General features: G+C 60.2%; 47 protein-coding genes and 1 tRNA gene (1 of these 48 running past the window's edge). 29 read left to right on the forward strand and 19 right to left on the reverse strand.

The genetic code is table 11. The annotated features are described in order from the left end of the window. Nucleotides 1–223: 223 nt before the first annotated feature. The 4 genes from yacG to ABE456_RS07340 are packed head-to-tail and all read right to left on the reverse strand — an operon-like array spanning nt 224 to nt 3,121. Nucleotides 224–424: a DNA gyrase inhibitor YacG gene (gene yacG, locus ABE456_RS07325; RefSeq protein ID WP_016484797.1), complete on the reverse strand. Its 201-nt coding sequence runs from the start codon at nt 422–424 to the stop codon at nt 224–226. Further along, entirely contained in the window at nt 421–1,044 is a 624-nt protein-coding gene (coaE, locus tag ABE456_RS07330; protein ID WP_346643326.1) for a dephospho-CoA kinase, read from the reverse strand. Before coaE ends, yacG begins: the two co-directional genes overlap by 4 nt. Further along, complete coding sequence (locus ABE456_RS07335) at nt 1,044–1,910, reverse strand: A24 family peptidase (protein ID WP_346643327.1); 867 nt, start codon at nt 1,908–1,910, stop codon at nt 1,044–1,046. The genes coaE and ABE456_RS07335 overlap by 1 nt, the downstream gene beginning before the upstream one ends. Nucleotides 1,911–1,912: 2 nt before the next feature. Then, entirely contained in the window at nt 1,913–3,121 is a 1,209-nt protein-coding gene (locus tag ABE456_RS07340; protein ID WP_346643328.1) for a type II secretion system F family protein, read from the reverse strand. Nucleotides 3,122–3,337: 216 nt separating this feature from the next. Here ABE456_RS07340 and ABE456_RS07345 point away from each other — a divergent pair, with 216 nt between their 5' ends. The 10 genes from ABE456_RS07345 (at nt 3,338) to ABE456_RS07390 (ending at nt 12,009) form a co-directional block, all read left to right on the forward strand. Beyond that, nucleotides 3,338–3,748, forward strand: a complete 411-nt coding sequence (locus tag ABE456_RS07345; protein WP_346643329.1) for a pilin — start codon at nt 3,338–3,340, stop codon at nt 3,746–3,748. Nucleotides 3,749–3,819: 71 nt separating this feature from the next. Then, nucleotides 3,820–3,895, forward strand: a tRNA-Thr gene (locus ABE456_RS07350). Nucleotides 3,896–4,056: 161 nt separating this feature from the next. Then, nucleotides 4,057–5,346 carry an integrase arm-type DNA-binding domain-containing protein gene (locus tag ABE456_RS07355; protein ID WP_346643330.1) on the forward strand — a complete coding sequence of 430 codons (1,290 nt, stop codon included), beginning with the start codon at nt 4,057–4,059 and terminating at the stop codon, nt 5,344–5,346. Nucleotides 5,347–5,617: 271 nt separating this feature from the next. Further along, nucleotides 5,618–6,406 (forward strand): hypothetical protein, encoded by a 789-nt coding sequence (locus tag ABE456_RS07360; protein WP_346643331.1) that lies wholly within the window; start codon nt 5,618–5,620, stop codon nt 6,404–6,406. A 69-nt stretch (nt 6,407–6,475) separates the two neighbouring features. Then, the gene (locus ABE456_RS07365) at nt 6,476–6,736 is read left to right on the forward strand and encodes an AlpA family transcriptional regulator (RefSeq protein WP_139668892.1); all 261 of its coding nucleotides are present in this window, start codon (nt 6,476–6,478) and stop codon (nt 6,734–6,736) included. Further along, on the forward strand, nt 6,733–7,065 hold the full coding sequence (locus ABE456_RS07370) for a hypothetical protein (RefSeq protein WP_069943424.1): 333 nt from the start codon (nt 6,733–6,735) through the stop codon (nt 7,063–7,065). The genes ABE456_RS07365 and ABE456_RS07370 overlap by 4 nt, the downstream gene beginning before the upstream one ends. A gap of 540 nt (nt 7,066–7,605) precedes the next feature. Then, nucleotides 7,606–7,893: a hypothetical protein gene (locus ABE456_RS07375; RefSeq protein WP_346643332.1), complete on the forward strand. Its 288-nt coding sequence runs from the start codon at nt 7,606–7,608 to the stop codon at nt 7,891–7,893. Then, the gene (locus ABE456_RS07380) at nt 7,890–8,174 is read left to right on the forward strand and encodes a DUF3077 domain-containing protein (protein WP_023382430.1); all 285 of its coding nucleotides are present in this window, start codon (nt 7,890–7,892) and stop codon (nt 8,172–8,174) included. The genes ABE456_RS07375 and ABE456_RS07380 overlap by 4 nt, the downstream gene beginning before the upstream one ends. Next, nucleotides 8,171–11,065 carry a DUF927 domain-containing protein gene (locus tag ABE456_RS07385; protein ID WP_346643333.1) on the forward strand — a complete coding sequence of 965 codons (2,895 nt, stop codon included), beginning with the start codon at nt 8,171–8,173 and terminating at the stop codon, nt 11,063–11,065. Before ABE456_RS07380 ends, ABE456_RS07385 begins: the two co-directional genes overlap by 4 nt. A gap of 89 nt (nt 11,066–11,154) precedes the next feature. Continuing rightward, nucleotides 11,155–12,009, forward strand: coding sequence for a hypothetical protein (locus ABE456_RS07390; protein WP_346643334.1), 855 nt, complete (start codon nt 11,155–11,157; stop codon nt 12,007–12,009). Between the two features lie 200 nt (nt 12,010–12,209). On the opposite strand, the gene ABE456_RS07395 is transcribed toward ABE456_RS07390, so the two are convergent. Beyond that, entirely contained in the window at nt 12,210–14,003 is a 1,794-nt protein-coding gene (locus ABE456_RS07395) for a hypothetical protein (protein ID WP_346643335.1), read from the reverse strand. Between the two features lie 101 nt (nt 14,004–14,104). Next, entirely contained in the window at nt 14,105–18,187 is a 4,083-nt protein-coding gene (locus tag ABE456_RS07400; RefSeq protein WP_346643336.1) for a P-loop NTPase fold protein, read from the reverse strand. A 2,364-nt stretch (nt 18,188–20,551) separates the two neighbouring features. Here ABE456_RS07400 and ABE456_RS07405 point away from each other — a divergent pair. Beyond that, nucleotides 20,552–21,367: a hypothetical protein gene (locus tag ABE456_RS07405; RefSeq protein WP_346643337.1), complete on the forward strand. Its 816-nt coding sequence runs from the start codon at nt 20,552–20,554 to the stop codon at nt 21,365–21,367. Between the two features lie 946 nt (nt 21,368–22,313). Further along, entirely contained in the window at nt 22,314–22,541 is a 228-nt protein-coding gene (locus tag ABE456_RS07410; RefSeq protein WP_346643338.1) for a hypothetical protein, read from the forward strand. Between the two features lie 293 nt (nt 22,542–22,834). On the opposite strand, the gene ABE456_RS07415 is transcribed toward ABE456_RS07410, so the two are convergent. Further along, the gene (locus ABE456_RS07415) at nt 22,835–23,233 is read right to left on the reverse strand and encodes a hypothetical protein (RefSeq protein ID WP_346643339.1); all 399 of its coding nucleotides are present in this window, start codon (nt 23,231–23,233) and stop codon (nt 22,835–22,837) included. Nucleotides 23,234–23,959: 726 nt separating this feature from the next. Between ABE456_RS07415 and ABE456_RS07420 the strand changes: the two genes are divergently transcribed. After that, on the forward strand, nt 23,960–24,187 hold the full coding sequence (locus tag ABE456_RS07420; protein ID WP_346643340.1) for a hypothetical protein: 228 nt from the start codon (nt 23,960–23,962) through the stop codon (nt 24,185–24,187). Between the two features lie 662 nt (nt 24,188–24,849). On the opposite strand, the gene ABE456_RS07425 is transcribed toward ABE456_RS07420, so the two are convergent. Next, nucleotides 24,850–26,127, reverse strand: a complete 1,278-nt coding sequence (locus ABE456_RS07425; protein ID WP_346643341.1) for a flavohemoglobin expression-modulating QEGLA motif protein — start codon at nt 26,125–26,127, stop codon at nt 24,850–24,852. A gap of 264 nt (nt 26,128–26,391) precedes the next feature. On the opposite strand from ABE456_RS07425, the gene ABE456_RS07430 reads away from it, so the two are divergent. From ABE456_RS07430 to bla, 3 genes are all read left to right on the forward strand, one after another. Beyond that, on the forward strand, nt 26,392–26,643 hold the full coding sequence (locus ABE456_RS07430) for a hypothetical protein (protein WP_346643342.1): 252 nt from the start codon (nt 26,392–26,394) through the stop codon (nt 26,641–26,643). Nucleotides 26,644–27,434: 791 nt separating this feature from the next. Beyond that, a complete protein-coding gene (locus ABE456_RS07435; protein WP_346643343.1) occupies nt 27,435–28,364 on the forward strand; it encodes a malate dehydrogenase in 930 nt (309 codons plus the stop codon). A 92-nt stretch (nt 28,365–28,456) separates the two neighbouring features. Next, nucleotides 28,457–29,335: a class A beta-lactamase gene (bla, locus tag ABE456_RS07440; RefSeq protein ID WP_346643344.1), complete on the forward strand. Its 879-nt coding sequence runs from the start codon at nt 28,457–28,459 to the stop codon at nt 29,333–29,335. Between the two features lie 44 nt (nt 29,336–29,379). On the opposite strand, the gene ABE456_RS07445 is transcribed toward bla, so the two are convergent. From ABE456_RS07445 to ABE456_RS07455, 3 genes are all read right to left on the reverse strand, one after another. Beyond that, nucleotides 29,380–30,333, reverse strand: a complete 954-nt coding sequence (locus ABE456_RS07445; RefSeq protein WP_346643345.1) for a bile acid:sodium symporter — start codon at nt 30,331–30,333, stop codon at nt 29,380–29,382. Between the two features lie 270 nt (nt 30,334–30,603). Beyond that, nucleotides 30,604–31,857: a serine hydroxymethyltransferase gene (glyA, locus tag ABE456_RS07450; protein ID WP_003247505.1), complete on the reverse strand. Its 1,254-nt coding sequence runs from the start codon at nt 31,855–31,857 to the stop codon at nt 30,604–30,606. Between the two features lie 344 nt (nt 31,858–32,201). Further along, nucleotides 32,202–36,032: an EAL domain-containing protein gene (locus tag ABE456_RS07455; RefSeq protein ID WP_346643346.1), complete on the reverse strand. Its 3,831-nt coding sequence runs from the start codon at nt 36,030–36,032 to the stop codon at nt 32,202–32,204. Nucleotides 36,033–36,280: 248 nt separating this feature from the next. Here ABE456_RS07455 and ABE456_RS07460 point away from each other — a divergent pair, with 248 nt between their 5' ends. The 3 genes from ABE456_RS07460 (at nt 36,281) to gdhA (ending at nt 40,311) form a co-directional block, all read left to right on the forward strand. After that, nucleotides 36,281–36,688: a hypothetical protein gene (locus ABE456_RS07460; RefSeq protein ID WP_346643347.1), complete on the forward strand. Its 408-nt coding sequence runs from the start codon at nt 36,281–36,283 to the stop codon at nt 36,686–36,688. A gap of 302 nt (nt 36,689–36,990) precedes the next feature. Beyond that, nucleotides 36,991–38,658 (forward strand): energy-dependent translational throttle protein EttA, encoded by a 1,668-nt coding sequence (gene ettA, locus ABE456_RS07465; protein ID WP_322365169.1) that lies wholly within the window; start codon nt 36,991–36,993, stop codon nt 38,656–38,658. Between the two features lie 312 nt (nt 38,659–38,970). Then, nucleotides 38,971–40,311 carry an NADP-specific glutamate dehydrogenase gene (gene gdhA, locus ABE456_RS07470; RefSeq protein WP_346643348.1) on the forward strand — a complete coding sequence of 447 codons (1,341 nt, stop codon included), beginning with the start codon at nt 38,971–38,973 and terminating at the stop codon, nt 40,309–40,311. 124 nt (nt 40,312–40,435) lie between these two features. Here the strand turns inward: gdhA and ABE456_RS07475 are convergent, their stop codons facing one another. The 4 genes from ABE456_RS07475 to ABE456_RS07490 all read right to left on the reverse strand — a co-directional run bounded on the left by ABE456_RS07475 (nt 40,436) and on the right by ABE456_RS07490 (nt 43,902). Then, nucleotides 40,436–40,933 (reverse strand): GreA/GreB family elongation factor, encoded by a 498-nt coding sequence (locus tag ABE456_RS07475; protein WP_346643349.1) that lies wholly within the window; start codon nt 40,931–40,933, stop codon nt 40,436–40,438. Nucleotides 40,934–41,000: 67 nt separating this feature from the next. Further along, the gene (locus tag ABE456_RS07480; RefSeq protein WP_346643350.1) at nt 41,001–41,357 is read right to left on the reverse strand and encodes a hypothetical protein; all 357 of its coding nucleotides are present in this window, start codon (nt 41,355–41,357) and stop codon (nt 41,001–41,003) included. Nucleotides 41,358–41,485: 128 nt separating this feature from the next. After that, nucleotides 41,486–43,339 carry a DUF4105 domain-containing protein gene (locus ABE456_RS07485; RefSeq protein ID WP_346643351.1) on the reverse strand — a complete coding sequence of 618 codons (1,854 nt, stop codon included), beginning with the start codon at nt 43,337–43,339 and terminating at the stop codon, nt 41,486–41,488. A gap of 74 nt (nt 43,340–43,413) precedes the next feature. Next, nucleotides 43,414–43,902 carry a DUF3015 domain-containing protein gene (locus tag ABE456_RS07490; RefSeq protein WP_346643352.1) on the reverse strand — a complete coding sequence of 163 codons (489 nt, stop codon included), beginning with the start codon at nt 43,900–43,902 and terminating at the stop codon, nt 43,414–43,416. A 253-nt stretch (nt 43,903–44,155) separates the two neighbouring features. On the opposite strand from ABE456_RS07490, the gene ABE456_RS07495 reads away from it, so the two are divergent. From ABE456_RS07495 to ABE456_RS07515, 5 genes are all read left to right on the forward strand, one after another. Next, nucleotides 44,156–46,594: an AAA family ATPase gene (locus tag ABE456_RS07495; protein WP_346643353.1), complete on the forward strand. Its 2,439-nt coding sequence runs from the start codon at nt 44,156–44,158 to the stop codon at nt 46,592–46,594. 160 nt (nt 46,595–46,754) lie between these two features. Continuing rightward, the gene (locus tag ABE456_RS07500) at nt 46,755–47,093 is read left to right on the forward strand and encodes a hypothetical protein (RefSeq protein ID WP_003247487.1); all 339 of its coding nucleotides are present in this window, start codon (nt 46,755–46,757) and stop codon (nt 47,091–47,093) included. A 112-nt stretch (nt 47,094–47,205) separates the two neighbouring features. After that, entirely contained in the window at nt 47,206–47,694 is a 489-nt protein-coding gene (locus tag ABE456_RS07505; protein WP_012270428.1) for a TIGR00645 family protein, read from the forward strand. 159 nt (nt 47,695–47,853) lie between these two features. Further along, the gene (locus ABE456_RS07510; RefSeq protein WP_346643354.1) at nt 47,854–48,159 is read left to right on the forward strand and encodes a DUF6482 family protein; all 306 of its coding nucleotides are present in this window, start codon (nt 47,854–47,856) and stop codon (nt 48,157–48,159) included. Nucleotides 48,160–48,244: 85 nt separating this feature from the next. Beyond that, a complete protein-coding gene (locus tag ABE456_RS07515) occupies nt 48,245–48,862 on the forward strand; it encodes an FKBP-type peptidyl-prolyl cis-trans isomerase (RefSeq protein ID WP_016713351.1) in 618 nt (205 codons plus the stop codon). A 108-nt stretch (nt 48,863–48,970) separates the two neighbouring features. Here the strand turns inward: ABE456_RS07515 and ABE456_RS07520 are convergent, their stop codons facing one another. The 3 genes from ABE456_RS07520 to ABE456_RS07530 all read right to left on the reverse strand — a co-directional run bounded on the left by ABE456_RS07520 (nt 48,971) and on the right by ABE456_RS07530 (nt 50,775). Continuing rightward, complete coding sequence (locus tag ABE456_RS07520; protein WP_346643355.1) at nt 48,971–49,216, reverse strand: hypothetical protein; 246 nt, start codon at nt 49,214–49,216, stop codon at nt 48,971–48,973. An 84-nt stretch (nt 49,217–49,300) separates the two neighbouring features. Continuing rightward, a complete protein-coding gene (locus ABE456_RS07525; protein WP_346643356.1) occupies nt 49,301–49,642 on the reverse strand; it encodes a zinc ribbon domain-containing protein YjdM in 342 nt (113 codons plus the stop codon). Nucleotides 49,643–49,806: 164 nt separating this feature from the next. After that, nucleotides 49,807–50,775 carry a polyprenyl synthetase family protein gene (locus ABE456_RS07530; protein ID WP_346643357.1) on the reverse strand — a complete coding sequence of 323 codons (969 nt, stop codon included), beginning with the start codon at nt 50,773–50,775 and terminating at the stop codon, nt 49,807–49,809. A gap of 244 nt (nt 50,776–51,019) precedes the next feature. Between ABE456_RS07530 and rplU the strand changes: the two genes are divergently transcribed. The 5 genes from rplU to ABE456_RS07555 all read left to right on the forward strand — a co-directional run bounded on the left by rplU (nt 51,020) and on the right by ABE456_RS07555 (nt 54,714). Next, complete coding sequence (rplU, locus tag ABE456_RS07535; protein ID WP_003247466.1) at nt 51,020–51,334, forward strand: 50S ribosomal protein L21; 315 nt, start codon at nt 51,020–51,022, stop codon at nt 51,332–51,334. Nucleotides 51,335–51,372: 38 nt separating this feature from the next. Next, complete coding sequence (gene rpmA / locus ABE456_RS07540; protein WP_003247464.1) at nt 51,373–51,630, forward strand: 50S ribosomal protein L27; 258 nt, start codon at nt 51,373–51,375, stop codon at nt 51,628–51,630. A gap of 187 nt (nt 51,631–51,817) precedes the next feature. Then, entirely contained in the window at nt 51,818–53,044 is a 1,227-nt protein-coding gene (gene cgtA, locus ABE456_RS07545; protein ID WP_346643358.1) for an Obg family GTPase CgtA, read from the forward strand. An 85-nt stretch (nt 53,045–53,129) separates the two neighbouring features. Continuing rightward, nucleotides 53,130–54,248, forward strand: a complete 1,119-nt coding sequence (gene proB, locus ABE456_RS07550) for a glutamate 5-kinase (protein WP_346643359.1) — start codon at nt 53,130–53,132, stop codon at nt 54,246–54,248. A 10-nt stretch (nt 54,249–54,258) separates the two neighbouring features. After that, the gene (locus ABE456_RS07555) at nt 54,259–54,714 is read left to right on the forward strand and encodes a CreA family protein (RefSeq protein WP_346643360.1); all 456 of its coding nucleotides are present in this window, start codon (nt 54,259–54,261) and stop codon (nt 54,712–54,714) included. A 133-nt stretch (nt 54,715–54,847) separates the two neighbouring features. Here the strand turns inward: ABE456_RS07555 and mksF are convergent, their stop codons facing one another. Beyond that, nucleotides 54,848–57,671 carry the 3' portion of an Mks condensin complex protein MksF gene (mksF, locus tag ABE456_RS07560; RefSeq protein WP_346643361.1) on the reverse strand. The gene runs 8 nt beyond the window's last position, so 2,824 of the gene's 2,832 nt are visible here — the last part of the coding sequence; the start codon falls outside the window, past its right edge — the gene reads right to left on this strand; its stop codon occupies nt 54,848–54,850.

Here is a 57,671-nt window from a genome sequence, read left to right on the forward strand (position 1 = left end):
TTCTTTGTGGGAGCGGCCTTGTGTCGCGAAAGGGCTGCGCAGCAGCCCCGGCGATTTCTGCATCAACGCTAAAACCGGGGGCCGCTTTGCGGCCCATCGCGACACAAGGCCGCTCCCACAGGTACCGCGCCAGCCTTCAAGCTTGTGGAGGGCCCTGTGGGAGCGGGTTGATCGAGGCGTCGAACCGCCGCGAAAGGGCCGCCACGGCCACCGTCTTAGTGGATCAGTGCCGCGGCTCCAGGTCCCCCGAATACAGCTCATCCTCGGACTCTTCCGCCCCGGGAATCTTGTGTTCCTCAGCCGCCCAGGCGCCCAGGTCGATCAGCTTGCAACGGTCCGAACAAAACGGCCGGAACGCGCTTTTCTCGTTCCATTCCACAGGTGCGCCACAGGTCGGGCAGTCGACGGTCAATGGCTGGCTCATGGCTGGCCTCCTCGTAAAGTCAGGTAAAAGTGGTGCAGGCGGTCAATCTGCTGATGCAGCGCGGCCAGGTCGCCGTCATTGACCACCACATCATCGGCATGGCGCAGGCGTTCCTCGCGGGCCAGCTGGGCCTGGAGAATGGCTTGCACCTGCTCGGCACTGGTGTTGTCCCGCGCCAGGGTGCGCGCCACTTGCAGCTCTTGCGGCGCGTCGATCACCAGCACGCGCTGGGTCTTATGGTATTGCCCCGACTCGATCAGCAGCGGCGACACATATACCGCATACGGCGACTGCGCCTTGGCCAGGTAGCTGAAAATCTCCTGCCCGATCAGCGGGTGCAGCAGTTGCTCCAGCCACTTGCGCTGCGCCGGGTCGGCGAAGATCAGCTGGCGCAGGGCGGCGCGGTCGAGTTGGCCGTCCGCCTGCAGTACACCAGCGCCGAAGCGTTCGACGATGCTGGCCAGGGCCGGGCGGCCAGGTTCGACAACCCAGCGCGCGGCCTGGTCGGCATCGACCAGGTGCACGCCAAGCTCGACAAAACGCTCGGCAGCGGCGCTCTTGCCGCTACCGATGCCGCCGGTCAGGCCGAGAATCCAGGGGGTAAAGGCTGCACTGGTCATCAGAATCCAAGCAGTTGCATGTAAGAGGCGTATATTTCATCACCCCAGAGCACGGCAATCCACCCCGCAATCGCCAGATAAGGGCCGAACGGCATGGCCGTGCCCATGGCATGCCGGCGCAAACGTAGCAGGCACAGGCCAACCAGCGCCCCGACCACCGATGACAGCAGCAGCGTCAACGGCAGCACCTGCCAGCCGCCCCAGGCGCCGATCAGTGCCATCAGCTTGAAGTCGCCATAGCCCATGCCTTCCTTGCCGGTGACCAGTTTGAACACCCAGTACACCGTCCACAGGCTGAGGTACCCGGCCACCGCGCCCCATAGTGCATCGGCCAGTGGCACGTAGATGCCAAAGGCGTTGACGATCAGCCCCAGCCACAACATCGGCAGCACCAGCACATCCGGCAACAGTTGGTGCTCGGCATCGATCAGGCTCAGGGCCAGCAGGCACCAGGTGAGTGGCAGCGCCAGCAAGCCCGCGGCCGATGCGCCAAAGTGCCAGGCCACCAGCAGCGACAGCAGCGCGCTAGCCACCTCCAGCAGCGGGTAGCGCGGGCTGATGCGGGCTTTGCAGGCTGAGCACCGCCCGCGCAAGGCCAGGTAGCTGATGACCGGAATGTTCTCCCATGCGCGGATCTGATGTGCGCAATGCGGGCAGCGCGAGGCGGGCAGGCACAGGTCGAAGCGTTCGTGCGGCGTGCTCGGCAGCCCAAGAACCTCTTGTGCCTCACGCTGCCATTGGCGCTCCAGCATGATCGGCAGGCGGTACACCAGCACGTTGAGGAAGCTGCCCACCAGCAGGCCGAGCAGCGTGGCCAGGGTGATGAAGTACGCTGGCTGTTCGGCCAGGAATGTCCATAAAGTCATGTTCAGATCAAACTACCCAACTGGAAGATCGGCAGGTACATCGCCACCACCAGGCCACCGACCAGCAAGCCCAGGATCAGCACGATGGCCGGCTCCAGCAGGCTGGTCAACTGGTCCAGCGCCTGGCTGACCTGTTCCTCGTAATGGCTGGCGGCTTTTTCCAGCATCTGGTCCAGCGTGCCGCTGGATTCACCGATGGCGGTCAGCTGCACCAGCAACGGCGGAAACAGCGGCTCACCCGCCATCGCCTGGTTCAGCCCCTGCCCATTGGCCATGCCTTGGCGCAGCCGCAACACCGCCTGCTCATGCAAATCGCCACCCGTCACCCGGGCCACCGTACCCAGCGCATCCAGCAACGGCACCCCGGCGCCATAAGACGTTGCCAGGCTACGCGCAAACCGCGCCAATGCCGCCTGCCCCAGCAACTTGCCGAACACCGGCAAGCCCAGCACCCGCCGGGATATCCACAGGCGCGCTGGCGCATGTTGCCGGTACAGCTGGCGCACGGCAAAACCTAGCACCACGGCCATCACCAGCAACAGCGGTGCAAACCGACTCAACCCTGTGGAAAAGTCGATCACCCACTGGGTAAAGGCCGGTAACTCAGCGCCCATGCCAGAGAACATGCCCTCGAACTTCGGAATCACCTCCAGCAACAGAATCGCCGACACCCCCAGCCCGGTCAGCAACATCAGTAGCGGGTAGATCATCGCCTTGCGCACCTTCTTATGCAGCGCCCGCCGCTGTTCCAGCATGCCCGCCAGCTGCTCCAGTTGCCGGTCGAGCGTGCCGGACTGCTCACCCACCCGCACCAGGTTGCAGTACAACGCATCGAACCACACCGGGTGGCGCTGCAACGCATCTGCCAGCCCCAGGCCCGAGGCCACATCCTGTTTCAACTTCTCCAGCAACGCCGCCAGCGCCGCATCGCAACCACTGCGCCCCATCACTTCGAACGCCTGCAGCAGCGGCACCCCGGCCTTGAGCAAGGTTGCCAACTGCCGGCTGAACCCCGCCGGGTCAGCCTGCTGCCGCCGCTTGGGCAAACTGAACGTCAGCCCGCTGGCAGGCCGCAAACTGGCCACCTTGATGCCCTGGCGGATCAGCCCGGCCCGTACATAGGCCGGGCTGCGCCCAGGCGTTTGGCCGCTGACCGGCTTGCCGTTGGCATCGGTGCCGTGCCAGCTGTAGAGGGGGGTGGATGGGTTCATGCAAAGGTCCTTTTTCTGCCCGTGCGACAAGCCTGGAAACAGCTTGCCGCGTCCATGCAAGGGCACGCTTCCGTGATGCTCACTAGAGTAGTTCAGCGAAGATGACGCCCAAGCGGGCAGGGGTGACAAAAGGTGTCTGTTCAGGCCTACTGCGCCGCTGCCGCTTGAGGCGGAACTGACCTCAACGAGTAAGCGAATCAAAAAGGAAATACGTTCATGAAAGGGCAACGCGGTATCACCCTGATCGAACTGATGATCGTTGTCGCGATCATCGGCATTTTGGCGACCATCGCCTTACCGATGTACACCAACCACCAGTCGCGTTCGAAGGCTGCGGCCGGGTTGCTGGAGATCAGCGCGCTGAAGACGGCGATGGATTTGCGGTTGAATGACGGGAAGGATGTGGCTGGGGCGGCCGAGTTGGGTGGCCAGCCAGCAACGGCGAACTGTGCGATTACGGCCAGCGGCAAGGCGGCGGATGGCAGCGGCAGCATTGTTTGCACGCTGGTGGATGCCCCGGCCAATGTGCTGGGCAAGGCGCTGACCCTGACGCGTTCGGCTACTGGGTGGGCGTGCACGACCGACATCGAGGAAGACCTGGCGCCGAAAGGGTGCAAGGGGGCTTGAGGGTAGGGCAATAAACTAGCGGAAACAGGGGTTTGCGTAACGGGTGCGAGCAGTGGTACGTTGCGCTACACGCCGGTGTAGCTCAGTCGGTAGAGCAGCGCACTCGTAACGCGAAGGTCGCAGGTTCGATTCCTGTCTCCGGCACCAGAGACCAGTTTCCAGAAGTCTATGACTGTCTACGAAACACCCCGCAAAGCCCGCCTAGCGCGGGCTTTGTTGTTTCTGCCTGTCTCGTTTTGTCTCTGGGCATCTAAGCGATTTAGGGATATGGTTAGGGATATCTCGGTTCGACAAGGAAACGTATCCCTATGGCGCGCACAGTGGTGCCTCTCACCGATCCCAAATGTGATGCGGCCAAGCCTCGGGAGAAGGACTACAAGCTGTTCGATGGCAAAGGCCTCTACCTGCTGGTGAAGCCGTCAGGCGTCAAGACTTGGCGTATGAAGTACACCAAACCTGATGGCCGTGATGGTTTAGCAACGTTTGGCAACTATCCGGCGCTCGGCTTGAAAGCGGCCAGGGAGCGACGCGCTCAGGCGCTTGAACTCCTTGCTGCTGGGAAAGACCCTATCGAGCAGGCGCGCTTGGACAAACAGGAAGCGGTCAATGCCCGGGCGAATACCTTCCGTTTGCTTGCACAGGAATGGCATGCGGCCTGCGCTCGTAAGTGGACACCTGGTCATGCCTCCACCGTATGGCGACGCATTGAATCCCACCTGTTGCCCACTCTTGGTGATCGTCCGGTCGCGGAGCTGAAAACACGGGATCTGCTTGTTCCGCTGAAAGCGGCGGAAAAGAGGGATACCTTGGATACGGCTGCACGCCTACGCCAGTACATGACGGGGATCCTCCGTATGGCGGTTCAGCATGGCCATCTAGATTTCAACCCTGCGATCGATCTGCAAGGCGCCACGGCTACGCGCAAAACAGCGCACCGGCCTGCTTTGCCATTCGAGCGCTTACCTGAGCTTCTCCAGAGGATAGATGCCGACAGCGGGCGCGGCCTGACCAAGCTCGCAGTGCAGCTGACCATGTTGGTGTTCATCCGCTCCAGCGAGCTCCGCTTCGCTCGCTGGGGAGAGATAGACATGGGGAGGCTGATGTGGGAAATCCCTGGCGAAAGGTTGGCTATTGAGGGTGTGAAGAACTCCCATCGAGGCTCCAAGATGAGCACGCCACACTTGGTGCCGCTCAGCCGACAGGCTGTAGAGGTGCTGGAGAAAGTTCGTAACCTCACTGGTCGTTTCGATCTGGTGTTTGCGGGTGACCACAATCACTGGAAGCCCATGAGCGAGAACACCGTGAACAAAGCCCTGCGGCGAATGGGGTATGACACCAAAGCAGAGGTATGCGGCCATGGTTTTCGGACAATGGCCTGTTCTGCACTGGTTGAGTCTGGACTTTGGAGTAAAGACGCGGTCGAGCGGCAAATGAGCCACCAAGAGAGAAACACGGTGCGTGCCGCCTACATCCACAAGGCTCAGCACTTACAAGAGCGGAGACTTATGGTGCAGTGGTGGGCCGACTACCTGGATGCTAATCGCAGGGATGCGATTACTCCCTATGATTTTGCCCATGGGAGGTCCCTCTATCCATGAAGCAGACTGAGAAGATGGTGGAGGGCATGACAATGCTCGTCCCATCAAAAGCCGGTGTACGAGGTGTAACCGGTGTAACGGATCAGGCCAAGACGCTGAAATCATTGGGGATTAGGCACGTAACACCGACCAAAATAATTTCGTACATCCGGTGTAACCTCGCGGTCCCGTGTAACGCCAAAAGCCCCTCGCCCGCCTGCTGGCCTATGCGCATGCTCTCTCAGGTAAAAGCAAATCGCGGGTTCGGCGCAAACTGCCGGGGCGTGGGGGAATGTTGATACAGCCTGACTCTTTGTCCATTGATGGGCTGGCCATCCATCCGACCCGGACCGAATCCAGCACCATCAGGGAGCATCTGAAGCGCCTTCCAATCTTCAGTGGTTACGCTTCAGAGGTTGATGCCGTACTGAACATCATGGAGCGCTGCCGCCACTGGCTGCCGGAGGAAATCGGCGCAGAGCTGAGCAATGCTGCACTGCAATACAATGACGCGATCTACCAGGTGATTTCTCACTACGGGGCTAGGCAACTTGTAGCCCAGTTCCGGAACTATACCGGGCTGGAAACGGCGACAGAGGTGCAAGTTATTGCTGCTTTCGCGTTGGCAAATGCTATCCACGCGTTATGCGGCTTGGCCGAACACTTGATTACACAAGGTCAAGAGATACCCGCCCTTGAGTACTATCAGATGCACCTTTGCTGCATTGAGGACTACGTGCCAGGTGCTAGCGCCTGGCTGGAACCTGATGAAAACGCAGCATGCTGTGAGATAGGCGAGTTGGCCAACGCAGCGTCGAGGCATGCGGACACCAAAATCGACGGGGTGTTGAGTGGGATTGCTCGGCGCCGGGAAGGCTTGGAGAGCCGTGATCAATCCATAGAAGCGAAAGCGCTGGAACTCATCACCGCAGGAACAGCCATGCACAATCTGAACAGTAAGCTACGTGCCTGGCAGGAGCGCGAAACAGGGGCGTCGCTATCGAAGGTTCAGATGGGGGCAATTCTAAAGCGCATTCCCTGGCTGGGTTATGGCCCTCCCAGTTCACTAAGCAAAAAGTAAAGTGAACCTTCAAAGCTAGGTAGCCCCTGCATAGGCTCCGCCCTGTAAAACCAATACAGGGATACAGCTATGACACTCCAACCCGCACCGCTGGGCGGCTCTGCAATCGATCAGCCGGCTAGGCTCATTCGCATGAAAGAAGTTGTAGAGCTCGTGGGGCTTGCACGCCCAACGATCTACAAGCTGATGAGTCAACCTGAAAGCACATTCCCTCAGCCTGTGAAACTCACTGACAGCACCGCCCGCGGCGCTCCCGTGGCTTGGGTTCTTTCTGAAGTTCAGGCCTGGACGCGCGCTCGTATCGCTGCGCGTGACAAGGTGGCCGCATGACGCCCATTTTCCTCCCTCACGCAGCGCTCGATGCAATCGACGAATTGGGTCAAAAGGCTCCAACACATGGGCGGCTGGCGCGCTTGCAAAAACTGCGGGACGAAGCGCTGGCCAAAGGGGCGCACGTTCTGCTGCTGATTTGGCCGACTCTCGATTGGGGGCTACTGGCTATCGAGACGCCTGGCGACGTGACGATTCGAGATGCGGCGCAGCTGGTTCCCAACGTGCTCGCCAATCCCGATGCACTAGGGCAGATGTATGAGAAGGCGCGGCAAGGCCGCAATCTCACTTGGCTCAAGCTTGAGCGCCGCCCGGTCGCCGCTCACTAACGAGAACGCCCCCGGCTGCAACCGAGGGCGTCTGAGGATATTCACTTTGCCCGCCTACTCTATGCCATGGCCCAGAGCCATGCAACCTGCCCGCACCTACCGGCTTGCGCCTCGTCGGCTCACACGTTACTCTTCGCAGGTCGCTGCAAATTCAGCGACCGGGTTTGGCGACCCGACGAAATCAAGGCGCACAAGCGCCCCTATCACGAATGCAGGCGCTTTTTTTGTGCCCGCATTCCCGTGTTATGGCGGCTGTGCGTGGGAGACCTTCGGGTCTGCCGGGTTCCTTGATTCCCGGTTCGCCAACCTGCGCACAGCTGCCACCCTAAATCGTTTGGCGACGATCAGTGGCAGCTCCTCAAATCAAGGAGCTCCGCCCATGCACGCCCTCAATCCGTCTGCCCTCCAAAACCACATTGCTGCCCTGAAGGCCCGTGCCATCGCGGCACTGCACGCCGACTCGTCCCTCTCCGTCCGCTTGGCGCGTTACAACGCTGCGATGGCCCGTGCTCGAGCCCTGGAAGCAAACGGGGGTGCCCAATGACCAATCCAATACAGCACTTTTCTCAGCCAGAAGACCTGCTATGCATCACAGCGAATGCGCCGGCAGGCGTCCCGATTGATGCGCTCACCTGCGCTATTGAGCGAGCCCAAGCAGTGCTGTGCTTGCTTGAGGACCAATTCGAGGCGGATCAGAGCCAACGTTTGGCTAATCGTGTGATCCTCGGCGCCCTGTGGGATGTTCGCGGAACGCTGGAGCAGATTCGTACCCTGGTCGTGCATGCCGATGACTCGACCTCCCATGTCGCGGAAGGGGGCCGGAAATGAACGGGCACTTTCAGGTCAATACCGTAGGTGGGGTCACCTTCTCTAAGCACAACTCGTTGAATCAACCGCTCTTCAAGGTGTGCCCTGGTGTTTCCGGTGAGGAAGCATTGGAGCAGGCATCGGTGCTCATGAACTGCGTAAACAAACTTACCCAGCTGGCTGGCGTGAGCGAAGACAACAATGCACTGGTGTGGGCGGCACATTATCTGGGCGAGCAGGCAAAGGCGCTTGTCGATGATGTAACCACTGGGATTCAGATTGCCGAGGGTGGCCAAGCATGAGCAGGACCACCCCCAACTCCCGACATCCGACCTTTGCCCAAGTCAAATCGGCCTCCCTGGCGGCGATTGATCGCGTGTTAGCCCACTGGCTTCCCAATGGCAAGCGTGTAGACGGCGGCAAGGAATACACCGCCCCCAACCCAACCCGAGCTGACAAGCATTCAGGATCGCTCAAGGTGAATCTGGCCAAAGCTACCTGGTGCGACTTCGCCACCGGTGACAAAGGCGGCGATTTGATCGACCTGGTACGCTACCTTGATCGCGGCACCGATGTGGAAGCTTGCAACAAGCTGGCGGCTTTCCTAGGTGTCGAGGCAACGAATAGCACCAATGTCACACCACCCACTGGTCAGGCAAAAAAGCCAGAGTGGGTGCCCATGTTGCCCATTCCTGAGCAGGCAATGCAGAAGGTGCTGCAAGCGCACCGGCAGCACGGTAAACCTTCCAAGGTTTGGATTTACCGTGACGGCAACGGTCAGCCACTTATGGTCCTGTACCGTTTTGACCTTGGGCCGGATGAGAGAGGTGCGGCGCGCAAAGTCTTCGCGCCCCTCACCTGGTGTAAAAACTCTGCTAACGGCTCGCTGGCTTGGCGCTGGCAGGGCTTATCGGAGCCACGCCCCCTCCTGCGCCTTGATGACCTGGCTAAACGTCCCTCGGCACCAGTCGTATTGTGCGAGGGTGAGAAGGCCGCTGATGCCGCTGCCGATCTGTTGCCCGAGCATGTTGCCACCTGCTGGCCTAACGGGACGAACTCTTGGCAGAAGGCTGATTTCGCGGCGCTAGTCGGGCGTGACGTATTGCTGTGGCCAGACAACGACGCTCCAGGCTTGAAGTGCATGGATGCGTTGGCCGATCACCTGCGGAAGCTTGGCGCTGCCTCGGTGCAGACAGTAGCCTTGGCGGTGTTCGAGCAACTCCCTGGGATGGACGGTGAGCGCCCCTCTTTCGCGCCGGGCGGTGAGTGGCGCGAAGGTGACGATGCGGCGGATGCCCAATCCAAAGGCTGGACAGCCCAACACTTGTCGGAGCTGCAACGCACCGGGGAACTGTTTGCCCTCGCACCTGCCGTCACGCCCACACCCACCAAGCAGAGCAAGGCCACTGGCCTGGCCAAGCCTCAATCCGAGAAGAAAGCCGCCCCGGCCCCGAGCGGCTTTCGCGTCACAAAGGATGGGGTGTTCTATGCCGGTGAGGATGGCGAAGCACGACCGGTTTGTTCACGGCTAGAGATCTTGGCTCGCACCCGTGACGAAAAAGGCCACGGCTGGGGCCTACTGGTGGAGTTTGATGATCCGGATGGTGCCAACAAGCGCCTCAACATTCCGGCCAGGGCGATGGCGGGTGACTTTGGCAAAGAGGTGCTCGCGCCACTGGTAGATATGGGGCTGCGCTTGGCGCCCGTGCGTACTGCTCGCAATTCGCGCAACGACTTGCAGAGTTACCTACAAGGCTATGACGGCTCCGAGCGCGCTCGCTTGGTCACTCGTCTGGGCTGGCATGGGGATGCTTACCTAGTGCCGGATCGGCAGATCGGAGCCAGCACTGAATACCTGCACTTCTACGAAGCCGGCGCCCAGCTCCCGCCCATTACCCAAGTTGGAACACTAGAGCAGTGGCAACAGCAAATCGGCACGTTGTGCGTGGGAAACAACCGCCTGACATTCGTCGTGTGCGTAGCTTTTGCTGGAGCGGTGCTGCATTTGCTTGGACATGAATCAGGCGGCTTCCACCTCTATGGAGATAGCTCGGGCGGGAAGACCACCCATTTACAGGTGGCCGCTTCGGTTTGGGGAGGGCCACGCCTTGTGCGTTCCTGGCGTTCTACAGATAACGCGCTTGAGAGTATCGCGGCGGCACACTCCGACGGCCTTTTGGTGCTTGATGAAATCGGGATGTGCGATCCAAGGATCATCGGGGAAACGGTCTACATGCTTGGCAACGGAACAGGCAAAGCCCGGGCGAACGACCGTGGGATGAGCGGGCGCCAGATACAAGAGTGGCGATTGCTGTTCCTTTCCACCGGAGAAAAGACCCTTGCGCAGCACATGGCCGAAGCAAACAAAGATTTAAAAGCGGGTATGGAAGTACGGCTACTAGCCGTGCCGGCTGATGCCGGAAAAGGAATGGGGCTGTTCGAGGAGCTGCATGGTTTTGAAGATGCGGCTGCGCTTTCGGATGCTCTGAAAGCCCGTGTGGCCAAGTCCTATGGATCACCTGCATTAGCATTCCTGTCGGCCCTATGCGACCCGGTCAAACTGCGCGCCTACGTAGCCATGGTCCGCAGCACCGTGGAGCGTTTCACTGCAGAAGCACTACCAATCAGTGCGAGCGGACAGGCTCAGCGTGCTGCTACTCGCTTCGGATTGGCTGCAGCGGCTGGAGAGCTGGCCACCGCCCTGGGCGTTACTGGATGGCCGGATGGATTGGCTCTCGACTCCGCCCGCGTATGCCTGGAGGCCTGGTTGGCTGAGAGAGGCGGCGCCGGGAACATGGAAGGTGATGCAGTTCTTGCTCGCCTTCGCCAAGTGATCGAGAGGTTCGGCGAAAGCCGCTTTACGCGATGGGAATCTGCTGCTGCCAAGCTTGATGAACATGGTCCCCGCACCCTTGATCGACTTGGCTTTCGCAAGTCTATGGAACATGGCATGGGTGACACGGCGCACACGACGACGACCTATTACGTACTCCCGGAAGCTTGGCGCTCTGAGATCTTCCGCGGCATGAACCTCAATGCAGTGAACAAAGAGCTTTTGCGGCGTCGAGTACTGGAGCCTGGCAAGGACGGCAAGGCCTCCGTATCTGTGCGCCTGCCCGGCCTTGGACTGCAGCGCTGCTACGTAGTCGTGACGATCCCTGAACCGGCTGAGAACGAAGCGCAGGCCGCTTGAACCACCACCTCTAATCCATGAGGTAGCGATGGCAGCGAGTGGTCTTGCCAGCCCCGGTCACAACACAAACCCATTTTTAGGTATCGATCATGAATGAACTCAAAAAACAGCGAGATGAACTGATTGCTGAACGTGATGCGCTTGAGGCCAGTATTCCAGGTCAACTCTCAGCTTGGCGAGACATGCCGAATGCTTGGCGCAACGGCAATTGTATAGGTAGCCCTGAATCTACGGCAGCCGCGGAACAGATTTCCGCTGATGAGTGTCGCGTCCGTAGCATTTCTGCGGAACTGGAGAAGCTCGACAACGAGATAGATTATCGTGAGCGCCTCGAAAATGCCGAGGAAAGCAAGACACAAGCCCGCCAGCTCATGTCTGATTCAACTAGCGCGATCTCCATCTTGGAGGGGAAGCGCAGGCTCCTGTTTGGACGCCTCCAAGCAATTCAGAAAGATATGGAGTTGGCGCTTGAAGCGGCTCGACAGGCCAAGTTGGACGCGGCAAACCTGTATGCACGAAGTATCGCTTCTGGTGATAGCAAAGGTGAAAAGGCGGCAAACACCGAGATGCAGAAAGCAAGTAACCAGCTCATTGAGGCGGATGAACACGCAAGGCGCCAAGAACTGCTGACGACTGCTTTGCAGGCAGAGATTGACTCGCTAGACGCTCAGATCGTACATGCTCAGAAACAAGGGCACGAGGCGCAGAGCACAGCTTTGGCTGCGATCGAGATAGCTCTCGGTGATGAGTGGAATCACTTGGCTGAGCAGCTCGTAGGCGTGGGGGCTCGCATCCTGGCAGCAAATCGTCATCGAGGTGGGGCTGGCATGGCGTTATCAAGGTTATCAATTCCAGGTTTCGGCCCTGCAGCCAGAGAGCTTCAGCGAGACGATGTGCTAGACCGCTCTAAAGACATCACCATAGCAGACCTGCTGGAAGCGTAACTCCGAATCAGCCCGCAGATGCGGGCTGTTTGCTGTTGCATGGTTCAGGTTTTCCTACGTGTTCATCTAAAAAATCGGTTGTGTTAAGTTAGCGTATAACTAGTTTTGGTCGACAGAGCCCGCTCATTTGTGACCGCTCTCGACCCAAACCCGCCCTTAAAGATGGGTAGCTAGGGGCCAGGAGTAGACATGATTCAGCCTTAATTGCTTGAGCCCGTAATGTAAATTTTCGAGCCCTTTTTTATGGCATTACTCAACTCCACTCCGATCTCGCCATTTTCTGCTTCGTCAACATGAACGCTGTTGATTTGCAATCCGATTATTTCCGTCGAGGTGTAACTTTCGTTTTTCTTTGCAAGCAGCTTCGTCCCTTTCTTAAGTCGGCACCCTGAAATATTTAGAATTGCAACGGTCCCATTCTTGAAGACCTCGTCTGCGACACCGACCTCCAATAGTTCCGGAGGTGAAAACTCTACAAGCCCAAACTTTAGTAGCTGATTTCTGATGTCTTTTTTGGCAATCAATCCACTTACGATATCAAAATATGCGTTATAGAGTTGGAATGTGGTGACTAGCCCGCGCTTGTCGAGCATAGCATCTTTTATTTGATTCGGGGTGAAGGGGGGGTTGATACGATCCCGTGGAGAAAGGTAGCGTTGATGGTTTACTACGTAGAGAGCCGAAACATCAAAAGCCTGGCGCTCCTCCATCCTCCGATGCTTGATCTTGGAAATCTGTGCGCACTCTTTATCCTTAGATGTGCCACCAATGCCTTTAACCTCAATTATCAACAACCCATTTTCCAGCTCTACTTGTATGTCCTCCTCCAGAACATCCGTACTATGTTCGTCCATGCTGGTTACTGAAGAGAACCCAAGCCATCTAAAATATTCCTGCACCGCCTCTACCAAAGGGTCGCCCGACTCTGAAAGCATGTCTCTGAGGAACTTGAACTCTTCTTTCAGGCTGGCTGCGGCAATTGAATTTTCAGCGATTTCCGCTTTATATTTTTCTTCAATTATTTTGCGTTGTTGGAGAAGATCTTGCTCGCCCGGTAATGGGTAGCTTCCGTCGTTCAGCCAGGAAAACAATCCATTGTAAGGAAAGATCTTAGGTAAAGTTTCGGCTAAGGAGTCGAAAAACTCTTCGAGAAACTCAGCCTTATTCGTGATTTGAGGCAGTACAAACAAAAATCCCTGCTCCACAGAAGTTAAGTAGGCTACGACCTCATTTGCGTCATTGACAAGTAATGGCTTGAACTCGCTGCTGGCCACCAGCTGCCCATTACTCCATACTCTTGGGTGAGAGAAAACGACATCATACTCAGCACCGTTCAAGTATTTGCCCAGCAAAGAATTAAATCTGGATGAGGTCTCTGCCAATGTCATTTTTCTTCCGTGCTTATTTTTAAACTGAGCTATGCCGCCGCATAGCTCTAGTGTATTGCAATGTGACTGATCGACTACCGAGCTGTCGCGACTGGATATTTCGACAATATCGTAATCGACTTTTTCATTCTCGGATGCGAATATTATAAGGATTGACTCCTTTTGCAACATCCCAGAAATCTCATTGCTGAATCTTTTAGCACCGAAAGCTTTAGAGTTGAACACCTGTTCGGGATAGGAGCTCAACAAAGCGTACGTCGATTTCCCACTGACATTTTTCAAATCTGCGGTAGCCTCACTCACGTCCACACGATTTTTAGCCGCGAGGTCAACGACTACCACGTCATATTCGTGAAGGTTCGGGGGCAATGAAACCAACGGAACTATAAGGTTCTGCATGCCTGCTCTAGACTTAGGTGCATTGACATATGCACCTAATGTCGCAGGCGTACAATCGTACAGCCGTTTTTTTAATATATCACCAACAGTAGGCTCCACATCGACAAGGCAGATCTTGGGGGTAGGGTTTAGAGTTATTTTGGCGGGAAGGGAGACTGACTGAATGGCTTCGTCCTTGGTAACCAGTTTCGCATCACTGTTGCGCATAAGTTTCAGTCCTGCAAAAAAATTGAACATATATTTTTTATGTATACTCACGTTAGCCAACGGGCTGCCCCATCAGGGCAGCCTCAGACCTAGAAAAGTTTCTACTTACGATTGTTCCAGCGAGTCACCAATCCTTTCATTGTCCGGCTATCGCCGAAAAACTTACCAATGATGCTCAGATCTTCTTCCTTCAGCCCGGCAGGCTTTAACTCCTTGAGAACGGCGTCAGTACCTAACGCTTTAGCCCAAGTCGCCATATGGCCCTTGGCGGTCTCAGAGGCTGCGTTGCGAAGTTCGCTCAGCAATTGCTTGGCAAAGTCGACCCGCTCCTCATGAGTTACCAGCCGCTTACTGATCTCAACGCGCAACGCATGGACAGCAGACCAGCTCAGTGGACTGTCTGGCATTTTGAAGATGGTGATCGCGAGCGAGAGTACCTCTCGTGACTCCTTGTGATCCTCTCCACCTTCAGCTCGGACGATTTGCTTAAACAGACGAGCTTTGTGTTCATCCGTCGTCTCGGCATCCAGAAGAAGCTTTTTGAGATTGCCGTGGGCCTCGGCGGCCAAGGCTCGACACCACAGGGACAACGCCAGGTCAGGATCTTGTGTGTTGCCACGCATTCCTAAGAGAAGCACGCCCTTGGTGGTCTCAAAGTCTTCCTGCATCGACAGCTTGGGCGTCAGAGCCTTCCAGACACGCTCCAGCAAAGCTACATCATCAGCGTTCCCGAAGCTGATCGAGTCAGGCAAATGGGCCATTTGCTCTACTGGCACCTCATGGCCACTGGTGCTCAGGAACTCAGCGGCTTCTTCTGGGCTTTGCTCCCAAACGAAGTGCGCGATTTCCACAAGCGTAGTGGCCAGAGAAGGCGGCACTATCTTGTCCATCAACATGCTGTTCAGGGATGCCAGGGTGTTCCGTCCAACGTAACAAGGAGCCTTTGTAACAGCGAGACGCGCCTCGGTGAACATCGCCTGCGGGCTGTAGCCGCTGGTGAGAACATCCTCTGAAGGCCAACGACCGACCATCGTGCGGTGCAGCTCCTCATAAATCTCTGGGTAATCTTTGGCATTGCTAACCAGCTTTTGCAGCGCTGGACCCAGAACGATTGGGCTTGCCTGCAGGATGACGCGGCTCAACCCCGGAAGCAGGAATTTCAGGTAGGTATCCCATTCATCTGCTTTCCCTGGCAGCGTTGTCAGAAGCTTGTCGAGATGGGCCTGCAGATCCGAGCGTCCCCAATGTTCGATAGGAATGTGAGTGGCTGCGTCGGTGTAGAGACTCTCGTCTCGCTCATCAAGCACGGTGCCTTCTGTCAGTTGTGTGAGATGTGTGGCTACAGCCTCTTGGTTCCCTTCAGACAGGTTCTCATAGGCCTCAAACATCACCTTGCGACACTGGGGAGGAACGTCTTCCAGCGGCGTTGCGATCCAGTGATCCAAAGCCTCGCCAAGCGCGTCCTCATCAAGGATGACGAATTTTTCCAGGATTGTGGCCGCGTCGTTTTCGTAACCTTCGATTTCGCTGAGCCCTGTACAGAGATCGGCATAGGCCTGGTAGTGCGAGGCATCAAAGCGTGGAAGCCGCGAAGCGCCGATGTCGATGAGCAGGCGGAAGGCTCGCGGGTAATCGAGTGGTTCCTGTTTGACCTCCCTGACACGCTTGCACAGGAGCTTCAAGCATTCCAAAACCTGCTTGTCTTCGGCGGAGCGATGGTGCTGCTCTACTGCATTCAGCACGCAGCTGATTGGCTCTGGCGCATAGAGACTGCTAGCCGCTCTGATCTGTGCCCACATCTTGAGCCGGCTGTCTTCACCTTCAACGGCCAGTTGGGCCCAGACGTGATCAACCCTGGCCACGGTAACTTCCGTCCCCAGCTCGACCAGCGCTTGGCCGTCATCAATTTCGCCCGCTTCGTGCGCGTGCAGGGCCGCAGTCAGCTGATCCACATAGGCCGGCCCGATCTCTGGAAGCAGCGCTAACTCAAAACCGTCCATCCATTTGTGGAAGTCGAGGAACGGCAGCTTGAGGGAGCCTTTTGCGGTGGTAACTGTCCGATCGGTAAGCCAGTTCATCAACGTTAGCTTGGGTTGGGCAGGCAAGCCATGAGCATCCAGCACGTGTAGTGCCGTGCCTGCGGCACACTTGGCGATGTTGATGGCTTCTTCCATGTTGGGCGCTTGGCCCGTAGGGAGATCAAGCGTGCCCGGTTTATCTACGTTGAGCAGGCTGTCGATGAGTACAGCAGCTACGTGCTGCTGATCCACTGGGTGGGCAGCCTTAACGATGCGATCAATTTTCTCAACGCCCAGAGAGGTTCGAAGCTCTGGAGAGGTGACCAGATCGTTGCAAAGAATGCCGAGCACCATTTCCCGAGTACGGACTGGCAGGCGATCAATGATGTCTGCCACCACGCGCATCGCGTTGAATTTCAGTGCTTGTTCAGTACGGTGCAACTCGCTGAGCATGTTGTGTAGTAACTGCCCCTCGACGTCGCTCAACAATTCGTTTGCTCGTGGCGAGAGGGTTTCCAAGAAGCCTTGGGTGTCGCCTGAGACCAGCTGGTTGTAGATCCTTGAAGCGTGAGCACCATATTGGCGAGTAACGGTGTCTTCAGAAAGCAAGAGAAGGCTTTGCAGAGATTCAGGCCAGTTAATGCCGACCAGGCTTGCCAAGAACTGGCGCAGATCCCGGCACCCTTCCACGAGGATCGGCTTGTCATCTCCTTCCTGAGTAACGTATCGCTTGAGGACGTGATGTGCCTCTAGAGGCTCGTCATGAAGCGATGTTTGCCTGACCATGAGGTTGGTCAGGCGGAGCAGTAGCTGAGGATCATCTTGGAGATCACGGTAGAAACCCGGGAAGCTCACGCGTGCTGCACTGAGCGCGCCAAGTGCGATCGGGTGCTTCGTAACGGCCCCCTCATGCAGACCACCAGGGCGGTCACTCCCAATGGCGTCGAATTCCCGCGTCTTGGCTAGCCACCAGGTCTGAGTGAAGGCGTTGACGATCTGAAGGGCATTTCGAGGGTCAGTGACGTTCACGTGAATCATGCGATCCACGATCTGTTCCACTGAAGCACCCTTATCAGCAATATCTTGCACGAGCTCGGGGAAGCGTTTTAGCTTCGAAAGCGCGAATTGGCGCATGTCATTGCGTGGTGGCGGCGGAATCTCCAGCCTGAACTGGAAAATGCGGTCGAGATAGCGGCGCGCATCGGCAGAACTGAAAATCGAGCCTGGCTGTTCAGGGTTACTCCTGCGCTTGAAAAGTGCGTCTGCCACTTTGCCTTCATCGCAAGAGATGACGAATACCAGCCCCAGGTTTTTGGGCAGTTTTTCTGTAGGGATTTCCATGAAGGTGCGAACTGCATCCAATCCCAACACCATCTCTTCTGCTGACAGGCGATCAAGGTCATCTACGAAAATGACAAGACGCTCGTAAGGCACTGAGTTGTCTTTGCTGGGCTTGAATTTGCGTAGCTGCTGGAGGAGTAACTCCTCGTACTGCTCGGCACTCACACTCGGCAGATGCACTCGGGTGATCGTGTTGAATGGGTTAACTGCTGAAGGCTTCATGACGCTAATCAGGTAGGCGTAAACCGCACTGACTGCGGTTACGAAGAGCCCCTGGGCTATGCCGCCGTCTAATGGTAGGAACAGCAGCCCGACGATGACCAAGATGACGTAGACAGTGAAGGCGAGCGCAAACGCGGGCACCGGCGCTGCCCAAGTGTGAAGGTGCTCCTTGATAAGCTCCTTGACCTTCTTGGGCACTGATGTGGTGTGAGTCACGTTTCGGTACAGGTCGTCCTGCAGCTTGCTCTCATCTCCGCCCAGTTCAAGGAACACGTGGCGAAGAAGCGCTCGTTTAATATCTTGCTCTTTTCCACCGAACCGCCAGGCGTTGAATGTGATGCTCTTGAAGCGTTGACTTCTGGGCTGCTGTCCACCAGCAGTAGAGGTGTCGTCTGCCAGTGCCCGCGTATAGAGCTCCTTCACCGAACTCTTGCCGGTACCCCAGCCGCCCAGCAACCCGATGCTAAACGGGGGCTGATGCCCTTCATCCTCGATCAAGCAACGCAGTGCCTGAGCATAGTGGCGGTGTCCGAAGGCGTCCTGGTCTTCGTGTTCAATGTGGCGATCCAGGACTGCGGGCATCATGCGACGCGGATCTTGCATTCGTTCATCCCTAAAAACTGTGGCAATTGGCTACCCTGGCAAGAGCTTACTGACCTCGTGGTCGGGTTACTAGCGCATCGGGTTGGAATGCCTAAGCCTGGCTGGTTTCTGACAGGAAGCTTGGCTGTACAAATATGGTGGTGACCCCTGGCCTTTCGCCATAGAGCTGTGCCCTTTATGCCGGGCACGCTCCTGCAGCTAAGGGTCGATAGCAGCCTATGGCGGTTACACCGTTTCCGTAGTTACACTGCTGAAACAAGCGTCTCTATCAACGTGTACATCACTTTTTATTCTTATAAATCAATATGTTAAATGGTTTCGCTACACCCGTTACACATGTTACACCGCTTTAGGTTGGTAGTTATCCAGCGACCCCATGCCCCCAATCGAGCATGCCTTCAGCGGCAGAGGCAGGCCTTGTCCTCCGGGTTCTGAAAGCCGCCGGGGACCCTGAGAAATTAGGCAAGATACGGGGCAGGAAACCCGCGCCTTTTTGTTAGCGGGTGATCTGCCAGCTTAGTGAACTGGTGAATCAGGTGAACCGGGGTGAATTGTGCAGCTTCTTGAACACCTGTCCTCATCCTTACCGTATTGGCAAGAATCGTTCCTTCACTCATGGCCCGGCAGATTTCAATGATTGAAATTTCAGTAACCTGGTGCTCGGTCCGCTAGCGTAGGTGCGCGGGTTTCCGTCCCCGTATGTTGCCCATACTCCCAGGGTCCCCGGCCCCAGCGGGGATTGCGGTCGGGGCACTGGCCAGCCTCGGTGCCTGCTGTTGGCCCCTGCGCTAGGCCCAGCAGCTTGGCAGCCTGCTGCTCGTACAATTCATCGCCAAATCGGCGCCGGCCATCGCGGTCAGCGATCACCGCCGCCATCATCCACACCGATCCGGCACCATCTTCGAGGGATAGGGTTTCAGCTCCCTTATTTCATTTCTGCAACGGGGCGCGTTGCAGGCGACTGCGCGTGCATCTTCTGATTGAGCTAGTTAAATTGAAGTAGTCCGCTGGCGATTATGTGCGTATGGCCAAACTATCAATGCATGACAGGGAGTAGACCAATGGGGTTGAGAGCTAGATCTGTAGACCGTGCTTGGTTTGGCCGTAACGGCTTCTGGTCTAGGGGGGATTTTGAAGGAGCAGTGAGGGAGTCCGTTTCCTGGGGCGCTTTTGGGCTTCTGCTTACGCTGCTTGCCAACGTTGCGGCTGATTACTCGAGTGGCAAGTATCTGACGATGGCGGCGCTCGAAGGGTTAGGCCCTAGTCTGTGGAACGTGGCTGGTTCTGTAGGCCTGGTCTTCTTCGGCGCCTTTTTGATACGCCCTGGTCTGGCCGGGACGGCCTATCTTGCAAACCTGCTCTTGTCAGGCACTCATTCGCTGGGCGCTTGCATGGCCGGTGTAATTCTAGGAGGGCTTCTCGTCCAGATCCCAGCTATGGTCGTTGATCATGGTTGGGGATGGTTGTCGATTTGGACCGTCGTCCTGTCTGTTGGTCTGTCTATGTGTGTACTAATGAATCTCTTTGCTTGGTACATCGGATGGTTAGTAAAGCAGCAGGGGCCTTTTCAGAATTGGCTTAACGGCATTGGGGCGAGGTACAGGATCTCGGCCGGTCTTTTTTTCGTCCTCATGCCGTTGATTGCACTCGTCACTCAGAAAGTCTGAGGGTCACTGGGCATTTGGGTGAATTTCGATTTAGGGATACGTTTAGGGATACGCTTTAGCTTTTTGGATGGCGCACGCTAGCAATAACAGGCTGTGCCATGTGTTATTCGATTCCTGTCTCCGCACCAGAATAAGTTGGCCTATGGCGATTTCTCGCTACCTGGCACCAAGAGAGGCCCGCCATGTGCGGGCTTTTTTGTGCCTGCCTTTTCCCTAAGGATCTGCGTGTTTTTGACTTAACGGTTCGCAGTTTTCCAGCCTGCCCGTGCAACGCTACCGCAGCGGCGGAGTTCAATTTCTGGTTCGATCCTGAGGCCGCGGAGATCCTTCTCGCGGCGGGGCTGGATACCGTTCTACTTCCGCTCGATGCCATAGCATCGATACGTCACTCGACCCTTCTAGGGACCGGATCCGGGACGGTAATCCCATTAATGAGTCCATCAAACTGTCGATCGCGCGCAGCTTCCCCATCTGTGACGAAGCGCTCGCGGCTATCGCCTTGGACGACAGCATTGCCATCGAGTACGATCAAATGTGTCTTGCCGTGATTGCGCACCCGGGCCGCAACTATGGACGCGTGCGTATCCTCGATCGAAGCAGCCGGCGCAAGCCGGTTCGGGTCATCAAGCGAATCGACGAGGCAGTGCTTCGACGAACGGCGGAACGCCTTCTGGTCTAGCTTGCGTCAAGGAGGTTCATGGGTAGTCCGTGGTCAGCACTGCAGCGTCTGGTCGCGTTGGGCTTTGCTGCCTGGCTGGCGGTCGTGTTGTCGCCTCAGATCAAGCTGTGGTTCCCCAGTTACTTCGGCAAATACGATGACCTGGATATCGCGCGCTATTTCGTGCCGCTCGCAACGGCCATATTCGCTCTGCTGCTGACGCTGCTCATCGAACTTCTGACGGCAACTCCGCAGCTGCGGCGACTGCTTGACCGTCGGGCGATTTTCCTGGGTATGTATCTCAGCCTTCCAGCCAATCGAGATCATGTGCACGTCTTTTCCCTCCGGACCAAGGTCTTGAGCAAGCGCTATGCACTTGTGGGTTACGGCTACTCCTTACAGAGCCGGCAGGAAACAGCGTGCTGGCATTCCGACAAGCTGGAGATCAATCCCGTTCAGCCGATGACCTTGGTATATGCCTATGCTGGAGATGAAATCGAAACCGGAGAGCGGTTCGACGGCCACGGCTACGTGAAGATCAAATTCTTCGGAACACGCCCGGAACGAGGAGAAGGCTACTGGATCGACGTGCCCGACCATGGCAGCCCGCGCAGGTTTCACTCCAACTATCTTCAGGTCACTCCCGAATTGAGGCGACAGCTTTTCAAGCGCGTCTGGTGGCTCACACGTGATTTCCCATTTATCCAGTTCCGCAGATTTGTCTCGGAACATCGGCAAGTGTTCGAGGCCTTCGCTGCGCTTAGCTCGCAGGAACGCGATGCCTTCCGCCGGCCAAATCGGGACCTCGGGGATCAGTTAGCCCAAAAACCTGAAGTCGGTGCTTCGGGGGAGTGAATCCATTCAGTGGCCGTAGCCATCTTCGTCTCTGCTAAGAATTCCTCAATACCATCGTCGCATCGACCTCGGCTATATACGAAACAGATTGGTTACGGACAGCTATCGAACCGCGTGGACTTAAATAGGCATTTTATTGTATCGGGCCTAACCTCCTTACTGAGGTGTCAATCTAAATTAACTAAACCGATTTGCAGCGGCATCTACGGGGCGGTTGCTGCCGTTCTCGAGTGGACAATCGTGAAAGGATAATCTCTGTGCAGGCCCCCCAAAAAACTCCAGCTCATCAGTGGCAAACAAGTTTTTACAGACAGATTCCAAATTCGATTCCACTGAAAGCCATAACTAACTTATTTATTTGTAGATACCTTGTGAGATACGGCTAAGTATCCACCAATTTCCAGCCCCGCGAGAACTGGGGTTTCACGACCAAATTACTTCCGTCTGTCTCCGCAACGGGCTCAATTGGTATTTTTCAGGTTGCCTAGCTTCAACTCGCCTCTTGGCTGACTTTTGCCTACAGCTTTCCGCGACAACTCGTACAAAGAACAACCTTGCCTTAGAGCCCCCACAGCGATACCTTGCTCCAGTCGCGGCCAATTCCGCGACCGGGTTTGGCGACCCGAACGAAAAGGCGCATCGGCGCCCCGACCACGATTGCAGGCGCTTTTTTTGCGTCCGCAGTTTCGTGTAATGGCGGCTGTGCGTGGGAGACCTTCGGGTCTGCCGAGTTCCTTTTCCTCGGTTCGCCAACCTGCGTACAGCTGCCACCCTAACCGTTTGGCGACGGTCAGCGTGGTGCTTCAATCGAAAAGGACCGCATGCATGCTTATCTCAAGTCCATCCATGAGCCGCGCATTCGTTCTCCACCGTCGTTTCTCGGCGGCCCCCATTGACTTCACCGTCACCCAGTCCTGCGTTGTCTCCGCCCAGTCGGAGGCCCGCCATGTCTGACCAAGAACGTCTATCCACCATTCAAAGCTATGCCTGGACCCTCGAACTACTAGGCGAGGCCCTGGTCCAGCACGACGAAATGCTGGAGTGCGAACACAACCCGCGGCTGAGCTTTCGCAACACGGCTGGGATTCATCAGGCGATTCGGATTATCAGCCGGTTGGCCAGTGAACAGTGTGGGAAGGTTATGGAGCGAAATGGGCAGGAGTTGGATAGCTAGGCACGATCGTTGATGAGTGGCGGGCCAGATGTGATCGTTGCGGCTGGCCCTCTGCTAAATGCCGCCTGGTGGTTTATTCCTGTCGGGTAGGGCTATGGGGCTGCTGTGCGGCCCATCGCAGTGGATGGTACCGGCTGCGCCGGTGTTCGCGGCTCCCTCCTGCGTGATGGGGGCTCGCAGCTCAGCCTGCGAAGAATAATGGTTGAGATCTTGGCCGAGGAGGGTACTCAGTGGCCCTAATGCTCTGGTTTGTATTGGGTGTCAAAGGTAAGTGGCCCAAGTGACATTCGGTGTCACCAAGGAGGAGAGGTATTGATAATGTGCTCTACCCACGCGGTTAGGGCCTGCTGGTAGTCGTCCGATGGGTGTGTCACGCACCAGTTCCTGACAAAGGCGTTGCGTACCCCCTCGTCGATCATAGGGATATCACCCTCGAGGTCTCCCACAGTTTTCTTCGGGCTATAAGGGTTTACTCGCGCTACTTTGGAAAAAACGTTCACCCCGGTGATGAATCCGCGAGCATAGTCATTGAGTCGGATTTGGTCTGAGGCACTGACCGATAGAATTGTGGGGCATTTCTCGTTGCCAAGGCCGTGAACCCTGAAGTTGAAGTTGTGATGACGCGGCGCATCCTCTGCGTTTGCTGCGATGCTTGCGATGGAGAGCATCGCGGCTAGAAGAGTCCGTTTCATTAGTCACCCACCTAAAAATGGCAAACCGCCATTATAGGTGGCTGAGCAAATGATTTTGTTGAGGAAATTTGAGGGCACCCCTCGAAAGTGACCAGCTAGCGATATTCCCATGCTCCCTAGCGAGCCCGCTGGTTGGCCATCTGCTGAAGGCCGCTAGGTGGGTTACTCCTGTCGGGTAGGTGAATGGGGCTGCTGCGCAGCCCATCGCAGCGGTTCGTCTCCACGACAAACCAGCTCCTACACGGGGGCGCGTAAACCCGTCAAATTCGTATTTTTCTTCGATCTTCTTACATTTTACGTATCATTTTCCTACAAGTTTTAAACTTGCGCTGCCGACAAGTGTGAGGCTAAATTTCCCCGTCACGGCAAATTCCGTGACCGGGCGTAGGAACCCGTTGGTAAACTTGGCGCACGCACTAGGCGCCCCTGCACCACAGCTGGCGCTTTTTTTGTGCCTGCCGTGCTGTGTCATGGCGGCTGTGTGTGGGCAGGCTTCGGCCTGGCCGGGTTTCCAAGTTTCCCGGTATTCCTACCCCACACTCAGCTGCCACCCAATCCCGTAGGAAGGATCGTGGCAGCTCCAACTGAAACTTGGAGCCTCATGCATGCTTATCTCAAGTCCATCCAGGATCCTCGCATCCGTTCTCCACCGTTTTACCTCTATTGCCCTCCGTAACCTCACCGTCAGCCAATCCCTATTTGTCTCTGCCCAACCGGAGGCCCGCCATGTCTGACCAAGAACATCTATCCACCATCCAAAGCTATGCCTGGACCCTCGAACTACTAGGCGAGGCCCTGGTCCAGCACGACGAAATGCTGGAGTGCGAACACAACCCGCGACTGAGCTTTCGCAACACGGCAGGGATTCATCAGGCGATTCGGATAATTAGCCGGTTGGCCAGTGAGCAGTGTGGGAAGGTGATGGAGCGAAACGGCCAGGACCCTGAGAGTTAGGCAGGATCATTGATGAGCGGTGGGCCAGATATTGTCGTCGCGGCTGGCCCCCTCTGCTGAAGGCTGCTGGTGGGTTACTCCAGCCAGGTCGGGGTATGGGGCTGCTGCGCAGCCCATCGCAGCGGTTCGTCGCCACGACAAGCCCGCGAACACCGGCGCAGCCGGTGCCATGCACCGCGTTAAATTCTTCGCGGGCGCGCCCGCTCCCACAGGGTACGCGGCGCGCCTGCCAGCAACAGTTCTCTGCGCGACAGCGCAGCCCAAAGGGCTGGGTGATCTTCCACAGGGTACGCGGCGCGCCTGGCAGCAACAGTTCTCTGCACGACAGCGCAGCTCGAAGGGCTGGGCGACTTCCTGCAGGGGCCGCGCAAGCCCTGAGGTTGTGCTGCACCTGCGGCAGGCTGGGATGTCGCGCAAAGAGCTGAGTTTGCAGGCGTAGTTTGTGTGCGGGTTTGCCTGCAAAGAATCCAGCGCGGTGGATGGCACCGGCTGCGCCGGTGTTCGCGGCTAAAGCCGCTCCTACACGTACAGCGCCAATTCGAAGCCAGCGCAGTACCTGTGGGGGCGGGCGTGCCCGCGAAACAGGCGACGCAGTGGATGGCTCCGGCTTCACCCGTGTTCGCGAGTGAACTCGCTCCTACAGGAGCAGTGATGGCTGTAGATCACTGGGCACTGGCATCCACTTCGTGCTCGTCGGCAAAGGCCAAGAACATCTGCAGGTCGAGCACGTCCAGCCTGATTTGGGCGATGAAGGCCGAGAACGCCAGGTTGGCGGCGAGGCGGCGCATGTCGCTGGCCCAGGCGGGTATATAGGTGGGTGCTTGCAGCCAGCCGGACTCGAACAGTGGCGCAAGGCGCACGGTATCGGCCAGGCTCATGCGCCCTGCGAACAGGTGGCCGACCAGCTCCGGGCGGTTGTCGCGGATCGCCACGCGCAGCAGGGTATGCACGCCCAGCAAGCCGGTCAGGTAGGCGGCGTCCTTGGTAAAGGCCGAGCCGCCACGCAGGTCGGCGCCGCGGAAAATGCGCTGGGTGGAGCGGAAGGACTCTTCTGGCGATTGGCCGGCCTCCAGGAAACCTTCGAACACTTGGATGAAGTCCGCACCATCCAGTGCCTGCTGCACAGCAAGCACGCGCAGGGCCACGCGGCGCAAGCGATTGATGTCCATGCTGCCGGTGAACAACTCGGCCAGTGTGGCAATGCCTTCCTGGGTCTGGGTAGTGCGCGGTGCGCCGAGGCCCAGGCTCTTCAGGTTGTGTTGGTTGGCACCATTCTGTGCAGTGGCGACATGCACGAAGGCTTCGTGTTGCAACAGTTGCTGCTTGTCCAGCTCGCTGAACAGGGCGCTGGCCCGCAGCCGGATGCGGCTGCTACCGGCAATCGCCTTGGACGCCAGGGTCGGGTCCAGCACGATGCGGACCTGGCCGGCACCGAAGAAGCGGTCCAGCTCCGGCTGCATCCAGGCGGCGAATGCCTCGGCCGGAATATCGGCTTCGCTCGGTGGAATCTGGTCTCCGCCAAGCAGGGCGTCGGTGGTGCTGAGGAAGAAACGGGCCGCATCGAGCATGGTCAGCTTTTGCCTGGGGTAAAGAAAGTCCGGGCGGCGGTACAGTGCCGACGAATACTGCGTGAAGGCGGGCGTGCCGATGGCCCCCAGCATGCGCCCGGCGGTGGCATAGCTGCGCGCAGTTGTGGCCAGGAAGTGCCCGGCCGGGTGGCCTTGGTCACACTTGCTGATAAAGGCTTCCAGTGCGGCAATGTCGGCGCTGTGGTCGCGCGCTGGCAGCGCCACCTTGGGCAATTGCGCGTTACCGGCGCGCCATTGCGTCAGGAATTGCTGTTCTACGCCGTCCGGCCAGGCCAGTGCCTCCAGCACGCGGATCTTGCGAGCCAGCCCGGGCAATGCGCAATCGAGTTCGGGAAGCGATGCAGCACTCATGCAGAAGTCCTTGAGAGACCGGCTTTCATCGCTACAGCTTAGTTGTTGCCGATCAGCCGGTGCCATGCACCGTGTTGGATTGTGCGCGGGCGCGCCCGCTGCCACAGGGGCTGCGTTGCGCTTGAGCGTTGAGCCTTCTGCGCAACAGCAAGCCCATGCCGAACACGGGTGACACGCCGCGTCACTGATTCGTCTCGATGAGTCATATTGATGCTTTTCAATCCTCAGGCTAATACTAAGGTATCAGTCGGGGGGGCACGAAATATGCAATCGAGATTTGTTATCGTTCCTGCGGTGCCAATAGAAAAAGAATCCTTCCAATCAGGCGCTCGCTTTTATGCGGCGACCGTGTCAGGTGGCTTCGACATCTACGACAACCAAGAAAAGTTACGGCTGAAGCCAAGCTACCCGACCAGGTCGCTCGCAGAAGCAGCACGCCTGAAGCTGAACAGTGAGTGCCGGAATCCAGACGAGCTTTTCCCGTTCCTGCGGGTGGAATGCTCGGCCATGGAGTAGTGATGCGGTGCAGGTAATGGCTTGCGCCGTATACCCAATGTTTAACACTGCCTGAACCAGATGCTCCGGGGCTAAACACTTAGCCCCGGAGCATTACGTGCAATCGCGCAGGCCCTGCGCAATTCACTTATGCCCAACGCCCAAGCTGGCCTGGCGGTTGCCTTTTGCCCAGCGCAGGTGCGCCAGCAGCCGGTGTTTGCGATAGGGCTGCACATTGCGGATCACCCCCCAGGCATGCAGTGCCCGCTTCACCGCCGCGGTTTTCGCAGATGGGGCCGCAAACCGCATCCACTTCGGGGCTGGAGAAGCAATCCAGCGTTGCACATTGCTCTACAACCGAGCCGTCCCCGCAGAAGCACCGCACAAGGTTTGGCCCACCCGCAACAACCTCCTGGTAACTCTTGTCCGGGCCGAACAGCAGCGCTTGTGCGTATGCGCGGTCTTTGCCCATTTCGGAAAGGTTGATCTTGTCGACAAACTTGCCCGTCTGTTCGTAGGGCCAAACATGACTCACCAGTTGTAGTGATGAAAACATGCACCCATAAAAATATTGATCATCAAATTCAACCCGTTGTGTGTTGATGCGGTTCTTGTGTGTATCAGTTTGTTATCAGATGACGTGGGCTGTTTGCGCAAGGGCCCAGAGTGGGCGTTGGCGATGGGTTGCAACACGGCCCAAGCCGTTTGCCTGATTGGCATCAAACTTCGGTGGCCTTTTAGCTTCAGCGGGCAATACTTCATCTGTATACGCAGGCGTGTTCCTGGTGGCGCGCGCCGCTAGGAGGTGTCTGGTGAACAAGCTAACAATCGTGGGTGCCGGCTTGGTCGGCGAGGCGGCGGCTCAGATCATCGCCCGGGATGAATTGTGCCGTGAGCTGGTGTTGATGGATGTGCAAGGTGAGTTGGCGCAGGGCAAGGCGCTGGACGTGTGGCAGGCCGCAGTGGAGTCGGGTTCCGATACCCGGGTTTACGGCGGGGCCAATGCCGAAATGCTGGACGGTTCAGAACTGGTGGTGATTACCGCAGGTGTGCCGCGCAAGCCAGGGCAGTCGCGGCAGGATGTACTGAGCATCAACCTGCCGATTCTCGATAGCATCATGGCGGATATCAAACACCATGCGCCAGCGGCGACGGTGTTGGTGGTGTCGAACCCGGTCGATGTGCTGACCTATCGCGCCTGGAGCGTCAGCGGCCTGGGGCGCGACAAGGTGTTCGGCCAGGCGGGGGTGCTGGATACCGCGCGCATGAAGTGCTTCATTGCCGAGCAAACCGGCTTTTCTGCCCGGGATATCACCGCGCTGGTGCTGGGCGGGCATGGCGACAGCATGGTGCCGCTGATGCGCTACTGCCAGATTGGCTCAGTGCCACTGTCGCACTTCCTGTCCAGTGAGCAGATCGAGCAGATTGTCGAGCGCACACGCAAGGGTGGCGGCGAGATTCTGGGCCTGAAAAAGATGGGCAGCGCTTGCGATGCACCGGGCGTGGCCATTGCGCAAATGGTCGATGCCATCGCCAATGGGCGCAATCGTATTCTGCCGGCGGTGGCGATACTGCAAGGCGAGTACGGGCGCCAGGACATTGCCATGGGCGTGCCCTGTGTGTTGTCGGACAAGGGGCTGGCGCAGGTCGTCGAGTTGCCGCTGGATGCTCAGGAGCAGGCGATGTTCGACCATTCGGCCGATCAGGTGGCGCGGGATATTGCCGAGATGAAGGCGCTGTGAGCAGCGCCACAGGCTAGCGTTTCGGATTTGGCGGCTTTGTATCAGGGGGAAAACGCTCTAGTCTCCCCAGCTTCGATTTTGTGGGAGCCGCTATGAACCCGTCTATCCACCGCCGTCACCTGCTGCAGGGCGCCCTTGGCTGTGCGGCCACGCTGGCGCTGCCTGCCTGGGCAGCCAACCCGCTCAGTCAGCAGCTGCAACAACTGGAGCAGGCTGCCGGCGTCACCCTTGGCCTGTGGGCGCTCGACACTGCCACCGGCAAGCAGTTGGCCTATCGTGCCGAAGAGCGCTTCGCTTTCTGCAGTACCTTCAAGGCCATACTGGCAGGCGCAATTCTGCACCAGAGCCAAAAAGACCCGGGGCTGCTGCAGCGCCGCATTCCGTACGCAAAAGAAAAACTGGTGGTGTATTCCCCCATCACCGAGAAGCACGTGGGCAAGGGCATGACCGTTGCCGAGCTGTGCGCCGCCACGGTGCAATACAGCGACAACACCGCAGGTAACCTGTTGCTCGAACAGGTCGGCGGCCCGGCAGGGCTGACGGCTTTCGCCCGTGGGCTCGGCGACGCTGTATTCCGCCTGGACCGCAATGAGCCTGAGCTGAATACGGCCATCCCCGGTGACCTGCGGGACACCACCACCCCAATGGCAATGGGGCAGACCCTTCAGCGCCTGCTACTGACCGACGTGCTACCCGTTGCTGCCCGTGTACAGCTGAGCAGTTGGCTGAAAGGCAATACCACCGGCGATACCCGTATCCGTGCGGGTGTGCCTGAGGGGTGGGTAGTCGGCGACAAGACCGGCTCCGGGGATTACGGTGTGGCCAACGACGTGGCAATCATCTGGCCGCAAGGGCGCGCGCCCTGGATTCTGGTGGTGTTCAGCCGGGCAGCAGAAAAGGCAGCAGCTTGGCGCAGTGAACCTGTCGCAGCTGCCACGCGGGTGGTCGTGCAGACTTGGCACGGCGGCTGAGAAGCGCGCTCTGGCGCCCTGGTGGCAACCGACACTGCGCCGGGTCAGTGCACCAGCCGGGGCACTGCCCGCACGTAGATCAGTTCGGCCACCAGTTCGAGCAGTGTCTGGGTGATGACAGCTGCCGCCGCCAGGGTGCGCATTTCTTCGGGCAATGCCAGTGCCAGCGGCAGCACCACCAGCGAGTTGCGCGTGGCAGCGCTGAAGGTCACCGAGCGTGCCTCGGTGGCCGGCAGGCGCAGCAGCCGGGCCGAGATGAAACCTAGCGCAGGCGCCAGCAGCATGAAGCCGATGTACACCGGAATTACCGGCAGCAAACGCTCGAAGTCGCGCAGTACCACGGCAATCTGCGAAGCGATCACCACCACCAGTACCAAGGCCATCGCCGGTACCGGCAGCCACGCCCAGGCATCGTTCCAGGCCGCGACTGCACGGGAGCGACGGGCCCCGGCGCTGGTGAGCACGGCGAGCATCAGCGGCAGCGCGATCAACAGCACGAAGGCTTCCACGAACGGGGTGATGGAGATGACCACGTTGTTGCTGTCACCCAGCATCAGCGCCAGGTACACCGGCAGCAAGACCAGTTGCAGCAACAGCAACACGGGGGTGGCGGCCAAGGTCAGGCGCGAATCGCCTTTGCCGATGTGGGTGAACACCACCACGTAGTCGATGCACGGTGTGAGCAGCACCAGCAAGGCACCGACGAGGATCGCCGGGTGTGCGACCAGGCCGCGAGTGATGGCCCAGACCAGCAGTGGTAGAAGGATGAAGTTGGCCAGCAACAGGGCGCCGATGAAGCGGCGGTTGCCCAAACCTTGGCGCAGGTCGAGGAAAGGAATCTGCAGGAACATCGCGTACATCAACACGGCGATGGCGGGGGTGACCAGGGCCTCAAGGTGGCGTGCCGTGTCGCTGGCCAGCAGGCCAAAGGCGACGGCGGCGAGCACAGCGGCGAAGTAGATCGGGATTTGCCGGGTTTCGAGTTGCTCTCTGGTCAAGGTGGGGCCTGTGCTTGCTGGATGAAAAGGCACACAGGGTAATACGCGCTACCTAAAGGATGCCGCAGATTTTTGTAGGAGCGGCCTTGTGTCGCGAAAGGGGCGCGACGCGGCCCCACGATTGCAGCTTTACCAACAAGATCGCCGGGACCGCTTTGCGGTCCTCTCGCGACACAAGGCCGCTCCTACAGGGATCGCGTCAGGTCTGAGAGCCCGAAACGAAAAAGCCCGGCACTGGGCCGGGCTTCTTCACTGCAGGCTAGCGCCCGATCAGTTGCCGTAAACCGGCAGCTTCTTGCAGATGGCCTTGACCTTCTCACGTACGGCGTCGATCACCGCTTCGTTGTTCAGGTCAGCCAGGATGTCGCAGATCCAGCCGGCCAGTTCCTTGCACTCGGCTTCCTTGAAGCCACGGGTGGTAACGGCTGGGGTGCCGAAACGCAGGCCCGAAGTGACGAACGGGGAACGTGGGTCGTTCGGTACCGAGTTCTTGTTCACGGTGATGAAGGCTTTGCCCAGGGCGGCGTCAGCGTCCTTACCGGAGATTTCCTGCTTGATCAGCGACAGCAGGAACAGGTGGTTCTGGGTGCCGCCGGAAACCACGTCGAAACCACGCTCGATGAACACGCTGGCCATGGCCTGGGCGTTTTTCACCACTTGCTGCTGGTAAGCCTTGAACTCAGGCTGCAGGGCTTCCTTGAAGCAGATGGCCTTAGCCGCGATGACGTGCTCCAGCGGGCCGCCCTGGGCGCCTGGGAACACAGCGGAGTTCAGCTTCTTCTCGATGTCGGCGTTGGCACGGGCCAGGATCAGGCCACCGCGCGGGCCGCGCAGGGTCTTGTGGGTGGTAGTGGTGACCACATCGGCGAACGGCACCGGGTTCGGGTACACGCCAGCGGCAACCAGGCCAGCAACGTGGGCCATGTCGACGAACAGGTAGGCACCGACCTTGTCGGCGATGGCGCGGAAGCGGGCGAAGTCCAGAACCTGCGAGTAGGCCGAGAAGCCGGCAACGATCATCTTCGGCTTGTGCTCGACAGCCAGGCGCTCGACTTCGTCGTAGTCGATCAGGCCGTTGCCGTCGATGCCGTACTGGATGGCGTTGTACAGCTTGCCCGAGGAGCTTACCGAAGCACCGTGGGTCAAGTGGCCACCGTGGGCCAGGCTCATGCCCAGGATGGTGTCACCGGCCGACAGCAGGGCCAGGTAGACGGCAGCGTTGGCCTGGGAGCCAGCGTGCGGCTGGACGTTGGCGTAGTCGGCGCCGAACAGCTCTTTGGCACGGTCGATGGCCAGTTGCTCGACGACGTCGACGTACTCGCAACCACCGTAGTAGCGCTTGCCTGGGTAGCCTTCGGCGTACTTGTTGGTCAGGACCGAGCCCTGGGCTTCCATGACTGCCGGGCTGGTGTAGTTTTCCGAAGCGATCAGCTCGATATGCTCTTCCTGGCGCAGGGCTTCTTGCTGCATGGCTTCGAAGAGCTCGGCGTCGTACTTGGCAATGGTCAAATCACGGCTGAACATGGCGGTCCTCAAGGATCGGGGGTGAGTTAGGCGGGCATTCTAACCGATTGATTCGCGGCTGGCATATGAAGTGGCATCAAGTCGCGGACCAATGGGCTTCATGTTGCATCCCGCGCCGTGTCTGGGCTGGGCGGGCGCGGGAGTTGACTCAAAGGTCCGTTTTTCCAGGCGCAGACCTAGGCCTCAACGCGGTCCTTTGTGGGAGCGGCCTTGCGTCGCGAAAGGGCTGCACAGCAGCCCCAGCAATTTGTGCTTCTACGCTGAAATCCTGGGGCTGCTGTGCAGCCCTTTCGCGACGCAAGGCCGCTCCCACAAGAGTCCGCGCAATCCGTGAGGCGGCGGGCTCAATGGAACATGAACAATGTCTCGTTGGCGAACTGCGCCTCGAACTGATGCGCCGGCATCGGCCGCCCGAACAGGTAGCCCTGCACTTCGTCGCAACCGTGCTCGCGCAGGAACTCCAGCTGTTCGTGGGTTTCCACGCCCTCGGCGATTACCGCCAGGTTGAGGCTGTGGGCCATGGCGATGATCGCCCGGGCAATCTGCGCATCCTGCTCGCCTTCGGGCAGGCCGTCGACGAAGGTGCGGTCGATCTTCAGCACGTCGATGGGGAACTGCTTGAGGTAGTTGAGCGACGAGTAGCCGGTGCCGAAGTCGTCCACCGCAATGCTCAGGCCGAGGTTTTTCAGGCTGGCTAGAATCTGCAGTGCCTCGTTCACCTCGCGCATCAGGATGCTCTCGGTCAGTTCCAGTTCCAGGCAGGCTGGCGGCAGGCCGCTTTCTTCCAGAATGGTGGCGATGCGCGTGCCCAATTGGCCGTCGGAAAATTGCCGCGCCGAAATGTTCACCGACACCTTCGGCACCCGCACCTTGGCCTTGTGCCAGGCCTTGAGCTGGCGGCTGGCCTCGCGCAGTACCCAGTCGCCCACGTCCACTACCAGCCCCAGTTCTTCGATTACCGGGATAAAGTCGCCCGGTGGCACCAGGCCGCGGGTCGGGTGGCGCCAGCGCAGCAGCGCTTCGGCGCCGGTCAGGCGCTTGCCGTCGCCACTGAACTGCGGCTGGTAGTAGAGGATGAACTCGTTCTGCTCCATGGCATGGCGCAGGTCGCTCTCCAGCTCCAGGCGTTCCAAGGCGCTGGCGTTCATCTCGGCCTGGTAGAACTGGAAGTTGTTCTTGCCGCGTTCCTTGGCGTGGTACATGGCGGTGTCGGCGTTTTTCATCAGCTGGCTCAACTCGCCGCCATCCTGCGGGCTCAGGGCGATGCCGATACTGGCGGTGACGAAGAACTCGCGGTTTTCCAGTACGAACGGCCGCACCAGGCTGCCGAGGATGTTCTCGGCCACGTGGATGGCGCGGTTGAGCGCCATCTCGCGGGTGGGGCGCGGTTGCAGCAGCAGGGTGAACTCGTCGCCACCCATGCGCGCCACGGTGTCGTCATCATCCACGCAGGCCAGCAGGCGCAGGGCCATGTCCTTGAGCATGCGGTCGCCGGCGGCATGGCCGAGGGAGTCGTTGATCGGCTTGAAGCGGTCCAGGTCGAGGAACATCAGCACCACCCAGGCCTTTTGCCGCTCGGCTTGTTGCAAAGCGTTGTACAGGCGGTCCTGGAACAGCGTGCGGTTGGGCAGGTGGGTGAGGGCGTCGTAGTAGGCCAGGCGATGAATGCGCTGTTCGCTGGCCTTGCGCTCGCTGATATCGGTGAAGAAGCACACGTAGCTGGCCAGGTCGCCTTCGTCGTCCAGTACCGCGGTAATGCCAACCCAGGCTGGGTAGTGGTCGCCGTCGCGGCGCTTTAGCCACACCTCGCCCTCCCAGCTGCCGCGCTGGTGCAGTTGCTTTACCACGTAGCGCAGGTGGCCTTCCTGCTGGTGGTCCACCGTGAGCATGCCGGGCAACTGGTCGAGCACTTCGTTGACGGCATAGCCACTGACCCGGCTGAACGCCTCGTTGGCCTGGACGATATAGCCGGCCGGGTCGGTGATGAGGATTGCCGAGGTGGAGTGCTCGAATACCGTGGCCGCCATGCGCAGGTCTTTTTCGGCGCGACGTTGCTGGCTGATGTCGCGGCCCACCCCGAGCACGCCTTCAAAGCGTTCTTCATCGTCCCACACCAGCACCAGGCGCAGCTCGATAGGTATCTTGCGGCCATCGGCGCGCAGGCAGTCGAACAGGAACAGTTGGCTGGGTAGCTGGCTGCGCAGCTGGGCCAGTTGGGCCGGGTCGCCGATGGCCTTGCTGACGCGCTCCATCAGGCTGTAGATGCCGGTGAGCTGGGCCGGGTTGGCGATGATCGACTGCCAGCCGTTGGCGAAGATCCAATCGGCCTGGTAACCCAGCACACTCTGCACCGAGGGGCTGACATAGTTGAGCTTGAGCAGGTTGTCGGTGGAGAAGATCACGTCGCTGATGCTTTCGGCCAGCATGCGGTAGCGCTGTTCGCTGTCGCGCAGCGACTGGCTGGCCGCGATCTGCACCGTCACGTCCTTGCCCACGCCAATGATGCGCGTCGCCAAGCCATCGGCGTCGCGGGTCAGCACCTGTTCGCGGATGTCGTAGCAGCACCAGCCGCCATCACGGTGGCGGAAGCGCAGCTGGCAGTGCAGCGGCAGGTCATGGCCGGTGTCGCGCTGTTGCTGGCGCAGGGCCTGGTAGTGGGCAGCATCTTCGGGGTGCAACAGCATCTCCCAGAAGCGGTCACCCATCTGCGCCAGCTCGGTACGGTCGTAGCCCAAGGTCTGGCCGAGGTGGCGGTTGCTGAAGATCATCCGCTGGCTGAGCACATCCTGCACGTATAGCTGGTCGGGTACGGTGCGCACCACATCCGACCAGAAGCTTTCGCGCTCCAGCAGTGACAGCTCCACCTGCTTGCGGCTGGTGATGTCGCTGATGCTGAGGATCACCGCCTGGTAGTCGCGGCGTTGTTGCGGCAGGCGCGCCATCAGCCACAGGTGCAGCTCGCCACCCAGCGGTGCTGGCAGGCGCACTTCCAGCTCCAGCAGCGAGCGTTGTTCGATCAGCGCGTCAATCAGTTGCATGCCAACACTGTCGCGGCCATCGCCAGTGCCGTCGATCAGGCGCTGCCAGGCGCCTTCGTGGCTGTCGATGTTCAGCAGCTGGCGCGTCACCTGGTTGACCTCGGTGATCTTCAGCTCCTGCAACAGCGAGCGGCGCAGGTTCGGGTCCAGGGCCAGGCTGTGCTTGAGCGCGGCGCGGTTGCGCAGGTGGTAGCGGTCGAGCTGGCCGGGCAAGCTGGACAGGTCGAGCACGCACAGGGCCACGCCGGTGCCTTCGAAAATTTCCTGGTAGCGCCGGCGGTCTTCCTGCAGCGCGCGTTGGCGGCGGCGCATGTTGATCAGGGCCAGCACCGGCAGCAGGGCGCAGAACAGCACCAGCAGGCATTTGCCGAGCAGTGCTGGCAGCAGCTTCTGCTGGGTCAGCTTGGCGTCGAACAGGCCACGCAGCTGCCAGGTGCTGTTGTCGATGAACGCCAGCATCACGCTTTGCAGCGGCTCGTTACTGGTATTGGTTGGCGCATGGCGCTGCAGTACTTCGCCGCTGCGGCTGTTTTCCAGTAGCCACAGCGGGTGGCCGTCGCCATCCAGGTGGGCGGTGAGGGTGTTGTAGTAGGCCGGTGACAGGCGCAGCAGCCAGTAGCCGCGGTCCTGTTCGGTGGCCTGGCGCAGCAACAGGTACAGGGTGCTGTTGTCGGCCGAATTGTTGAAGAAGTACGCGCGGCCCTGGTTCAGCGTGAGCAGCTCGTCAAGCAACTGGCGGTCGGGGCTGCCAGCCAGGCTGTCGGCCCTTACCTGCCCGGCGCTGTCCAACCAGGCCACGCTTTGCAGGGCTGGCAGGCGCTCGCGCAAAGTGCCCAGCAGGTTGGGCAGAGCCGTAGGCGTCGGCGCATTGACGTAGGGCTGCACCACATTCACCGCCTGTTGCGCCTGTAACGCCATGTTCAGGCTCAGGTGGTCGGCCAGTTCGGCGGTGGCGTCCAGGCTCTGTTTGCGCAAGTCGTTCTGGGTATGGTTGAACTGGGCGAACAGCTGCCACAGCAGCAGGCCCAGCAGGATCAGGGCCAGCAGCGCCAGCGCACCCTTGATAGACCCGCGCAGGGCAGCAGCGGGCGCCGGTGGGGCGGAACGCAATGACGACGGATGAGTAAGGTTGGTCAAGCGTTGATCCTGCGATAGGGCTGGCGATGGCAGGGATGGATCATGCACGGTGTATGCCGGTGTCTGGCTGCTGGACCGCGGTGGCGCACTATAAGGCCGGACACCCGAAACGGGCTAGCATGCCTAGGATTATGGCAAAGTGCCAGTCGTGATGACCGATGGTGGCTGCCCGGTGGTTCGGCAAGCCCCTGCAACCTGTGCGAGAATAGCGCCCGCTTCACATGACAACGCATTGGAGATGTTCGGTTTTGGTTACTCACTTTTCCACCAATGGCCTCGATTCCGCCTGTGGGCGCAGCAGTCAGACCCTTGTCAGCACTGCCGTGACCGAGGACGTATCCTGCAAGTCTTGCCAGCGTTCGCTGAGCAAACCCGAGGCGGCCGCTGCCGCCAAAAGCAAGACCCCATCGCTGGCTGAACTGCGCAAGACCGCCAAGGCGGCAGCAGAGCCGGCAGTTGCCGTGGCAGCGGCCAGCAAGCCCGCCGCCAAGGTTGTCAGCACAGCGCCTGCGGCCGCCAAGCCGGCCAAGGTGGCCGAGCAGCAGCCTGCCCGCAGCGGCAGCTTCAGCGTGAAGTCCGCCTGGGCCGCGCGCCTGGCCGAGCAGGGCGACCGTTGCCGGTTGCCGCGGGGCAAGGCCAGGCAGCGTCACGTCTGAGCCATCCTGTTTGTTGTGCCGGCCCTTTCGCGGCTAAAGCCGCTCCCACAGGTAATGCGTTGTCCTTGAAGGCAGTGCTATCCGTGTGGGAGCGGCTTTAGCCGCGAATAGGCCGGTACAGGCCATAGATTTCCCCCAGGGATCACCCCGATCTCACCCCACCATCCGCCCCTCCTATGCAACGCCGCGCGTTGGCGTAGAATGGTCGACTTTGTTCAATGACACCCCGTAAACACATCCCCCTGGCCAGCGCGCCGGGGCGATCGTCGATGTCTTTACCTATCTGATTAGAGGGCTTGGTTTTGGCTCAATACGTCTACACCATGCATCGGCTGAGCAAGGTCGTGCCGCCGAAGCGGGAAATTCTCAAGAATATTTCCCTGTCGTTCTTCCCTGGCGCCAAGATTGGCGTGCTCGGCCTGAACGGCGCCGGTAAATCGACCCTGCTGCGGATCATGGCGGGCGTCGACAAGGAATTCGACGGCGAAGCCCGTCCGATGCCCGACATCAACGTTGGTTACCTGCCGCAGGAACCACAACTGGACCCGAACAAGTCCGTTCGCGAAGTGGTCGAGGAAGCGGTCAGCGTAATCAAGGACGCCCAGGCGCGCCTGGACGAGGTCTACGCTGCCTACGCCGAACCGGATGCCGACTTCGACAAGCTGGCTGCCGAGCAGGCCAAGCTGGAAGCCATCCTGCAGGCTGCCGACGGCCACAACCTGGAGCGTCAGCTGGACGTGGCCGCCGATGCCCTGCGCCTGCCGGCCTGGGACGCACGCATCGAGCACCTGTCGGGTGGTGAAAAGCGCCGTGTGGCCCTGTGCCGCCTGCTGCTGTCGGCCCCCGACATGCTGCTGCTCGACGAACCAACCAACCACTTGGACGCCGACTCGGTGGCTTGGCTGGAGCGCTTCCTGCACGACTTCCCGGGCACCGTGGTAGCGATTACCCACGACCGTTACTTCCTCGACAACGTTGCCGGCTGGATCCTGGAACTGGACCGCGGCGCCGGTATCCCGTACGAAGGCAACTACTCGGGCTGGCTGGAAGCCAAGTCGGACCGCCTGGCGCAGGAATCCAAGCAGCAGAGCGCCCACGAGAAAGCCATGAAAGAGGAACTGGAGTGGGTGCGCAAAGGCGCCAAGGCTCGTCAGTCCAAATCCAAGGCCCGTCTGCAGCGTTTCGAAGAAATGCAGTCGCAGGAATTCCAGAAACGCAGCGAAACCAACGAGATCTACATCCCGGCTGGTCCGCGCCTGGGCGACAAGGTCATCGAGTTCAAGAACGTCACCAAGGGCTACGGCGACCGCGTGCTGATCGACAACCTGTCGTTCGCCATGCCTAAAGGCGCCATCGTCGGCGTGATCGGTGGTAACGGTGCCGGTAAGTCGACCCTGTTCCGCATGCTGATGGGCAAGGAACAGCCGGATTCGGGCAGCATCGAGATCGGTGAAACCGTACAGCTGGCCTGCGTGGACCAGAGCCGTGAGGACCTGGACGGTGGCAAGACCGTGTTCCAGCAGGTTTCCGACGGTTCCGACATGATCCGCATCGGTAACTACGAGATCCCGTCGCGTACTTACGTTGGCCGCTTCAACTTCAAGGGTGGCGACCAGCAGAAGTTCGTCAAGGACCTGTCTGGTGGTGAGCGCGGCCGCCTGCACCTGGCACTGACCCTGAAGGAGGGCGGTAACGTCCTGCTGCTCGACGAACCGTCCAACGACCTCGACGTTGAAACCCTGCGTTCGCTGGAAGAAGCCCTGCTGGACTTCCCGGGCGCCGCGATCGTGATTTCCCACGACCGTTGGTTCCTGGACCGTGTGGCTACCCACATCTTGGCGTACGAAGACGACTCGAACGTGGTGTTCTTCGAAGGTAACTACACCGAGTACGAAGCCGACCGCAAGAAGCGCCTGGGTGATGCCGCTGCCCAGCCGCACCGGGTACGGCACAAGAAGCTGGCCCAGTAAGCCAGCTTTTGATGCACAAGAATGGGGCCCTGGGTGGCCCCATTTTTGTGCCTGGCTGAAAACGGCGCGGGCTTCTTCGCGGGTGAACCCGCTCCCACAGGGAAACCTGCTGCCTCAAGCCCTGAACAAGGCCCATGTGGGAGCGGGTTTACCCGCGAAGAAGCCACCGGTGAAGCTTGATTTTGTATACATTTATAAAAACGCACCAAATAATTTCAAAAAAACGACATTTCGCCCTATTCCGGTGCGATTGCTTCTTGGTACATTCCTGAAAAAACCAATAAGTCCAAACCCTTCGGTGAGATGTCTACCATGATCGAATCTGTCGACAATTTCCTTGCACGCCTCCAGCAGCGTGACCCAGGCCAACCGGAATTCCACCAGGCGGTGGAAGAGGTGCTGCGCACCCTGTGGCCATTCCTTGAAGCCAACCCCCATTACCTGCAATCCGGCATCCTCGAGCGCATGGTCGAGCCGGAGCGTGCTGTGCTGTTCCGTGTTTCCTGGGTCGATGACCAGGGCAAGGTGCAGGTCAACCGCGGCTACCGCATCCAGATGAGCAGCGCCATCGGCCCGTACAAGGGCGGCCTGCGCTTCCACCCGTCGGTGAACCTCAGCGTGCTGAAGTTCCTGGCCTTCGAGCAGGTGTTCAAGAACTCCCTGACCTCGCTGCCCATGGGCGGCGGCAAGGGCGGCTCGGACTTCGACCCGAAAGGCAAGAGCGACGCTGAAGTGATGCGCTTCTGCCAAGCGTTCATGAGCGAGCTGTACCGCCACATTGGCGCCGACTGCGACGTACCGGCCGGTGACATCGGTGTGGGTGCCCGCGAAATCGGCTTCATGTTCGGCCAGTACAAGCGCCTGGCCAACCAGTTCACGTCGGTGCTGACCGGCAAGGGCATGACCTACGGCGGCAGCCTGATCCGCCCGGAAGCTACCGGCTACGGCTGCGTGTACTTCGCCGAAGAAATGCTCAAGCGCCAGGACAAGCGTATCGATGGCTGCCGCGTGGCGATTTCCGGTTCGGGCAACGTGGCCCAGTATGCTGCGCGCAAGGTCATGGACCTGGGCGGCAAGGTGATCTCGCTGTCCGACTCCGAAGGCACCCTGTACGCCGAAGCTGGCCTGACCGACGCCCAGTGGGATGCGGTCATGGAGCTGAAAAACGTCAAGCGCGGCCGCATCAGCGCGCTGGCCGAGCAGTTCGGCCTGGAGTTCCGCAAGGGCCAGACCCCGTGGAGCCTGCCGTGCGACATCGCCCTGCCATGCGCCACGCAGAACGAGCTGGGCGCCGAAGACGCCCGTACCTTGCTGCGCAACGGCTGCATCTGCGTGGCTGAAGGCGCCAACATGCCGACCACCCTGGAAGCTGTGGATATCTTCCTGGACGCCGGCATCCTGTACGCCCCGGGCAAAGCTTCCAACGCCGGCGGCGTGGCCGTGTCGGGCCTGGAAATGTCGCAGAACGCCATGCGCCTGCTGTGGACTGCCGGTGAAGTGGACAGCAAGTTGCACAACATCATGCAGTCGATTCACCATGCCTGCGTGCACTACGGTGAAGAGGCCGATGGCCGTATCAACTACGTCAAAGGTGCGAACATCGCCGGCTTCGTGAAAGTGGCCGATGCGATGCTGGCGCAGGGCGTCGTTTGATCTGAGGCCGTAGGGGGCCGCTTTGCGGCCCTATCGCGACACAAGGCCGCTCCCACAGGGAATTGCGTACTCCTGTGGGAGCGGCCTTGTGTCGCGATGGGCTGCAAAGCAGCCCCCAGGGCCCTCAACCTTCACCCATGACTTCAACCACTTCGATCACCTGCTCCCCCACCGGCCGCCGCCAAACCACTTCATCCCCAGGCCCCGCGCCCAGCAAGGCCCGCCCCAACGGCGACCCCCAGTTGATCAGCCCCCGCCCAGCATCTGCTTCATCCTCACCTACCAACTGCACCACCTGCTCCTGGTCCTGCGCATCCACAAACCGCACCCGGCTACCAATCTGCACCTTGTGGCGTGAGGTTGCCGCCGGCACCACCTGCGCGCTCTGCACCCGCGCACTGAAGTAGCGCAGGTCGCGCTCGGTATCGGCCAGCCGCTGTTTGTCGGCACGCTCGCCCTGCGCCTGCAGCTCACTGCGCTGGGCATGCAGCTCGGCCACGCGCTCTTGCAGCTGGCGCAGGCCACTGGCGGTGACGTAGTTGGGTTGTTCGCTGACGCGCCGCTCAACCGGTTGGTCGGCCTGGGCGGCTGCCTGGTCTTCGTTGACGAATGCTCGGCTCATGCAGGGCCTCCTTGTGCAGGAGACCATCATGGCAGGCCGCCGGTTTCAAGGGATATCCGTTTGCGACTCAGTTGTGGCGATAGGCCTTGGCGGCGCCGCGGTCCTTTTCCTGTTCCCACTCGCGGTCGCGCTGGTCCCAGAAGCGCTCGTGGTACTGGCGCTGTTCTTCGCTGTTCTGCATGGCCTGGCATTGGCGGAAGCCATCGTCCCAACCGGTTTCGTACTGGCGCTCGTGCAGGTAGCGCGGCACGTCCTTGCGGAAGCCGCCAACCATCAGCCCGGCCGCCTGGCGGCCACTGCTGCAGCCGTCCTGGAAGCCATCGGCATAGGCGGGGGGGTAACCGTGATTGACCATCTGCTCGTGGGTGGTTTCGCAACCTGACAGCAACAACGCAATGCACACGCCGAACCAGTACCGCGACATAACCACAAAGCCCTCCAGTTGACAGTGGAAAGTCTAGGTGGCGATTTGTTGGGCGGGTGTCAAAACAGTGTCAAAGAGTTGCTAGGGTCACATCCTTTCAGTCCCGGCGCGCTCCCACAAGGTCCGCGTCAATAGTGATACCACTTCAGCTCCAGCATCACCTCGTTCTGCGCCGTAGCCAGGTGGCTGAACTCCCGCGAAGCACTCAACCTCACCCCCAGGTTCTGGCTGATTTCCCACTGCTGATTAAGGCTCACACTACGGCGCACCTCACCATTGGTGAAGTAATCGCCCTTGGCCTCCAGCGTCATGTTGCCCAGCCCGTTACGCCATAGCAGCCCGCCATTGAAGCCCGCCGCCGGGGCGATGAACTGGGCGAAGTCGTTGTGATGCTCGACCCGCACCGTGCCCAGGGCAAAGCCCAGCAAGCCATCGGCCAATTGCCAGGTACCGCCGGCCCCGCCATTCACATGGCTTACCAGCACTTCGTCATCATGCTTGCCCTGCACCCGCTCCAGCCCGCCGGCCACCTGCCACGACCAGGGCTTGAGCAGCTCGTTACGGGGCGTCAGCGAGCGGATGGTGGCCAGGTCCAGGCGCTGCACCTGCCAGTCGTTACCCTCGTACTGGCGCACTTTCAATTGCAGGATTTCGATCTGCGCGCCCAGCGGGAAGCCATAGGCGTTGTCATTCAGGTCGTGATAGGCCATGCGCAGGCCGTATTCGGCGTACGCGCGGTCTTCACGGGTGCCCACGCCCAATTGCCAGGTGCGTGAGTCATGGCCGTCCTCGGGCAGGCCAGGGCGTTCGATTTGCAGCGCAGGGGGCGGGTTGCTGTTGATCGCCCGCAGCAACTCGAAGCTACGCTTCGCTTGCCCAGGGTCGCGCTCCTGGCCATTGGCGCGGTAGCGCTCCAGGCGATACGCGGCATCCTGTACCAACGCTTGGCGTTCGCGGGGCAGGGCCTGGAATTCGGGGCTTTGCAATTGCGTGGTGTCGGCGCTTACGGCCAGTACCTGGCGCTTCTCGTGGTGGTCGAGCGGCTCGGCGCGGGCCAGCAGCTCACGTTCACGCGAGGGGCGGTAAGTTTCGCTGGCGACCATGCCCGACTGCTTCACGGCTTTTACCGTGTCCGTGGGGATGGCAGTCAGCGGGAATTGCGAGGTCAGGTCCAGGCTCGGCCGTGCCACTTGCAGCAGTTCCAGCAGGCGATACGAGCAGTTTTCGTCGAAGAAGAAGTAATCGAACTGGACCTGCTTCAGCTCCCACACATGCTCGACCATGCGCCCGGTTTCTTCCGGGGTCAGGTCCAGCTGGTACTCCCACAGGTCGCGGTTTTCCAGGCTGCGGTATTCGGACAGTTTTTCCTGGTAGGGCATCAGCGCGAACAGGCCCGGGTAGCCGCCCATCAGGCCTTTCCAGGCGTACAGGATGCTGTTGTCGCTGCCTTCGATGTAGGCACCGAAGTTGATCGCGTAGCTCAGCAGCGTGGTGTTGTCGCTGCGGGTTTTGGACTGGTCGATGCGCAGCAGGGTGTGGCCGAACATCGATGACGGGCTGTTCAGGTAGGCCGCGGGGAAGATCAACGCCGCGCTGTGCGGGTCGATCGACTGGTACCAGGTCTTGAATTCCTGGCAGTCCGGTTGCGGCAGGTCTTGCAGGTCGAGTTGTTCGCGCAGCCAGCGGGTGCGCGCCGGGAACACGCACTGGGCGTGCTTGTCACCAAGGCTGGCCGGGGCGTACAGCGCTGCGACCGTGGCTTGCAGCTCCTGGTCCGGGTGGTGCGCGCCGTCCTCAGCCAGGAAGAACGCATCATCGTCCACATAGCTGCGCCAACCGCCGAGTTTGGCGGTTTCGTAATGGCCCAGGGCGATCCAGTAAGGGGTGTTGGCCAGTTGCTGGAGACGGCCTTGGTCCAGCATGGGCGCAGCATGAACAGGGGCGCAGGCACACAGCGCCAGGGCAGCGAGGCGTTTGAGCATATCGGGCAACTACTTCTTAACGATGCCGAAAAAAGGCGAAACCCGCCCCAGGGGTGGGGCGGGAGCAGCTGTGCTTAGGCCTCGGTAGCGTATTTGGCCAGGCGTGGGTCGTTCTTCAGAACGGCCAGGGTGTTGCTGTGGACGGTTTCGGCAGTGACGTCGGCGCTGCTGAAGATTTGGTTGAAGTGCTGGTGGGTAACCGAGGCGAAGTAGCCACGGTCTTCCGGGGCCACGCCGAGCACTACGGCATAGGTGGTCAGTGCTTCGCCCTGGCCCATGGCCATGTCTTCGGACAGCTCGTTCATCATGCCGTTCATGGCGAACCAGGACTTGCCGCCGTAAGTCAGCGAAGCCTTGGTCGAGCAGCCGTTGGTGCCGGAAGTCATGCCGAAGGTGGCGTTACCGGAGGTGCCGTTGGTGGTAGAAGCCAGGAAGTGTGCCGGAGTGCCGCGCTGGCCTTCGAACAGCATGTTGCCCCAGCCGCAGTTCGGGCCGCCTGGCGCTTCAGCCATGGCGTTCAGCGAGACCACGGTGAACAGAGTACCCAGAAGAATCCGTTTCATAGCATTTGTTCTCTATTTGACTTAACCAAGGGTCAGGGTTTCTGGCAACTCGGTTGCCAGGTCGGGAAAGCATTTCACCCACCCGCGCAGCTTGGAGTTTAGGCACGATCTAAAGGTTGCGTTGTTGATTGCGAAAAATTTGCTGTTACATGACCTGCACTGGCTGCGACATAAAGTCCTGCCGAGCCTTGCAAGGCGCGCGCGGGCAGCGCCAGAATGCTGCGTATCTGCCCCGCCGAAGTAAGGAAACCCAATGCCCGATCCTGTCGCTGCGCGCCTGCGTCTCGCGCCCGAAGCCCTGACCCGGCGTTTCTCCCCCGAGCAGTTTGCCTTTACCCATACCGACGATCTGGAGCCGTTTCGCGGCGTCCTGGGCCAGGAGCGTGCTGTCGAGGCCCTGCAGTTCGGCGTGGCCATGCCGCGCCCCGGTTACAACGTATACGTGATGGGCGAGCCCGGCACCGGGCGCTTCTCGTTCGTCAAGCGCTACCTCAAGGCCGAGGGCAAGCGCCAGCACACGCCGGCCGACTGGGTCTACGTCAACCACTTCGACGACACTCGCGAACCGCGTGCACTGGAGCTGCCGTCCGGTAGCGCTGCCGAGTTCATCGCAGACATGGGCGGGTTGATCGACAACCTGCTGGCGACGTTCCCGGCCGTGTTCGAGCACCCGTCTTACCAGCAGAAGAAAGGCGCCATCGACCGCGCCTTCAACCAGCGCTACGACCGCGCCCTGGATGTGATCGAGCGGGCTTCGCTGGAGAAGGACGTAGCCTTGTACCGCGACGCGAGCAACGTCGCATTCACCCCGATGGCCGAAGGCAAGGCACTGGATGAGGCCGAGTTTGCCCAGTTGCCGGAAGAGGTGCGCGAGCAGTTCCACGAGGACATCGCCCTGCTTGAGGAGCGCCTCAATGAAGAGCTGGCCAGCCTGCCGCAATGGAAGCGCGAATCGAACAACCAGCTGCGTCAGCTCAACGAAGAAACCATCACCCTGGCCCTGCAGCCGTTGCTGGCGCCGCTGTCGGAAAAGTACGCGGAAAACGCGGCGGTCTGCGCCTACCTGCAGTCGGTGCAGCTGAACCTGCTGCGCACCGTGGTCGAGCAACTGGTCGACGACAGCAAGACCGACGCGGCTGCGCGCAAGCTGCTGGAAGAGCAGTACGCCCCAAGCCTGGTGGTTGGTCACCACGCTGACGGCGGTGCGCCGGTAGTGTTTGAGCCGCACCCAACCTACGACAACCTGTTTGGCCGCATCGAGTACAGCACCGACCAGGGCGCGCTGTATACCTCGTACCGCCAGCTGCGCCCAGGCGCGCTGCACCGTGCCAACGGCGGCTTCCTGATTCTCGAAGCCGAGAAGATGCTGGGCGAGCCGTTTGTGTGGGATGCGCTCAAGCGCGCCCTGCAGTCGCGCAAGCTGAAGATGGAGTCGCCGATCGGTGAACTGGGCCGTGTCGCCACCGTCAGCCTGCAGCCGCAAATGATCCCGCTGAACGTCAAACTGGTAATCATCGGCTCGCGTCAGCTGTACTACGCGCTGCAGGACCACGACCCGGACTTCCAGGAGATGTTCCGTGTGCTGGTGGACTTCGACGAAGACATGCCCATGGTCGACGAGAACCTGGAGCAGTTTGCCCAGCTGTTGCGCACCCGCACCAACGAAGAGGGCATGGCGCCGCTGACCAGCGATGCGGTGGCACGCCTGGCCACCTACAGCGCCCGCCTGGCAGAGAACCAGTCACGCCTGTCGGCGCGTATCGGCGACTTGTTCCAGTTGGTCAGCGAGGCCGATTTCATCCGCCAGCTGGCCAGTGACGAAATGACTGACGCCGGGCACATCGAGCGTGCGCTCAAGGCCAAGGCCACCCGTACCGGGCGTGTATCGCAGCGGGTGCTGGACGACATGCTCGCCGGCATCATCCTGATCGATACCGAAGGTGCTGCCATTGGCAAGTGCAACGGCCTGACCGTGCTGGAGGTGGGCGATTCGGCTTTCGGTATGCCGGCGCGTATCTCCGCCACCGTGTACCCGGGCGGCAGCGGCATTGTCGACATCGAGCGCGAGGTCAACCTCGGCCAGCCGATCCACTCCAAGGGCGTGATGATCCTCACCGGCTACCTTGGCAGCCGCTATGCCCAGGAGTTCCCGTTGGCGATTTCCGCGAGCATCGCCCTGGAGCAGTCCTACGGCTACGTGGACGGTGACAGCGCTTCGCTGGGCGAGGCCTGCACACTGATCTCGGCATTGTCGCGCACACCGCTCAAGCAGTGCTTTGCCATCACTGGCTCGATCAACCAGTTTGGCGAAGTGCAGGCGGTAGGTGGGGTGAACGAGAAGATCGAGGGCTTCTTCCGCCTGTGCGAAGCCCGTGGCCTGACCGGCGAGCAGGGGGTGATCATTCCGCGTGCCAACGTCGCCACCCTGATGCTTGACGAGCGTGTGTTGCAAGCGGTGGAAAATGGCCAGTTCCACGTTTATGCAGTCAGCCAGGCCGACGAGGCACTGAGCCTGCTGGTGGGCGAGGAGGCCGGGGTGCTCGACGACAAGGGGCTGTTCACCGAGGGCAGCGTCAATGCCCGGGTGGTGGAGCGCCTGCGGGAAATCGCCGAGATGATCAGCGAGGAAGAGATCGAGAAGGCAGAAAAGGAACGCCTGGAAGAGGTGATTGCCCAGGCCAAACCGGCCTGAGTCAATTAACCGGCGCTGGCGGCGATGTGCTACCGTTCAGCGCCGGTTTTCCATCTTTCTGTACTGTTCTTCTATGCTGGAACTTAAGGACAGTACAGCGTTCAGGATGGAAACAGCCTGAGGTTCAGGCTGAACAGGGCTTTTTGGAGGGGACGCGGCCATGCGCAACCTCAGCCTCACACGCCAGTGCCTGGGCCTGGTGACCCGCATCGAATGCAGCATCCGCCCACTGGCCGGGGACAACGGCATGTGGACGCTGCTGTTCGCCGCCGGCATGGCCGGTGAACAACCCTCCGCGATCAAGGCCCAAGGGCCGTTCCATGGGCCGCTGGTGGCCGAATCAGTGCTCAATGCCATTGTCGACAGCCTGACCTTGCATGGCTATCAGGTGGCCGAGGACCCGCAGATCTGGTGTTTGCATTTGCAGGCGCAGTTGCGGCGGATCAATGGTGAGCGGTGTCGGAACCTGGGGGATTACCAGTTTCATCCGGAGACCTGATTGAGGTTGGGGGCTGTAAAGCAGCCCCCAATTCACCGGGCTTTTGCTGTAACAGGTGGCTGGCTATACTCGCCGTCGTTTTTTTAGTCACCTGACGAGTCCCAAACCCTCCATGGAACGTATTCTCGAAAACGCGATGTATGCCTCGCGCTGGCTGCTCGCACCCATCTACTTCGGCCTGTCCCTCGGCCTGCTGGCCCTGGCGCTGAAATTCTTCCAGGAAGTGGTCCACGTCCTGCCCAATGTCTTCGCCTTGAGCGAAGCCGACCTAATCCTGGTGATCCTGTCGCTGATCGACATGTCGCTGGTGGGCGGCCTGCTGGTGATGGTGATGATTTCCGGCTACGAAAACTTCGTCTCGCAACTGGATATCGACGAGAGCAAGGAAAAGCTCAACTGGCTGGGCAAGATGGACTCTTCGTCGCTGAAGATGAAGGTTGCCGCGTCGATCGTGGCGATTTCATCCATCCACCTGCTGCGGGTGTTCATGGATGCGCAGAATATCTCCACCGATTACCTGATGTGGTACGTGATCATCCACATGACCTTCGTGATCTCGGCGTTCTGCATGGGCTACCTGGACAAGCTGACCAAGCACTGAGTCCTGTCAGGCCTCTTCGCAATCCCTGTGGGAGCGGGCAAGCCCGCGAAGAGGCCAGCACGGTCCAACTGACGAGCGGCGTTAGTCATGCCTTGCGCATTCGCCCTTCCTGTACAAAAAATGAGCTCTCATGCGTGGTTCCCATCGCGAGGTGCTCTCATGAACCTGCATCAGCTCAACACCGAGGCCAGGGCTGGCCATGTCGAAGAACTGAACCTGATCGCCATCGAAGGTGGTGACTACCTGCTCGAGGCCCGGGTCAAAGGCCGCCCCCACCCATTGTCCGACCCCCGTGGTGAACGCTTGCGCGTGCACTCGGTGGAGGATGCGCGCAAGTTGCTGCAAACCATCCCCATGGTCTCGATGAACCTGGTGCACTGGTCGGTGCAGGACGAGATGTGCGGCATGGGCACGCACCCGGAAGAAGACCTGAAGGTGCCGATTTCCCAGCGTTCGGCTTGGTAGCTGCTCGCAGCTCCCCAGTGTGCTAGGCTGCTCGCCCTTTTCATCAAGGGCGCGGCTGCACTGCGCCCTGCAGTGGAGCACGACAATGTCCGAACTCAACCTGTCCACCGACGAAACTCGCGTCAGCTACGGCATCGGCCGTCAGCTGGGCGGCCAGCTGCGCGACAACCCACCACCAGGTGTTAGCCTGGAAGCCATCCTGGCCGGCCTGACCGACGCCTTCAACGGCGCCGACAGCCGCGTCAGCGAAGCCGACCTGTCGGCCAGCTTCAAGGTTATCCGTGACGTGATGCAAGCCGAAGCTGCTGCCAAGGCCGAAGCCGCCGCCGCTGCTGGCAAGGAATTCCTGGTCGAGAACGCCAAGCGCGAAGGCATCACCACCCTGGCTTCGGGCCTGCAGTTCGAAGTACTGACCGCAGGTGAAGGCGCCAAGCCGACCCGCGAAGACAATGTGCGTACGCACTACCACGGCACCCTGATCGACGGCACCGTGTTCGACAGCTCCTACGACCGTGGCCAACCGGCTGAATTCCCGGTTGGTGGCGTGATCGCTGGCTGGACCGAAGCCCTGCAGCTGATGAACGCCGGCAGCAAATGGCGCCTGTACGTGCCGAGCGAGCTGGCCTACGGCGCCCAAGGCGTTGGCAGCATCCCGCCGCACAGCGTGCTGGTGTTTGACGTCGAGCTGCTCGACGTACTGTAAGACCGCTTTCGCGGGTGAACCCGCTCCCACAGGGACCTCACAGCATTTGAAGCCTGTGCCGTTCCTGTGGGAGCGGGTTCACCCGCGAAGAGGCCGGCCCTGCTGGCCTCAATTCCAATCCGCGCCCCCAGGGCGCAACGCCCGTGCATAGCAGAACAGAAACAGGTTCCGCACCAGCTCCTTGAGCACCCCCGGTTCACTTGAATTCAGCCCGCTCATGTCCAGGTCGCCCTGGTCACGCAGTTCGTCAAGCGCTTCTTCTTCAAGCACCGCGCACACTTCACCGGTTTCGCGATGAAGGATGCGCAGGTAGGGGTGAGGGCGGTCCAGCCAGGCGTCAATCAGATAAGTCATGGCTATTCTCCTTGGATAGCAGCTCCAATGAGAATAATTCTTATTACCAGAATAGCAAGCGCCAATTGCCGAATTTCTGTGTAATCAGACTTTGCGCACGAACTCGGACTTCAGCTTCATGGCGCCGATGCCGTCGATTTTGCAGTCGATGTCGTGGTCGCCGTCGCACAGGCGGATGTTCTTGACCTTGGTGCCAACCTTGACCACCAGGGACGAACCCTTGACCTTGAGGTCCTTGATCACGGTGACGGTGTCACCGTCCTGCAGGATGTTGCCAACCGAGTCCTTCTTCACCAGCTCATCGCTGGCCGCCTCGGCGTCGCCGCTGGCCGACCACTCGTGGGCGCACTCAGGGCAGATCAGCTGAGTGCCATCCTCATAGGTGTATTCGGAGTTGCATTTCGGGCAGGGTGGCAGAGTGCTCACTTCGGTTCCTCAAACAAACAGGCGGTTGAAAGCCCACATTGTAAAAGGTATTTCTCCAGAAGGGATTATGTCCGGACAAAAGCATTCGCGGGCTTGCCCGCTCCCACAGGGATAGTATCAACCTGTGGGAGCGGGCAAGCCCGCGAAGAAGGCGACTCGGTCTGTCAGTGCGTTCGCGCCACCGCAAACTCGCTCAGCTCAACCAGTGCATCACGGTATTCGCTAGCCGGCAGCACCTCAAGGCACTCAATGGCACGCTTCACGTAATCGCGAGCCAGCTCTGCGGTGTACTTCAGCGCACCCGACTCCTCGACCGCCACGCGAATCTGCTCCAGGTCCTCCAGGCCACCCTTCTGGATCGCCTGGCGCACTAGCGCAGCCTGTTCGGCGGTGCCTTCGCGCATGGTGTAGATCAGCGGCAGGGTAGGCTTGCCTTCGGCCAGGTCGTCACCGACGTTCTTGCCCAGGGTTTGCGAGTCGCCCTTGTAGTCCAGCAGGTCGTCGACCAACTGGAAGGCCACGCCCAGGTGGTCGCCGAAGGTGCGCAGGGCTTCACGCTGTTCTTCGCTGGCTTCGGCCAGCGCTGCGGCGCTGTGGGTCGATGCTTCGAACAGCATCGCGGTCTTGCCGCGGATGACCTCCATGTAGACTTCCTCGGTGGTGCTGGCGTCGCGAACCCGCGACAGCTGCAGCACTTCACCTTCGGCAATCACGCGGGTGGCCTTGGACAGGATCTGCATGACCGGCATCGAGCCCAGTTCGACCATCATCTCGAACGAACGCGAATAGAGGAAGTCGCCCACCAGCACGCTCGGTGCGTTGCCCCACAGGGCATTGGCGGTGGAGCGGCCACGGCGCATGCCGGACATGTCGACCACGTCGTCGTGCAGCAGGGTGGCGGTGTGCAGGAATTCGATGGTGGCAGCCAGCAGGCGCAGGTCGTCGCCTTCGCGGCCCAGGGCCTTGCCACACAGCAGCACCAGCAGGGGGCGCAGGCGCTTGCCACCAGCGGACGTGATATAGTCGCCGATCTTCGATACCAGCGGCACGCGCGAGGTCAGCTGCTTCTTGATGATCTCGTCGACGGCGCTGAAGTCATCAGCCACCGCGCGGTAGAAGGTTTGGGGTTGCATCGGCTGCTCCAGTGAGGTTGCGCGGCATGCTAGGTCGCAGGCCCCGGTGTGTCAAGGCGCGGTGCCAGCTGGCCGGGGGCGGTACTTGCAAGCAAAACCGCGGTTGCGTACAATCGCGCACCCTAACTTCCTGGGCAGCACCTGCCTTACGCAATTGCACCGGGCCGTTCCAGCCCTATGCAGCCATGCCAGCCAATACTCATCATATAAAGCGCTGGGTGAGCAGGATTATCGGAGAAATACCATGTCTTACGCAGTAATCGTTACCGGCGGCAAGCAGTACAAAGTCGCTGAAGGTGAATTCCTCAAGATCGAAAAACTGGAAGTCGCCACTGGCGAATCCGTGACCTTCGATCGCGTCCTGCTGGTCGCCAACGGTGAAGAAGTCACCATCGGTGCTCCAGTTGTTGCTGGCGCTAAAGTAGTGGCCGAAGTCGTTTCGCAAGGCCGCCACGACAAGGTTCGCATCATCAAGTTCCGTCGTCGTAAGCACCACATGAAGCGTATGGGCCACCGCCAGTGGTTCACCGAGATCAAAATCACCGGCATCCAGGCTTAATCCCCTAGATCCCCTGAATTTATTTGGAGAATTGAACCATGGCTCACAAGAAGGCTGGTGGTAGTACTCGTAACGGTCGCGACTCAGAATCTAAACGCCTTGGCGTGAAGATGTATGGCGGCCAGGTTATCAAGCCAGGCAACATCATCGTCCGTCAGCGCGGCACCGAATTCCACGCTGGCTACGGCGTTGGCATGGGCAAGGACCACACCTTGTTCGCCAAGATCGAAGGCGTGATCAAGTTCGAGAAGAAAGGCGAGTTCATGCGCCGTTACGTGAGCATCGTCGCCGCTTAATCGCGACGTCGCTCCAGAAGCCCCGTCATGCGACGGGGCTTTTTCGTTTGTGGTGAGCCTCTTGCAAAGCTGTTTGTCTGGGTTGCCGGCGTTGGTTTCTACGGTCGTACGGGGCCGCCGCGCTCATTTTTGCAAGAGCCTCATGTTTTGAGTCATTCAGCTCGTCTGCCGACGAGAGGCGGTTTTAATGAAGTTTGTTGACGAAGTATCGATTCGGGTCAAGGCCGGTGACGGCGGCAACGGTTGCATGAGCTTCCGTCGCGAGAAGTTCATCGAGAACGGTGGCCCTAACGGCGGTGACGGTGGCGACGGCGGCTCGGTGTACATGGTTGCCGACGAGAACCTGAACACCCTGGTCGACTACCGCTACACCCGTCACCACGAAGCCCAGCGCGGCTCCAACGGCGGCAGCACCGACTGCACCGGTAAAAAAGGTGATGACCTGTTCCTGCGCGTGCCGGTCGGCACCACCGTGATCGATGCTTCCACCCAGGAAGTGATCGGTGACCTGGTCACCCCAGGCCAGAAGCTGATGGTCGCCCAAGGCGGCTGGCACGGCCTGGGCAACACCCGTTTCAAGTCCAGTACCAACCGTGCACCGCGCCAGACCACCCCAGGCAAGCCGGGTGACCAGCGCGACCTGAAAATGGAAATGAAGGTACTGGCCGACGTTGGCCTGCTGGGCCTGCCGAACGCCGGCAAGAGTACCTTCATTCGCTCGGTCTCGGCTGCCAAGCCGAAAGTGGCTGACTACCCGTTCACCACCCTGGTGCCAAACCTGGGCGTGGTCAGTGTCGACCGTTGGAAAAGCTTCGTTATCGCCGACATCCCCGGCCTGATCGAAGGCGCCTCCGACGGTGCCGGCCTGGGTATTCGCTTCCTCAAGCACCTGGCGCGCACCCGCGTGCTGCTGCACCTGGTGGACATTGCGCCGCTGGATGAAAGCAGCCCGGCCGATGCCGCCGAAGTGATCGTCAACGAACTGACCCGCTTCAGCCCGTCGCTGGCCGAGCGTGAGCGTTGGTTGGTGCTGAACAAGGCCGATATGGTCATGGACGACGAGCGCGATGAGCGCGTTCAGGAAGTGATCGATCGCCTGGAGTGGGAAGGCCCGGTCTATGTGATTTCGGCCATCTCCAAGCAGGGCACTGAAAAGCTCAGCCACGACCTGATGCGCTACCTTGAAGACCGCGCCGACCGCCTGGCCAACGACCCGGCCTACGCCGAAGAGCTGGCCGACCTCGATCAGCGCATCGAAGACGAGGCCCGTGCCCAGCTGCAGGCCCTGGACGACGCCCGTACCCTGCGCCGTACCGGCGTCAAGAGCGTGCACGACATCGGCGACGATGACGGTTGGGACGATGATTTCGAGGACGACGAAGACGGCCCGGAAATCATTTACGTGCGCGACTGATCGGTTGCAGTACACTAAACGCCGCTCTTTGGAGCGGCGTTTTTGTATCCACGGTATCTATAGATTCGACATAGGTTGGAAGAAGATGCGAAGCAAGGTGACGGGCGCCAAGCGCTGGGTCGTGAAGATTGGCAGTGCTCTGCTGACCGCCGATGGCAAAGGCCTCGACCGCGGTGCCATGGCCGTTTGGGTCGAGCAGATGGTCGCGCTGCGTGAGGCAGGCGTGGAGTTGGTACTGGTCTCCTCCGGGGCCGTGGCTGCCGGCATGAGCCAGCTGGGCTGGACTTCGCGACCGAGCGCGATGAACGAGCTGCAGGCGGCTGCCTCGATCGGCCAGATGCGCCTGGTGCAGGCCTGGGAATCGAGCTTCGGCGAGCACGGCAAGCACACCGCGCAGATCCTGCTGACCCATGACGACCTTTCCGACCGCAAGCGCTACCTGAACGCCCGCAGCACCCTGCGCACCCTGGTCGACCTGGGTGTGGTGCCGGTGATCAACGAAAACGACACCGTGGTCACCGACGAGATCCGCTTCGGCGACAACGACACCCTGGCGGCGCTGGTGGCCAACCTGGTCGAGGCCGACCTGCTGGTAATCCTCACCGACCGCGATGGCATGTTCGACGCCGACCCGCGCAACAACCCCGAGGCCCAGCTGATCTACGAAGCCCGTGCCGACGACCCGGCGCTGGATGCCGTGGCCGGTGGTACCGGCGGTGCCTTGGGCCGTGGTGGCATGCAGACCAAGCTGCGCGCCGCGCGCCTGGCGGCCCGTTCCGGTGCCCACACCATCATCATCGGTGGCCGCATCGAGCGTGTGCTGGACCGCCTCAAGACGGGTGAGCGCCTGGGTACCCTGCTGTCGCCTGAGCGCGGCATGCTCGCTGCACGCAAGCAGTGGCTGGCAGGCCACCTGCAAACCCGTGGCACCCTGGTACTGGATGCCGGTGCCGTGCAGGCGCTGCGCCAGGCCAACAAGAGCCTGCTGCCGGTTGGTGTGAAGACCGTACAAGGCAGCTTCCGCCGTGGCGAGATGGTGGTGTGCGTCGGCCCGGACGGTGTTGAAGTGGCCCGCGGCCTGGCCAACTACAGCGCCCTGGAGGCGCAGAAGATCATTGGCCAGCCATCGGATGCCATCGAGAGCATTCTGGGCTACATCGCGGAGCCTGAGCTGGTGCACCGCGACAACCTGGTTCTGGTCTGAGGGCGTGCGCATGTTGAAAAGCATGATTGCCGTGGCGGCACTGGCCTTGCCGATGCTAGCCGGGGCCGAGGAGATCGGCCAGGTGTCCACCGTGTTCAAGTTCCTTGGGCCGAACGACCGTATTGTGGTCGAGGCGTTCGACGACCCCAAGGTCGAAGGCGTGACTTGCTACCTGTCGCGGGCCAAGACCGGCGGCATGAAGGGTGGCTTGGGGCTGGCGGAGGATCGCGCGGAGGCATCGATTGCCTGCCGTCAGGTTGGGCCGATCAACTTCAAGGGTGAGCTCAAAGACGGCGAGGAAGTGTTCAAGGAGCGCACCTCGCTGGTGTTCAAGACCATGCAGGTGGTGCGCTTCCTGGACAAGAAGCGCAATACGCTGGTGTACCTGGTGTATAGCGACCGCATGATCGAAGGCAGCCCGCAGAATGCGGTGACCGCTATCCCGATCTTGCCTTGGGCGCATTGATAGCCTGGTAACCGCCGGGAGGCCTTTGGCCCCCATCACGACACAAGGCCGCTCCCACAAAGGTCCTGCGTAAGCTGACCAATGTGGGAGCGGCCTTGTGTCGCGAATGGGCCGCAGAGCGGCCCCAGATTCCTCAGGCCAACTCTTCGGCCTGATCCTCACGCACAACCGCTTTCACCTCATCCAGCCGGCTGATGAACTTCCAGTCCGCCTCGTCGATGTAGATGCCATTCGGCCCGCTACCACCTTCCAGGTCGATCGCAACACGCGCCGATACCTGCGGCTTCACACTCGCCAGAATCGGCACGAAGCCCAGCTGCAGGCTGGTTTCCAGCAATGCCGCCTGGTTGCGTTCGTCGATGTCTGCCGCTTCGTCCAGGTAGTACGGCAGGCGAATGCGCCCGGCCAGGTCGCGGTCCATCAGGTGCAGCAACAGGTACATGTTGGTCAGCGCCTTGATGGTCATGGTGGTGCCGTTGGACGCCGCGCCGTCGATGTCGGCGTGGATGATCGGCTGGCCATTGACCTTGGTGATCTCGAACGCCAGCTCGAACAGGTCCTTCAGGCCCAGCTGGTTGTGGTTGGCCGCCACCAGGCGTGCCAGGTACTCCTTGGCCTCTTCGTTCTTGTTGTCCTGCTCGGCGCTCTGGGTCAGGTCGAACACCGACAGGGTTTCGCCTTCTTCGTACTGGCCGGCACTGTGGATGATCTGGTCGATGTGCTTGAGCGCTTCCTTGTTCGGCGCCAGCACCACGCGGAAGCTTTCCAGGTTGGACACCTGGCGCTTGTTGATCTCGCGGTTGAACAGGGCCAGTTGGTGCTCAAGGCTGTCGTAGTCGCTGCGGATGTTGCGCAGGGTCCGGGCGATGTCGGTAACCGCAGCGCGGCGTGCCTTGGCCAGGGTCAGGGCTTCGTCGGTGCGGTGCGCGTAGGCGTTCACCAGCAACTGCAGGCGGCGCTCCATGTCGTCTTCGCTGTCGAACTTGGCCACGCCTTTCAGGCGCACCTGGGCGTACAGCGCTTCGATCTGGTTGTCGACACGTTGCAGGCCCTGCCAGCTGTCCTGGTAGTCATTGAGCAGCGGCAGCAGGTTGTCCATCGAGTCGTCGATGGCTTCCATGAACGGCGTGCCGTAGGGCAGGTCGGCTGGCAGCAGCTGGCGACGGCGCAGGGCGTCTTCCAGGGTGCGTTGCTTGGACTCAAGGTCACCGATCTGGCGGCCTACCAGCTGCAGCTTGGCCGACAGCTGCTGGACACGCTCGGTGAAGGCGTCGCTGGAGCGCTTGAGCTCGTCCTGGGCGGCTTCCAGCTGCGACAGTTGCTCCAGCTTCTCTGGCTCTTCGGCGGTGAGGGTTTCGCTGCGGCGGAAGTCTTCCAGCGCCTTCTGTGCGTCGAGCACTTCCTGGTACAGGGTTTCGGTCTGCGCCTTGGAGGCGGAGCGGTCGGCGGCTACGGCCTGCTGGGTCTTGAGCTGCTTCAGCTCTTTTTCCAGGCGCTCTTTCTGGTCGCGCAGGGCGGCGCGGTCGGCCAGGGCCTGCAGTGCCGGCGGGTCGATGTTGGTCAGGTCGATGGCCAGGCCCGGGGCTTCGAAGCGCTCGCCCTTGAAGCCGTCGAGTACCGCTTCCAGCGATTTTACCCACAGGTCGCTGTCGTCCAGTTCGATGCCGCGGTCGCCCAGCGGCAGGCTGAACAGCGCGCCGTTGAACAGGCGCATCAGGCGGTCGACGTCCTGCTGCGAGAACTCTTCGCGCAGGCGGGCGTAGCTGTTGTTGTCGGCGTGGTCGAGCTGCTGCTTGACCTGCTTCAGGCGCTTTTCCAGGTCGCGTACGCGCTCGTCGAGGTCTTCGGCGCTGAACTGCCGCGACTGGGCCAGGGCACCGGCCAGTTCGTCGTGGGCGTCCTTGGCTGCCAGCAGTTGCTGCTCCAGGACCTTGACGTCATCGACCAGGGCAAAGCGGTGCTTGAGCACCGACAGCTCGCCCAGCCAGCGCTGGATGCCGGTGATTTCACGCTCCAGGCGCATCAGCTCCTGGGTGCCGCCGCGCTGGTCGTTCTGCAGGCGGTCTTGCTCGCCACGGTAGTGTTCGGACTGGATGACCAGCTCTTCCTTGCGCGCCATGGCGTATTCCTGCCAGGTGCCCAGCAGGGTATCGAGCACTGGCGAAATGCGGTGCAGCTTACCGCGCAGGATGTCGCGCTGGGCCACGCCACCGGCCAGGGCTTCGACCAGCGGGCCGGCAGCGACCAGGGCATTGTAGTCCTGCTCCATGCGGCGCACATCGCGGAAGGCTTCTTCGCAGGCGGCGATGTAGTCGACGCTGCCCGAGCGCAGGCTGTGCTCGAAGGCATCGAGGAACAGCTGCTTGAGCTTGGCTGCGGTGATTTCGCGCATGTGCAGCAGGTTGATGAACAGTGCGCGGAAGGTTTTCAGGCTTTGCTCGCTGGTGGAGCGCAGCGGGATCATGGTCAGGTCCAGCGGCACCGAGGTGTGGCCGCCAACCAGCAACCGGCGCAGTTCGTCGGGCTTCAGCTCGTAGGCCTTGATCCCCAGGCGTTCAAGGTTGGTGAACAGCTCTTTCTGGCGCAGGCAGGTGTCGTTCTTCTGGTAGTGGGCCAGGTCCAGTTCGCCCTTGTAGGCGAAGAACTGGTGGCCGAAACCGCCACCCGGGCCGCGACCGACCACACCGATCACGTGCGGGCCGTGGGGCAGGCTCAGTTCGCAGAGAATGTACGAGGTGTCGCTGGCGAAGTAGAAGCGCCGCGATTGCTCTAGGCTGTACTTGCCGAAGCTCATGTCCGACATGCGTGCCAGGATCGGGAACTGCAGGGCGTTGATCGACGCCGATTTACCCAGGTTGTTGGCGCCATATACCGACAGCGGGTGCTCCAGGGGGAACAGGCCAAGGCTGTAGCCGGCGGTGTTGAGCAATGCAAAGCGGCGGATGCCGTAGCGTTCC

The sequence above is a fragment of the Pseudomonas sp. TWI929 genome (assembly GCF_039673335.1).
Lineage (GTDB): Bacteria > Pseudomonadota > Gammaproteobacteria > Pseudomonadales > Pseudomonadaceae > Aquipseudomonas.

What these genes read in the sequence shown, in the direction of transcription:
- yacG (WP_016484797.1), bottom strand. Translation starts at nt 424, where the DNA reads ATGAGCCAGCCATTGACCGTCGACTGCCCGACCTGTGGCGCACCTGTG.
- coaE (WP_346643326.1), bottom strand. Translation starts at nt 1,044, where the DNA reads ATGACCAGTGCAGCCTTTACCCCCTGGATTCTCGGCCTGACCGGCGGC.
- ABE456_RS07335 (WP_346643327.1), bottom strand. Translation starts at nt 1,910, where the DNA reads ATGACTTTATGGACATTCCTGGCCGAACAGCCAGCGTACTTCATCACC.
- ABE456_RS07340 (WP_346643328.1), bottom strand. Translation starts at nt 3,121, where the DNA reads ATGAACCCATCCACCCCCCTCTACAGCTGGCACGGCACCGATGCCAAC.
- ABE456_RS07345 (WP_346643329.1), top strand. Translation starts at nt 3,338, where the DNA reads ATGAAAGGGCAACGCGGTATCACCCTGATCGAACTGATGATCGTTGTC.
- ABE456_RS07355 (WP_346643330.1), top strand. Translation starts at nt 4,057, where the DNA reads ATGGCGCGCACAGTGGTGCCTCTCACCGATCCCAAATGTGATGCGGCC.
- ABE456_RS07360 (WP_346643331.1), top strand. Translation starts at nt 5,618, where the DNA reads ATGTTGATACAGCCTGACTCTTTGTCCATTGATGGGCTGGCCATCCAT.
- ABE456_RS07365 (WP_139668892.1), top strand. Translation starts at nt 6,476, where the DNA reads ATGACACTCCAACCCGCACCGCTGGGCGGCTCTGCAATCGATCAGCCG.
- ABE456_RS07370 (WP_069943424.1), top strand. Translation starts at nt 6,733, where the DNA reads ATGACGCCCATTTTCCTCCCTCACGCAGCGCTCGATGCAATCGACGAA.
- ABE456_RS07375 (WP_346643332.1), top strand. Translation starts at nt 7,606, where the DNA reads ATGACCAATCCAATACAGCACTTTTCTCAGCCAGAAGACCTGCTATGC.
- ABE456_RS07380 (WP_023382430.1), top strand. Translation starts at nt 7,890, where the DNA reads ATGAACGGGCACTTTCAGGTCAATACCGTAGGTGGGGTCACCTTCTCT.
- ABE456_RS07385 (WP_346643333.1), top strand. Translation starts at nt 8,171, where the DNA reads ATGAGCAGGACCACCCCCAACTCCCGACATCCGACCTTTGCCCAAGTC.
- ABE456_RS07390 (WP_346643334.1), top strand. Translation starts at nt 11,155, where the DNA reads ATGAATGAACTCAAAAAACAGCGAGATGAACTGATTGCTGAACGTGAT.
- ABE456_RS07395 (WP_346643335.1), bottom strand. Translation starts at nt 14,003, where the DNA reads ATGCGCAACAGTGATGCGAAACTGGTTACCAAGGACGAAGCCATTCAG.
- ABE456_RS07400 (WP_346643336.1), bottom strand. Translation starts at nt 18,187, where the DNA reads ATGCAAGATCCGCGTCGCATGATGCCCGCAGTCCTGGATCGCCACATT.
- ABE456_RS07405 (WP_346643337.1), top strand. Translation starts at nt 20,552, where the DNA reads ATGGGTAGTCCGTGGTCAGCACTGCAGCGTCTGGTCGCGTTGGGCTTT.
- ABE456_RS07410 (WP_346643338.1), top strand. Translation starts at nt 22,314, where the DNA reads ATGTCTGACCAAGAACGTCTATCCACCATTCAAAGCTATGCCTGGACC.
- ABE456_RS07415 (WP_346643339.1), bottom strand. Translation starts at nt 23,233, where the DNA reads ATGAAACGGACTCTTCTAGCCGCGATGCTCTCCATCGCAAGCATCGCA.
- ABE456_RS07420 (WP_346643340.1), top strand. Translation starts at nt 23,960, where the DNA reads ATGTCTGACCAAGAACATCTATCCACCATCCAAAGCTATGCCTGGACC.
- ABE456_RS07425 (WP_346643341.1), bottom strand. Translation starts at nt 26,127, where the DNA reads ATGAGTGCTGCATCGCTTCCCGAACTCGATTGCGCATTGCCCGGGCTG.
- ABE456_RS07430 (WP_346643342.1), top strand. Translation starts at nt 26,392, where the DNA reads ATGCAATCGAGATTTGTTATCGTTCCTGCGGTGCCAATAGAAAAAGAA.
- bla (WP_346643344.1), top strand. Translation starts at nt 28,457, where the DNA reads ATGAACCCGTCTATCCACCGCCGTCACCTGCTGCAGGGCGCCCTTGGC.
- glyA (WP_003247505.1), bottom strand. Translation starts at nt 31,857, where the DNA reads ATGTTCAGCCGTGATTTGACCATTGCCAAGTACGACGCCGAGCTCTTC.
- gdhA (WP_346643348.1), top strand. Translation starts at nt 38,971, where the DNA reads ATGATCGAATCTGTCGACAATTTCCTTGCACGCCTCCAGCAGCGTGAC.
- ABE456_RS07475 (WP_346643349.1), bottom strand. Translation starts at nt 40,933, where the DNA reads ATGAGCCGAGCATTCGTCAACGAAGACCAGGCAGCCGCCCAGGCCGAC.
- ABE456_RS07480 (WP_346643350.1), bottom strand. Translation starts at nt 41,357, where the DNA reads ATGTCGCGGTACTGGTTCGGCGTGTGCATTGCGTTGTTGCTGTCAGGT.
- ABE456_RS07485 (WP_346643351.1), bottom strand. Translation starts at nt 43,339, where the DNA reads ATGCTCAAACGCCTCGCTGCCCTGGCGCTGTGTGCCTGCGCCCCTGTT.
- ABE456_RS07490 (WP_346643352.1), bottom strand. Translation starts at nt 43,902, where the DNA reads ATGAAACGGATTCTTCTGGGTACTCTGTTCACCGTGGTCTCGCTGAAC.
- ABE456_RS07495 (WP_346643353.1), top strand. Translation starts at nt 44,156, where the DNA reads ATGCCCGATCCTGTCGCTGCGCGCCTGCGTCTCGCGCCCGAAGCCCTG.
- ABE456_RS07500 (WP_003247487.1), top strand. Translation starts at nt 46,755, where the DNA reads ATGCGCAACCTCAGCCTCACACGCCAGTGCCTGGGCCTGGTGACCCGC.
- ABE456_RS07505 (WP_012270428.1), top strand. Translation starts at nt 47,206, where the DNA reads ATGGAACGTATTCTCGAAAACGCGATGTATGCCTCGCGCTGGCTGCTC.
- ABE456_RS07510 (WP_346643354.1), top strand. Translation starts at nt 47,854, where the DNA reads ATGAACCTGCATCAGCTCAACACCGAGGCCAGGGCTGGCCATGTCGAA.
- ABE456_RS07515 (WP_016713351.1), top strand. Translation starts at nt 48,245, where the DNA reads ATGTCCGAACTCAACCTGTCCACCGACGAAACTCGCGTCAGCTACGGC.
- ABE456_RS07520 (WP_346643355.1), bottom strand. Translation starts at nt 49,216, where the DNA reads ATGACTTATCTGATTGACGCCTGGCTGGACCGCCCTCACCCCTACCTG.
- ABE456_RS07530 (WP_346643357.1), bottom strand. Translation starts at nt 50,775, where the DNA reads ATGCAACCCCAAACCTTCTACCGCGCGGTGGCTGATGACTTCAGCGCC.
- rplU (WP_003247466.1), top strand. Translation starts at nt 51,020, where the DNA reads ATGTCTTACGCAGTAATCGTTACCGGCGGCAAGCAGTACAAAGTCGCT.
- rpmA (WP_003247464.1), top strand. Translation starts at nt 51,373, where the DNA reads ATGGCTCACAAGAAGGCTGGTGGTAGTACTCGTAACGGTCGCGACTCA.
- cgtA (WP_346643358.1), top strand. Translation starts at nt 51,818, where the DNA reads ATGAAGTTTGTTGACGAAGTATCGATTCGGGTCAAGGCCGGTGACGGC.
- proB (WP_346643359.1), top strand. Translation starts at nt 53,130, where the DNA reads ATGCGAAGCAAGGTGACGGGCGCCAAGCGCTGGGTCGTGAAGATTGGC.
- ABE456_RS07555 (WP_346643360.1), top strand. Translation starts at nt 54,259, where the DNA reads ATGTTGAAAAGCATGATTGCCGTGGCGGCACTGGCCTTGCCGATGCTA.